Here is a 57,671-nt window from a genome sequence, read left to right on the forward strand (position 1 = left end):
AGGCCTCCGGGGCCCAGCTGTGGGTGCCGGTCATGTCGTGCAGCTTCACGCGCCGGTAGCCGGTGAAGGTCCGCAGGTCGGTCGAGTCCCAGACGTGGATGTAGGTGCTGTTGTAGTTCCAGTCGGTGCCCTTGAGGTCCGTCGCCAGGACGACGAACGTACCGTCCTGCTTGCGCATCAGGAACGGGTCGCGCAGCCCGCCTGCGCCCTGGGTGGGGGTGACCAGGGGGGCGTTCTGGTTCAGCGGGGTCCAGTTGAGTCCGTCCTGGCTGACGGCCAGGTGGAGGCCGTAGTCGGCCTCCAGCATCGTGTTCGACTCGGTGAAGTAGACCATCGCGTAGGCCGAGTCCGCGGCGTGGGCGGTGCCGGCGCCGAGGGTGAGCACACCGGTCGCGGCCAGCGGCACGGTCGCCGCAGTGCCGAGGAACATGCGGCGGGAGAGGCCGGGCCCGCTGGTCATGCCACTCATGCCTGGCTCCACTTCTGGTTGTTCTGGCCGTTGCAGGACCACAGGACGAGCTTCGTGCCGTTGGTGGTCGCCGCGTTGTAGGCGTCCAGGCAGAGGCCGGAGTTGACGTTGACGATCGTGCCGTCGGCGTTCACGTTCCACTGCTGGTTGGTGGCGCCGTGGCAGTCCCAGATGACGACACGGGTGCCGTTGGAGGTGCCGCGGTCCCAGGCGTCCAGGCACTTGTTGCCGTACACGACGAGTTCCTTGCGGGAGGTGTACTGCCAGACCTGGTTCCGGCCGCCGGAGCAGTCCCACAGCTGGGCGTCGGTGCCGTTGGTGATCGTGTTGTTGTCGATGTCCGCGCAGCGGCCGGAGCCCGTGCCGGTGATCAGGGTGCCGTTGGTGCCGGGCAGCGGCCGTACGACGATGCCTTCGAGGGTCGGGGCGCCGGAGAACGTGATCGTGTTGGCGCTGCCCTTGGTGAGCGACATGGCGACGGAGATGTTGCCGGGCGAGGAGCCGGTCGGCGGGAAGGAGACCTTCGTGGAGGTCTGGCCGTTGACGGTGAGGGTGCCGACGCGGGCCGAGGAGGTGTTGTTGGTGTAGGAGACGTCGACCGTCTTCAGCCCGGTGCTCCCGGCGACCACGCCGGTGAAGCTCGACGTGCCGGTGTACGCGCTCGACGCCTGCTCGGTGCCGCCCTTGACGGTGAGCATCACGGAGGTGCCCGCGGGGACGCTGGTGGTGTAACTCGTGCCGGGCGTACCGACGTCGGTACGGCTCCACAGGTCACGCACGGTCGCGGAGGCGTTCGTCAGGCCCAGGTCGGACCAGCGGACGGTCATGTTCTGGGTGGTGGAGGTGCGGTTGAGCAGGACGACCGCGCGGTTGCCGCTGCCGGAGAGGACCTTGCCGTACACCTGGAGGCCGGTGGTGTCCTCGGCGACCTTGACGCCCTGCTGGCCGCGGGGGTCCTGGTCGACGGCGATGACCTCGGGGTTCTTGAGGATGTTCGCCGTCTGGGTGGTCATCGTGGAGAGGTCGTTGCCGGCGAGCAGCGGGGCGCCGGAGACCGCCCACAGGTTCATGTGGGTGCGGTCCTGGGCGGCGGTGAGGCCCATGCCGATCATCAGCATGTCGGGGTCGTTGTAGTAGCCGGTGTGCTGGGCCGTGGGGTGCACGTTCCGGTCGTAGTTGGTCAGCATGCCCGCGTACGTCAGGCCCTGGCCGTGGTAGAAGATGTCCGTGTTCGTCCGCCACATCGGGCCCATGCCGGGCGCCCAGTTCCAGGGGTTGGAGTAGCCCCAGTTGCACAGGGAGAGGGCGAGGGGGCGGCCGGTGGTGGCGGTCGCGGTGGACACGGCGTCGCTGATGGCCTGGTAGGTCGTCTTCGGGTCGAGGCCCTCGGCGTCACCGCCGCACCAGTCGACCTTCACGAAGTCGAAGCCCCACTTCGAGAACTGCGTCATGTCCTGGACGTAGTGGCCCTCGCTGCCACTGCCGGGCGCGGCCGGGCGGCCGGTGGGGAAGTAGTAGCCGCAGCCGTCCTTGCCGGCGTCGGTGTAGATGCCCGCCTTCAGGCCCTTGCTGTGGATGTAGTCGGCGATGGCCTTCATGCCGCCGGGCCACTCGGCCTCGTCGATGCTGATGTTGCCCGCGCTGTCGCGGGTGCCCTGCCACCAGCCCTCGTCGATGTTGATGTACTCGTAGCCGGCCTCGGGCAGCCCGGCCGCGACGAACGCGTCGACCTGCTGCTTGATGACGTTGTAGTCGACCTTCGCGGCGAAGGCGTTCCAGGAGGCCCAGCCCATCGGGGCCTTCGGGACCGGTATTTGACGGTCCGTCACCGCCACGGGGGCGGCGTCGGTCAGCGTCTGGGGGCCGGGGGCCGCGGTCGGCGGCTGGGCGAAGAGCAGGGCGGCCGTGGCGGCGGTCGCCAGGGTGACGGCGCGGATCACCGTCGTCCTGCAAAGCCGGTGGAGACCACGGGAGTTGGCACGTGGAGGGGAGGTCATGCGGCTCCTTCGATGGATACCCGGAGATCGATATCTCGAACGGGGATCGGCACGCCGAACATGCTGGCTGGCCGAAAGTAGAGCCGGGAGTGAAGGAAGTCAACGGCTGTGGCAGAGGTGTTTTTTGAACCGGTCACAAAGTGCCGACGCAAGGCTGGGAAGGGCGACGACACCGGGCCGGGAAAGGGCTCGGCGTCGCGCTTCGGCAGTCGGGTCTCATGACGGGAACTCAGACATGCCGAGCGGGACGGTGGGCCGGCCGTTACCGACGGCTTTCGGCCTGGTCAGGCCGTGTGACCGGTCACCTTCAGCGTCGACACACGGAAGGTCACGCGGGGCGCGGGGCGCGGGGCGCGGCACAAAGGACGAGGGACGAGGGACGAAGGACGTGGGACGAAGGACGAGGGACGAGGGACGAAGGACGAGGGACGAAGGACGAAGAAGGCCGGCGCCGGAACCTGGCTATCGTGCCGGACGCTCGCGGCCCCACGCCGCCAGTGGTCCGAGGGCGTCGTTGAGGCGTGTCCCGTCCTCCGTCAGCGAGTACTCCACACGGGGCGGCACCTCGTCGTACGAGACGCGCCGCACGATGCCGTCCGTCTCCATCTCGCGCAGATGCGAGGCCAGCACCTTCTCGCTGACCCCCGGAAGCAGCCGCCGCAACTCACCGAAGCGGCGGCAGGGATGCTCGTGCAGCGCCCAGAGAATCAGCACCTTCCACTTGCCGCCGATCACCTCCATCGCGGTGTCGATCCCGCAGGCGTGCCCGTCCGGTGCGCCCGGCCGGTTCAGTGTCGTCATGCCCCCACCCCTCCGACGTGCTCGCTCACCCCAGGGTAACCACCCACTCCGAAGTGCGTACTTGATCACTTCCGCGCCTGTGACCAGCCTGTTCGGCATGACACAGAACGCTCCGGAGAAGACCTCTCTCACCCTGCTGGGACTCGGCGCGATGGGTACCGCGCTGGCCCGTGCCTGGCTCGCCGCCGGCCATCCGCTCACCGTCTGGAACCGCACCCCGACCCGCGCCGAGGCGCTCGCCGCCGAGGGGGCCAGGGTCGCCGGCACGGCCGCCGAGGCGGTCGCGGCGAACACCCTGGTCGTGGTCTGTCTGCTGGACGACGCCTCCGTCGGCGAGGCGCTGGCCGGTGCCGACCTGGCCGGCCGCGACCTGGTGAACCTGACCACCAGTACTCCCGCCGAGGCCCGTGCCCGCGCCGACCGGGCCCGGGAGCGAGGCGCCCGTTATCTGGACGGCGGAATCATGGCCGTGCCGCCGATGATCGGCGTCCCCGAGTCCGGCGGCTACGTCTTCTACAGCGGCTCGCGCGAGCTGTTCGAGCGGCACCGGACGACCCTGGGCGTGCCGGCCGGCACCACCTACGTCGGGGAGGACGCGGGCTTCGCGGCCCTGCACGACGTGGCCCTGCTCAGCGCCATGTACGGGATGTTCGCCGGGGCCGCGCACGCCTTCGCCCTGATCCGCAAGGAGGACATCGACCCGGCGTCCCTCGCCCCGCTGCTGGCCGACTGGCTCACCGCGATGGCCCCGTCCGTGCACGAGACCGCCGACCGGCTGCGGAGCGGCCGCTACACCGGGGGAGTGGTCTCCAACCTGGCCATGCAGGTGGCGGGCACCCCGACCTTCCTCACCACCGCCGAGGAACAGGGCGTCAGCACGGAACTGCTCGGCCCCTACTTCGCGTTGATGCGCCGCCGGTCGGCCGAGGGTGGCGGCGAGGAGGATCTGACGGGAGTGATCGACCTGCTGGTGCGCTGAGGCCGGGCCGCCCGCCGGGTCGGCGCCGAGGTCCCGTCCCGCCGCGGGACGGGACCTCGGCGCCGGTCGTGCCGGTCGTGCCGGTCGTGCCGGTCGTGCCGGTCGTGCCGGTCACCTGAGGGAGGGCGTCACTTGGTCGCCGTGGGCCTCCTCGACGCCGCTGTCGCCTCCGCCACGTCCGTCAGCGGTCGCAGCCGGTACGTGTACGCGTAGTCGCGGTTGGCGAAGAGCTTGTACTCGTCGTGCGTGTGGGCGCCCCAGCTGTTGTCACCGCCGACTCCCATCTGGCGGTGGTTGACGCGCAGGACGGGGGTGTCGCGGGGGGTGAGGTGGTAGTCGTGGCGCAGGCCCGTCGACAGGTCCTCCGGGGTGAAGTACGAGGCGTTGATCTCTATCAGCGCGTCGCCCGAGACCAGCAGGCCCACTCCGTCGCGGTCGGTGACGGCGGCCCAGCGGACGTCGGTCTTGTTGCCGTTCTCCTGGGGGCGGATGTAGCCCGACCACTGGTCGGCGATCTCGCCGGAGTAGAGGCCCACGTCGGTGCCGTTGTTGCGGTCCCAGTGGTTCTCCTCGGGACCGCGGCCGTAGTAGTGCAGGCGCTCCAGGCGGCGGTTGAGCAGGAACAGGGTGCCCACCTCCGGGATGTACGGGAGGGAGGAGGCACCCGGGTGCAGGGTGTTGTCGACCTTGATCTCGGCGTTGCCGAACACCGTGTAGGTGGTGGTGTACGTGGACTCGGTGGTCGTCGGGAGCGTGCCGCTGACCTTGATCTCCACGGCCCGGTCGCCGAGGGCGCGCACGGTCACGTCCGTGACCTTGCGGTCCGTGCCCGCGTCCCGCCAGGTCTGGTTGCGGGTGTGCTGTCCGTTGCCGTGGTCGTTGTCGGTGGGGGCCCGCCAGAAGTTGGGCACCGGGCCGGAGGAGATCAGCCGGGTGCCGCCCGCCTTGTACGAGGTGATCGTGCCGGTCGCCTTGTCGACGGTGACGGAGAAGCGGCCCGGGTGGCCCCTGCCGGTGACCGTGACGGCCTCGTCGCTCTCCTCGTACCTCAGCTCCGGGACGTCCGCCAGGGGGACGGGTGTCACCGCCGGGCTGCCCGCGTCGACGGGCAGTTGCTGCCGGGCCACCTCGAAGCCGGCCTCGGCCCACGGGGTGTCGTCCTTCGTGGTGAAGGAGAGTTCGAGGAAGTACTCGGTGCCCGGGGCGGGGGAGGCGGGGAGGTCGAAGGGGACGGTGACGTCCTTGGTGGACAGGGGGCCCACGTCCAGCTGGTCACGGGTGAGGCGGCCCTTCTGGACCTCCTTGCCGTCGGCCACCAGGGACCAACCGCCGTCCAGTTCACGGAGGTTGGTGAAGAGGTACTCGTTGGTGAGCGTGACCTTCTTCGAGGCCGGGGTGGTGCCGGTGGCCGGCTTGGCGTGCACGGCCTGGTAGATGCGCTTGACCTCGGCCGCCTTGCCGGTGTGGCTCCGGTCGGCCTTGATGATGCCGTCCGCGACGAAGGCCCCGTCGTTGGGGTTGTCGCCCCAGTCGCCGCCGTACGCGAGGAACGTGCGGTCCTTCGCGCGGCTCTCCGCCACGTCGACCGTCGCCGCGTCGAACCAGAACCGCACCCCGTCGTCACCGGCGCCACGCCCCGCGGAGGCCAGCTCGGAGCCGCTCAGGGCGCGCGCGTACACACGCGCCCGCCGGATCGTGCCGCTGAACTCGCGCGTCGGGTTGTCCGTGTCGGTGCCGAGGGCGAGCGGAGCGACGTTCACGCTGGGCCGCCGGGTCGTGGTGCGGGTCGCCTTCACCTCGCCGTCGACGTAGAGGGTGAGGGACCCGGAACCGGCGTCGAAGACTCCGGCGACGTGGTGCTCGCGGCCGGTCCAGCCCTCGGCCGGGAGCCCCCAGCTGACGCTGACCCACTGGCCGCCGCCGTAGATGAAGAACTCGATGCTCTTCTCGCTCTGCTTCAGGGCGTACTGGGTGTCACCCTTGGCGATGATCGGCTGGTGGCCGCCGGTGACCTTCGGGGTGAACCAGGCCTCCAGCGTCAGGGAGCCGGTGAGGTCCAGGGCCGGGTCGCGGGTGAAGCCGGTGGCACCGGAGAGGCCCTTGTCGCGGCTGAACGTTCCTGCTGCGGTGAGGAGTTGCCCCTTCAGACCGCTCGGACCGGCGTCGGTGAACACCTTCAGCCGGGGGATCGGCCAGGTCAGCGACTGGTCGACGAAGTCCCAGATCCAGCCGCCCTGGAGGACGGGGTAGCGCCGGACGAGGTCCCAGTACTTCTTGAGGTTGCCGGTCGAGTTGCCCATCGAGTGCGCGTACTCGATCATCACGTACGGCCGGGTGTCGGCGGTGTCCTTCGCCCGCTGCTCGACCCGCTGCGGGCTGTCGTACATCTCCGAGCGGATCTGGCTGATCGTCGGCCGGTCGTCGCCCTCGTACTGGATGACACGCGTCTTGTCGTACGACTCGATCCAGTCGCGCATGGCGACGAAGGTGGAGCCGCCGCCCGCCTCGTTGCCGAGGGACCAGATGACGACGGAGGCGTGGTTCTTGTCGCGGTGGACCATGTTCCGGGCGCGGGCCACGCAGGCCTTCGTCCAGTCGGGGTCGTTGCCGGGGAAGCGGTCCCGGATGCCGTGGGTCTCCAGGTTCGTCTCGTCGACGAGGTAGAGGCCGTACTCGTCCGCCAGCTCGTACCAGAGCGGGTTGTTGGGGTAGTGCGAGGTGCGCACGGAGTTGATGTTGAGACGCTTGATGATGCCCATGTCCTGGACCAGGTCGGCGCGGGTGAGCGCCATGCCCCGGTCGGGGTGCATCTCGTGGCGGTTGGTGCCCCGCAGGGAGACCGGCTTGCCGTTGATCCGCATCAGCCCGTCCTTGAGCGCGAACTCGCGCAGGCCGACGCGGTGGGAGAGGGTCTCGACGACCTTGCCGCCCGGGTCGCGCAGGTGCAGCACGGCCGTGTACAGGGTCGGGTGCTCGGCGGACCACAGCTCGGGGGACGGCACGGCCCTGGCGGCCTGCACGGTCACGTCCTCACCGACGGCGGAGGCGCCGACGGTGACGGACTGGACGAGGGGGCGTGACCAGACGGCGTGCCCGCCCGCGTCGTAGAGCTGCGTCTCCACGGAGTACGCGCCCTCGTGTCCGGCCTCGTACGCGCGCACGCTCGCGGTGACGGACAGCTCGGCGCTCGTGTAGCCGTCGGCGAGCGGGGTGTCCAGCTTGAAGTCGCGCAGGTGCACGGCCGGGGTGGAGTAGAGGTAGACCGAGCGGAAGATGCCGCTCAGCCTGATCATGTCCTGGTCCTCCAGCCAGTCGCCGTCCGAGTACCGGTAGACCTCGACGGCGATCTGGTTCGACCCGGGCTTGAGGTGCCGGGTGATGTCGTACTCGGCCGGGTCGTACGAGTCCTCGTGGTAGCCGACGAGTTCGCCGTTGATCCACACGTAGTGGGCCGACTTGACGCCCTCGAAGTGCAGGAAGGTACGGCGGTCGCCGGCCGTCCAGTCCTTGGGGAGCTGGAAGGAACGGCGGTACTGGCCCACGGGGTTGTAGCGGGTCGGCGCGTTGGGGGGCTGCGCCTCCTCACCGCCGCCGTTGGGGCCCCACCAGGGGTAGGTGATGTTGATGTAGATGGGGAAGTCGTAGCCGTGCAGCTGCCAGTTGGACGGCACCGGGATGGTGTCCCAGTCGCTGTCGTCGACATCGGTCCTGTAGAAGTCCTCGTCCCGGTCGCCCGGCCGGTCGACGTACGCGAACCGCCACTTGCCGTCGAGGCTCAGCCGGTACGGGGAACGGGTGCGGTCGCCGGCGAGTGCCTGTCTGACGTCCGCGTACGGCATGAGGGTGGTGTGGGGCGGTTCGGCGCCGACCTGGAAGAGGGCCATGTTGCCGGACCACTCGGGGGTGCCGTCGGCGGCCGTCCCGGTGAAGGGGGCCGCGTAGGCATCGCCGCCGGAGAGGGCCAGGGCGCCGAGGAAGGCGGCGCCGCCCTCCAGCAGACGGCGGCGGCTCATGACGGGGCGGGCGGCGGCGGGGGAGCCTGTGTGCGGGTGCTGCTGTGGCATGTACCGGGGCCTTCCTCGACGACATGGGGGAGTGCACGTGCGGAGGAGCGTCGGATGGTGTCCGAAGTTGTTGAAAAACCGGGCCCACCCTAGGACTTCGAACAGAAGGGGAGCAATGAATCTGTCGCACTTTGTGCGGTCGTGAGGTGCGGTCGTGCGCGTGCGGGGATGACGGCCACGTGGGTGCGTGTGCCGGTGTCGCCCCCGGCCCCGGCCCGTCGCGCCGCTTACGGTGCCCCCATGGTGGCGGGTGTGGTGTGGGCGTTGTGCGCGGCGGTGTGCATGGGTACGGCGACCGTGCTGCAGGCGCTGGGCGCGCGGCGGGCGGCGACGGGGGACGACGGGCGCGGCCGGGGGCGGACCGTGATGGAGGTGCTGCGCGGCTGGCCCTTCCTCGCCGGGGCGGGCCTCGACACGGCGGGCTTCGCGGCGCAGGTGGTGGCCCTGCGGCTGGTGCCGTTGTTCCTGGTGGAGGCGGCGGTGGCCGCGTCGCTGGCGGTCACCGCGGTGGCCGGCACGCTCGTGCTGGGACTGCGGCTGCGGCGGGCCGAATGGGGCGCGGTGGCCGTGGTGTGCCTGGGGCTGGCGACGCTCGCGGTGTCCGCCGGGCGCACGGGTGACGGACACGGTGACGCCGGGCTGCGGGTGGCGGTGCTGGTCGCGTCGGTGCTGGTGGTGGCGGGCGGGTGGGCCGTGGGCGGCCGGCTGCGGCGGGGCCGGGCCGTCGTCCCCGGCGCGGCGGCGGGCCTCAGCTTCGGCCTCACCGCCATCGCGGTACGCCTGCTCTCGGACGCGACCGTCCCCGCGATCCTGGCGCAGCCGTCCGCCTACGCCGTCGTCGTCTCCGGCCTCGGCGGCTACCTCCTCCTCGTCCAGGCCCTCCAGTCCGGCTCGGTGACGGCGGCCACGGCGGCGATGGTCATCTGCGAGACCGTCTGGCCGGGCGTGTTCGGGGTGGTGTGGCTCGGCGACTCGACGCGGGACGGGTACGGGTGGCTGGCGGTGATCGGGTTCGTGGGGTGCGTGGGGGGCGGGGTGGCGCTGGCGCGGTTCGGGGAGGCGGGGGAGCCCGGGGGATCCGGGGGATCCGGGGGCGAGGGTGGGGCTGCTGTGCGCTGATCCCTGGCCCAGGGCGACGTCCGGCCGGTACGGGTCCAAGGGACTCGGCGGCGCCCCGCACGCGTTGGCCGGCCGCGCGCCCCGCACGCTTCGGCCGGTGGGGCAGGGCGTTGCGCACGTACCTCTGATCACCCGGGGCGCCGGAAGGACGACCGGGACCCGTCCGGCCGCAGGCGGCAACCTTCCCGGGGCCGGTGGCGACCCCACCGTGAAATGACAGCACGTGAAATCCCGCCCCCACCAAGGGAGTTCACCATGCGCATCCCACGCCCCACACACCCCCCACGCCCCGCCCGCACCCCACGCACCCGCATCGCGAGCCTGCTGACCGTGCTCGTCGCCGTTCTGGCGGTGCTGCTCGCCCCCGGGCTGACGACGCCGTCCGTCGCGCAGGCGGCGAACGACCGGGCCGCCACCCGGGAACGCGCCGAGGCGGCGGCGGCCGTCTGGAACCCGCCCTCGAACCTGGTCCAGCCCCTGGGCGAGGTCTGGAACCACGTCGAGTCCACCTACGGCAACCTCTACGGCTTCCGCAACTACGGCTGGGACCAGGTCATGGCCAACCGCGGCAGCGTCAACTACTGCGTCCGCTGGGAGTCGGACCAGCCGGTCAGCACCGCCCTGCGCGACCAGATCCACGCCGCGCTGAAGAAGCAGTTCGGCACGTGGATGGCGGCCATGGTCGACAACGGGCAGGGCCACAACGCCTGGCCGTACACCAACGTCCCCGTCAACATCGTCGGCTGGGCGGTGAAGAACCGCTCCACCCTCCAGTGGACCGACAACTCCGTCGACATCTACACCAACATGCTGGACGGCGCCGGAGCCCCGCAGTGCGCTCCCGACTGCGGCCGCTTCTTCCACCAGGACGGCAACTACTCCCGCTGTCCCGGCGGCACCGCCCGCCACTACGACCAGTCCCTCTGGCTCACCGAGGGCTTCGGCGGCGGCGCCGGCGGTGACTGGGGGCAGCGCATGGGCCGCTCCTACTTCACCGGCGCGCTCGGCCAGGAGAACATCCACATCTATCTGCACGAGGTCGGCCACACCTTCGGCCTCGACGACTTCTACGACTGGTCCCCCACCGACCAGTGCTGCTTCCTGATGAAGGCCGGCAGCGCCACCCGGATCACCGAGTTCGACAAGTGGATGTTCCGCGACTTCTGGCGCCATCTGAAGTCCCGCTACGGCCTCTGACACCCATCCGTCACCGACGTGCGCGGGGCCGTGACAGATGTCATGGCCCCGCTGTGAAGGCGCTCGTCCACGGGAACGATGTGCCGCCCACCGGCTGTTCGTGACAATCGCCTTACAGGACGCGGGAGTTGACCGCCCGGGTCCGCACAGACGTCAGGCACGTCAGGAACATCGGAAACGAGGGACAAGCCGTGCGCATCACCCATCTCGTGGGGACCGCTCTGGGCACCACACTCCTGCTCGTCACGGCGGTTCCCACCGCCTCGGCCGCGCCCACGGCCGGGAACACGACCGGCAGCCCGGCCCCGGGGCGGGGCGGACTGGACCGGGCCGAACTGCGCGACACGCTCGCCGCGATCCCCGAGGCCGGGATGTACGGCACGTACTCCTCGGTGCGGGACGGCCGTGCGCGCTGGACCGGCGCGGCGGGTCTGGCCGACGTGGACACCGGGCGCAAGGTCACCCCGAACATGCGGCACCGCGTCGGCAGCATCACCAAGACGTTCACCGCGGTGGCGATCATGCAGCAGGTGGAGCGGGGCCGGATCAGCCTCGACGCCCCGGTCACGCGCTATGTCCCCGAGCTGTTCAAGGGGACCGGCACCGACGCGAACGCCCGGGAGCGCGGCGACGCCATCACCGTACGCATGCTCCTCAACCACACCAGCCACATCGGCGACTACGTCCTCGGCGCCTTCCCCTCCCTCCAGCAGAACTCCACCGCCAGCCTCGACGAGGGCCGCTTCCGCTCGATCGGCCCCCGGGAACTGGTCCGCCTGGGCCTCGCCGCCCCCGCCACCGGCAGCCCCGGCGCCCAGCCCGGCTCGTACTCCAACACCAACTACGTCATGGCCGGCCTGATCCTGGAGAAGGTCACCGGCCAGAAGGCGTCGACGTACCTCACCCGCCACGTCATCGAGCGAGCCGGGCTGGACGACACCTCGTTCCCGCGCACCCCGTACATCAAGGGCCCGCACTCCAGGATGTACGAGTCGTTCTACGGGCTCATCGACCCGCCCCGCGACTACAGCGTCTATGACATGTCCTGGGCCTACACCGCCGGGGCGATCGTCTCCACGACCGACGACCTCAACCGTTTCTACCGCCTGTTGCTCACCGGCCACCTCGTCGGCCGGGCGTCCCTGGCGGAGATGCAGCGCACGGTCCGGGTGGAGATCGGCCCGGGCTCCGCCATCGACTACGGCCTCGGCATCTACCCCCTCGACCTCCCCGGCTGCGGGCGTTTCTGGGGCCACGACGGCGGTGTCTTCGGTGCCGGCACCAGCAGCTTCACCGGCGCGGACGGCAAGCGCCAGCTCTCCATGGGCTACAACCTGATGAAGTACCAGCGTCTCAACGAGGACGGTACGGAACTGGAGCCGAGCCCGATCGACGAGGCGCTCATCGTGCACATGCTGAAGGGGCTGTGCCCGTCACTGGACACGGGTGAGGAGCCGGGCGAGGGCTCCGGGGCGGCGATGAAGTCGGGGATCGCGGCGGCGGACGTCCGGCGGATCCTTCCGAACGGCCTGCCGGGCGTGGACCTCGCCACCGGGAGCAGCCCGATGGCCCCGAGCCCGTTCAGGACCCCGAACAGCTGACCCCGAACAGCTGACCCCGAACCGCTGACCCCGTCCCGAGGTCCGCAGGTCCGCAGGTCCCGAGGTCCGCGACCCCCGGCCGCCGGTGGGTAGAACGCTTCCGTAACCGCCCTCGCACCTCAGGGAGAGTAGCGTTGTGCCCACCTTCGTCATCTTCGACCTGGAGTTCACGACCTGGCCGGGGGCCATGGAGCAGCACTGGTCGGCCCCCGGCCAGCTGCGCGAGATCGTGCAGATCGGCGCGCTGCGGCTGAACGAGGAGTACTCCGTCGTCGAGAGGTACGACGCACTGGTCCGGCCGGTGGTGAACCCGGTCCTCTCTCCGTTCCTCACCGCTCTCACCGGTATCGAACAGGGGGCGGTCGACCGGGACGGCCTCGCACCGGCCCGGGCCCTGAGCGACTTCCTCGCCTTCTGCCGGGGACAGTCCGTCCTCTCCTACGGCAACGACATGCTCGTCCTCGGCGAGAACATCGGCTGGGCCCGGGCCCGGGGCGAGGAGATCGAGCACAATGCCCTCACCCCCGGCTTCGTCAACATCCGTCCCTGGCTGAACGCCGCGGCCCCGGCCACGGCGGGCGTCAACTCGGGCCGCCTGTGGCAGGCCCTGGGCCTCCCCCGCCCCGCCACTCCGGGCGACGAACACTCGGCCCTCTTCGACTGCCACTCCATCGCCACGGCGCTACGGCATCTGGCGGGGACGGGGGCCGCCCTGCCGGACGCTCTCCTCCACGGAGGCTGATCAGCTTCCGAGGCGACCGGCGAGGCGGTCCAGCTCCTCGCCGATCGCCTCGCGCAGCTCGTCGTGGCGCGGTCCGAGCGCGTACCGCTCCTCGCTCCACCGCTCCTGCGGATACAGCCACACCGGCCTGCCGACCAGCTCCGGCGGCTCCCACGTGTAGCGCGGCCACACATGTGCGTGCAGAAACGGGTCCTTGTTCCCGAGGATCTCCAGGTTGACCCGCCGGAACGCCGGATCCAGCCGCGCGCAGGCCCGCTCGACGGCCTCGCCCAGCCGGTCCATGTCGGCCAGGAACGCCGTCCGCCTCGCCGCCGGCAGCTCCGACAGCCGCCCCACCGCCGGATCGTCCACGAGCAGCACGCAGTACCCGGGCAGGAACTGGGTGTCCCCGATCACCGCGAACCCGGCCGTGAGCCGCCGCAGTACCGTCGGGTTCCCCCCTCGAAGCGCGCTGCCGATCCGTTCGTTTCGCCACCCTTCAACCATGGCCGGTGACTTTACAATCACCGTCCCACCGCCTCACCGTCTCGCCACCCCACCGTCCAACACCCAGTGATCCAGGAGCTGTTGTGTCCGACGCACCCGCTGTCCGTGAACTCCGTCTGGTCGTCACCGCCGCCGACTACGACGCCGCGCTGCACTTCTACCGGGATGTGCTGGGACTGCCCGAGCGGGCCGCGTTCTCGTCCGACGGCGGGCGGGTGTCGATCCTCGAAGCGGGCCGGGCGACGCTGGAGATCACCGACCCGAACCACGCCGAGTTCATCGACGAGGTGGAGGTCGGCCGCCGCGTGGCCGGGCACATCCGGGTCGCGTTCGAGGTGGACGACTCGACCGCGATGACGGCGAGACTGGCCGCGGCCGGCGCCGAGGTGGTCGCGGAACCGACCCGCACCCCCTGGAACTCCCTGAACGCCCGCCTCGAAGCCCCCGGCGACCTGCAACTGACCCTGTTCACCGAACTCGGCGAGCCCGAACTCGGCGACGGGAGCGCGTAGTCGGGCAGGTGCTCACCGTCGAGGTGAGTAGGCGTACTCATGTGCGCGGTGTGCGGCCTCCGGCACGATACGTGCATGCGACCAAGATCCCTTTCAGGTAGGAAGTCCGTTCTGGTGGCGGCGCTCGGCTGCGCCGTCCTCTCGGTGGGCGGCGTCCAGAGCGCCGTCGCGAGCGACGACGATCCGGAGGCTCGATTCCGCGTTCTGGCGACCGCGATCACGGAGAGCTGTGGTCCGGTACGCGTGGACCGCGTCACGACATCCGCGTCGCCCTCGAAGGCGGCTTCGGCCGCGGCGGCAGCGGCGGCGTCCGCCTCGCGGTCGGCCTCGCGGTCCACCTCGGTCCCGGAGGTGCCGCTGGGAGTCGTCGAGGCGTGCGCCGCGCGCGTGCACGTCCAGCGTGTCGACGACGCGTTCGAGAACACCGGGACGAGCGGCTATCAGGCGATGCGCGACAAGCTGACGGAGCTGGGCTACCCCGCCTCGCGGATCCACCGCATGCCGGACGTCTTCTCGGACACGCCCCGGGCGAGACTCGACCTGCGGGTGGACGGCGGTCATCTGGCCCTGGACGTCACCGACTACGGCGCCAACGTGGTCGTCGAGGCGTTCGGTGCCCCGGCGTCCCCGGGCGTGAGTGTGACCGATGTGCGGCGGACCCCGATCGTGGACCGGCCCACGTCCTGACCGTCCGGCACGGGGGTGGGGGCGGCGGACGTGAGGGCCGTCACCGGGAGTGGCTTTGCATGATCATGCATTGGCATGCATAATATTTCTATGTCCAAGGTCCTCACCTCTCTTCCGGCCGGCGAGCGCGTCGGCATCGCCTTCTCGGGCGGGCTCGACACCTCGGTCGCCGTCGCGTGGATGCGCGACAAGGGTGCTGTCCCCTGCACCTACACGGCTGACATCGGCCAGTACGACGAGCCCGACATCGCCTCGGTGCCCGGCCGCGCGAAGACCTACGGTGCCGAGATCGCGCGCCTGGTCGACTGCCGGGCCGCGCTGGTCGAGGAGGGCCTGGCCGCGCTGACCTGCGGCGCGTTCCACATCCGTTCCGGCGGGCGGGTGTACTTCAACACGACCCCCATCGGCCGTGCCGTCACCGGCACGCTGCTGGTCCGGGCGATGCTGGAGGACGACGTCCAGATCTGGGGCGACGGCTCGACCTTCAAGGGCAACGACATCGAGCGGTTCTACCGCTACGGCCTGCTGGCCAACCCGCACCTGCGGATCTACAAGCCCTGGCTGGACGCGGACTTCGTCACCGAGCTGGGCGGCCGCAAGGAGATGTCCGAGTGGCTGGTCGCGCACCAGCTGCCGTACCGGGACTCCACGGAGAAGGCGTACTCCACCGACGCCAACATCTGGGGCGCCACCCACGAGGCCAAGACCCTGGAGCACCTGGACACCGGCGTCGAGACCGTCGAGCCGATCATGGGCGTCCGGTTCTGGGACCCCTCGGTCGAGATCGCCACCGAGGACGTGACGATCGGCTTCGACCAGGGCCGCCCGGTCACGATCAACGGCAAGGAGTTCGCCTCCGCCGTCGACCTGGTGATGGAGGCCAACGCCATCGGCGGCCGCCACGGCCTCGGCATGTCCGACCAGATCGAGAACCGCATCATCGAGGCCAAGAGCCGCGGCATCTACGAGGCGCCCGGCATGGCCCTCCTGCACGTCGCGTACGAGCGCCTCGTCAACGCCATCCACAACGAGGACACCCTCGCCCAGTACCACGCCGAGGGCCGTCGCCTCGGCCGGCTGATGTACGAGGGCCGCTGGCTGGACCCGCAGGCCCTGATGATCCGGGAGTCCCTGCAGCGCTGGGTCGGCGCGGCCGTCACCGGTGAGGTCACCCTGCGGCTGCGGCGCGGCGAGGACTACTCGATCCTCGACACCACGGGCCCGGCGTTCAGCTACCACCCGGACAAGCTGTCCATGGAGCGCACCGAGGACTCGGCCTTCGGCCCGGTGGACCGGATCGGTCAGCTCACCATGCGCAACCTCGACATCGCCGACTCGCGCGCCAAGCTGGAGCAGTACGCCGGTCTCGGCCTGATCGGCACCGGCAGCCCCACCGTCGGCGCCTCCCAGGCCGCCGCCACCGGCCTGATCGGCACCATGCCCGAGCTGCCGCAGGGCGGCGCCGAGGCCATCGCCTCGCGCGGCGAGGTCTCCGAGGAGGACGCGCTGCTGGACCGCGCGGCGATGGAGTCCGGCACGGACTGATCAGTCCGGCACGGACCGATCGCCGGGACGACGGCACCGCACCACGAGGGGCCTGCGCGACACGTCTGTGTCGCGCAGGCCCCTCGCGCATGCGACGGCCACGCGGTCGGTCAGGGGCTCCCGCTCCTGTCCAGCGCGACGAGAACCTGCCCCGCCGCGTACCGGACGCTGCGGGAGGCGGGTGGCCGGGAGAGCGCGGTGAGGGTGGCGAGCAGGTCGACGCCGGGGGGTGCGGCGGGCAGTTCCCCGCACCCGTCGACGTGACGGCCGATCCCGTACAGGGCCTCGCGGCGGACGTCTTCGGACGGGTCGTCGAGATGGGACAGGAAGAGGGCGACGTCTTCGTCGTCGTCCTCGTCCAGGAGGCTGAGGACGGTCGCCCTGACCTCCTCGGACGGGTGGCCGATCAGGCGGCGCACGGCGGGGCGGGTCTCGGGGTACTCGGTGAGCGCGTTGCGGGTGTGCCGGAGGTTCGGTTCGTCCGTCGTCAGGTGGCCGAGCAGGGCCTCGGCCGCCGTCTGCCGCCGCGGGGGCGGCAGTTCATGCCGGCCCAGATGCTCCAGGCCCGCGAGCGCCCCGGCCCGCACCCGCCGGTCCGGGTCGCGCAGGAGCGGCAGCAGTGTCTCGGTGGCCCCGGGTTCCGCGCGTTCGCCCAGGGCGGTGGCGGCGGTCGCCCGGACGTCGGGGTGGCCGAGACCGGGGCCCGGGTCGGGCCCGGGACCGGACACGGCCACCGCTCCGATCCACCGGACCGCCGTCGGCGTACCGATGGCGGCCAGCGCCCGTACGGCGGCGGGGCCCGATCCCGGGTGGTCGAGCCACCGCACGGCGGCGGGCACGGCACGGACGTCCCCCCGATCGCCGAGCGCGCGCAGCAGGCGGGCGGCGACCTCGGCGTCGGTCTCGGCCTCCAGCGCCGACAGGAACGCGTCGGCCGTACCCGAGGGGCGCAGGACCGCCAGGAGCGGCTCGGCCGTGCCGGTCCGCCGCAGGGCGTGATGGAGGGCGGCGGCCGGTCCGGACAGCCGCAGGGCCGACAGCAGCGCGTCGGCCGTGCCGTGCCGTGGGTCGTCGGCGAGGATTCCCACGACCACCCGCCGTACCTCGGGGCACTCGTCGCGCAGGCCGGCGAGGAGCGAGTCACGCAGCTCGAACCGGTGCCGCGCGGGCAGCGTCTCCAGTGCTCGTGCGCGGGAGAGTCCGTGGCCGTGGCGGGCGGCGCGCAGGAGCTGTTCCCGGACGGGTCCCTCGTCCCGCGAGGCGTGGAGCGCACGCCGCGCATGACCCCACACGAGGGGCTCGGTGTCGCCCAACAGCCGTACGAGCAACTCCGGTTCGGCGGTCTCGCCCCGGGCGTGCAGGCCCAGCAGCGCGTTGACCCGCAGATGCCGGTCGGTGTCCTCCGACAGCCGCCGCAACGCCGCCACGACGTCGGGCCCGGTGAGCCCCAGCCGCTCGGCGGCGAGCGAGGCGCGGCGCCGTACGGCCGGATCCGCGTCCCCCATCAGCGCGACGACCACCGCGCCCGCGCCGTCACCCCCGACCGGCCCCAGCCACCCGAGCGCATGCGCCGCCGCGGCCCGCACCACGGCCGCGGGGTCCTGAGCGGCCCCTACGACGGCCTCCCCCACCCCGGCGATCACCTCCCCGTACGCGGCGGCCCACCGTCCCACCCGCCCGAGCCCTTTGACGGCGGCGGCCCTCCGCCCGGCTTCCTCGGCCGTCGACTCCCTGAGAAAGAAGCCGATTTGATGGGCCGCACCCTCGGCCCCGCCACCCCTGACGACCCCCACGCGTCCCCTCCGAGTCCCCCGCGGCGCCCCGCTGTGAGCTAGTCGTCGCCGTCGCCGTTCCGGCCGGAGGAGGTCTTGTTCGCCTTCAGTACCAGCTCGCTCAGCACGTCGGTCGCCCCCGCCACACCGCGCGCCCAGAGCGGAGCGTCGCCCCGTGCCGTCCAGTAGACGCAGATGCAGCCGCCGACGGCGAGCAGGACCAGGAGGGACAGGATGAGTACGAGCACGGTGGTCATCGCTCTCTGTGGTGGGGCCGGGGTGTCGGCGATCCCGAACTCCTCGGTACTCCTCGGTCGGCTGTACGGCAGGGGAGACGTGTGTACGGGGGAGCAGGTTCCGCCGACGATCCGTCCCGCCGCTCAGGCGCGCTGCCGCTGCCCCCGGTCGCGCACGAGGCTGACGCCCGCGCCGAGTGAGACGACGCCCATCCCGACGGCCGTGGCCAGGCCCTGTGCGCCGGCGACGACGAAGGGGGCGACGGCGGCGACGGCGAGGTTGAACAGGAACAGGAACCACAGGACGGGCTTCGAGCCGAGCAGGGCCTTCATGGGGTTCTCCCTTCGGGAAGAGGGTCGGCGAGGTCCCTGTGACCTCGTGCTTCCACGATCCCGTCCGACGGGCTCCGCCACGAGGGAGTGCGCTCCCGGACCGGGGGTGTAGCCCGCTACACCCCCGGTGTCAGTGGCCCGCAGTACGTTCCGGGCATGGGGATGTACATGGTGAGCCTCGGCAGGCGGGAGTGGTTCGAGGCGGGGGAGGAGCCCGAGGACGGCTGGGGGCGGGTCGCCTCCGCGCTGAACGACGAGCTTCGGCGCCGGGGGCTGCCGGCCTTCGAGTCGATGCCTGAGGAGACCGGCTTCGTCCGGGGCTCGGGGCTCGCCTTCGAGGAGAAACTCGTCCCGCCGATGGACGGGTTCCTCAGGCTGGCCGAGGCGCACCTCAGCCGTGATGAGACGGAGAGCCTCTGCGGGTGGACGGTGCTGGTGCCGCTGTCGCTGGAGGAGGACATCCGGCTGGATGGGGTCGAGACCAGCTACACCGATGAGACCACGGTCGCCGGCGCTCCCCAGGTGCTCGCGCTCGCGGAACGGCTGGCGGCGGTCGTCCAACTGCCGCCCGAGACCCCGCAGATGTGCGACAACCTGGATCTGACCACGTGGTTCCTCGACGGGTCGGCCGCGGAGCTGACCGCGCGGCGACCCGGCCCGTGGGCGGACGACCTCGACACGGCCTTCTACGTGGCCCTGTACCTGCGCGCCGCCCAGCACGCGCTACGACGCGGCTGCCCGATCGTCTTCTCCTGACGCCGACACCGTGCGGGTGCCGTGCCGGGGAGCGAACGGGGCCGTGCACGTCCGAGGCGTCGCGCACGGCCCCGCAGCCGGTCACCGAGCGGCGGTCACCGGCCCGCCGGTCACCGTCCGCCCGTCACCCTCCCCAGGAACGCCGCGAGCGTGTGCGTGGCCGTGTTGTGGGCCGTGGCCGCGAAGAGCGGGTCGAGGTGGTTCATGCCCGCGTCGGTCTCGTAGGCGGCGTACGGGATGCGGGACTCGGCGACGACACGGCGGGCGCTCTCCACGGCGGTGCCCCGGTAGGCGCTGGTCTGGAAGGCGTAGAGGGGTATGTCCAGGCCGGGGGCGTGGCGCAGGCGCAGACCGAGGGAACGGGCGAGACCGGTGTCGGCATAGGCGTCGCTCACGTCCAGGTCGACGGAGAGCCGCGCGGGCCAGTACCACTCCCACACGCCGGGCACGGGCCCCGCGTACGCCTCGGCGACCCGCCCGATCGGTGTGATCCCGGCGTCGACCCACCCCCGCACGCCGGCGGCGTCGGCATCGGCCTCGGCGGCCAGGTGTCCCGAGTGGACGCTGATGTCGTTCGGCCAGCCGAAGCCGGCGTCGACGAAGGTGCCGAGCAGCGCGGCGTTCGTCACCGGGAACGGCACCCGCAGCGCCTCGGGCACCCGCTCCTGGAGGACGGACCGCCCCTCGGGGTCGTGCCGGGCGTACCACCCGGCGAGCTGGTACCAGATCTGGGTGCTCTCCGCCCGGTCGCCGAGGCCGACCGCGCTGAGCGCCCTGTCGAAGACCTGCCCGCCGGCGATCGCCGCGAGCCGCTCGCGCACCTCCTCCGGCGAGTCGTGCACGGGCGTCCCGCTCCCCTCGAACGCCCCGCGCACGCCCCCGTCGAGGACCGCGAGCCCGGCGAGATCCCGGTAGCCGGGCCGTCCGCCGAAGTCCCAGGCCGCGTACGCCATCGCGGTGGTCGCGCCCCAGGAGTGCCCGCCGAGCACGACCCGCCGCCGCCCGCCCGCGCGAGCGGCGCGCACGACGCACCGCAGGTCGTCGAGGGTCTGCCGCAGCCCCCACCGCCCGAAGTACCCGGCGTCGGCGGGCTCCAGCGTCCGGTACCGCCCGTCGAGGTAGTACCCGGCGGGGTCCCCGTGGCCGCCCTCGAAGCCGCTCCGGTCGGCGAGGTTCTCCTCGCGCCGGTCGACGGCCCACACCTGGACCCCGGGCACCGAGGCCACCAGATCCCGGGCCATCAGCCGGAAGTCGTTCGCCGCGCCGAACATCCCCGGCACCAGCACCAGCACGGTCCCCGCGTCCCGTGGCCCCACCTTCAGCACATGCACCCGGTCGCTCCCGACGGGTCCGCCCCCGGCCCCGGCCGCGACCGCCACATACGCCTCCCCGCCCCGGACGGCTGCGGCCGAGGCATGTCCGCCCCCGGCCCCGACGCCCGCGAGCACCAGCCCTCCGCCCAGCCCACCACGCAACACCGCTCTACGCGCCAGACGCTTCGTCATCTCCGGTCGTCTCCTTGGAAGTTGGGGGGTAACGACACCGGCCTCCAGCTTCCTCCGGAGGGCGCGCGGGCCGATCACCGGGGCACCGGATCGGACGGTTTCCGGCGGATCGGCGTATGTCGGCCCGTGGCGCACTAGAGTTTCGCCTGCGTCGAATGTGCGGCATGTCACATGGGGAGTGGGTGGCGGGCGCAGGGGGCCCGGCTTCCGGCTGTCCCTGTTCAAGGGCATGGGCAGCACCCGGGGCAACGCCGAGTCCGGTTTCATCCGCAGCGTCGACGACGCCGTGCACCGGTTCTACGCCTCGGTGCTGATCCACCTCGACCGCCCGGCCCCCCGCCGGACCCCCGCCGAGGAACGGACCGTCACCGCCGCCGCCGGCTGACCCGGGGGCTCGGGCCCCGCCCGGTGGGCTACGCCTCCTCGTCGAGGGTGATCGCCGCCGCCGGGCAGACGGCCGCCGCCTCGCGGACCGCCGGGTGGTGCGGTGGGGCGGGGGCCGGGGTGAGGAGGAGGACGACGCCGTCCTCGTCGCGTTGGTCGAAGACCTCGGGGGACGACCGCGCCGGTCGTCCACGTCAGCTCACGCACACCAACCCGAGCAGGCACAGCCCCGAGGGTGACGTCGTCGCCGTGTCGGAGCTCGAACCGTCGGACGCGCCGGTGCCGTTGCCCGCACCCGAGCCGTTGTCGCTGCCGCTTCCCGAGTCCGCACCGGTGCCCGTGTCCGAGCCGTTGCCCGTACCCGTACCGGTGTCCGACGAGGAGCCGGAGCCGCCGGAGTTGCCGGAATCACCGGTGGCCGGGGGTGTCGTCGCCCCGTCCGTCGGGCTGCCGGTGTCGGTGCCCGTGTCGGCGGCCGTCCCGCCCTTGCCCGAGGTGCCGGTCCGCGCGCGCTCGGCGGACGGCGTGGCCGACGCCGTGTGGGGCGCGTTGGGGTGCTCGGCGCGGGAGCCGGACCTGTTCGCGGCGGAACGGTCGCGCGGGGTGTCGCCGGACGGAGTCCACGGGGTGGGGGCGTCCGCGGTGCGCCGGGCGTCGTCGGTCTCCGTCGCCGGCGTACGGCCGCGCTGCGAGCCCTGTTCCTCGACGGAGCCCAGGTTCTCGGCGTCCGGTGCCGTGGCCGCCTGGGTGCGGTCGGTGGACTGCCGGTCCATCCCCAGCACGGTCAGGCCGCCGCCGACCAGCGCGACCGCGGTCGCGACCACGGCCCGGCGCTGGTTCTTCTTCCACCGCGCCAGCTGGCGCCGCCGAGCGGCCCGCCCGTGCGGCGTCACCGGGACGCCCTCCGTGTCCACGTCCACGTACATGTCCATGTCCACGGCCGTGTCCATGTCCGCGGCCACATCGGCGTCGGCGTCGGCGTCGAGGTGGGCGCTCCCGGTGCCGGAGACGGGTGCGTCCGCCGGGAATCCCTCCACCGGACCGTCGTACCCGCCGCCCTCCGCCACCTCGTAACCCCAGGCGGGGAGCATCACCGACCCGGTCGTCGCCCCGGCGGGCCGGGGCGGGGCGACACGGCTGTCGATCGTGGCCGGGGCTATGTCCGGCGCGTAGGCGCCGCACCCGGGGCACACGAGGGCACCGTTGAGATGTCGGCGACATGAGGAGCAGTAGTCCATCGAGGTCTTCCTGTGTTGACACGCCGTCGACCCGCCGGGTCGCGGCCCGGCCACGTCACGTTCGCACGTGGGATCGAGCGGGTCGAGCGGTCAGCAACGCTAACGAGGCATTCTCAGAGCTGTGTGCAGGCTGTGTGACGCTCCTGCGCGGATTCGCCGGGGACTTGGCGACCGTCCCGCAGGGATGTACCGGCATGTGTGTGCCGCGTGCTCACCGCTCCTTTCGTCGAATTCCGCCGCAACAGGCAACCCACACCCGTCATTTACCGGTCTCACAGGTTGCTCACAGGGCGGAGGGTTCGAGTCCCGTCGGACGAGGCGTGTTGGGGTGCGTCCGTGCGACCGGCCGTCGTCCGTGGGTTGTCCAGTCCGATGCCACCGACCATGGCACTCGCAGACGAGGAACCGATGACCAGCCAGATGACCAGTCCGACGAACAGCCCGAACGATCCGGGGAACGACGGGGCGCCGGAGGGAGCGGCCGTACAGACCGGCCAGGACCGCCGCAGCCGCCTGAAGCGCCCCGGCCTCGCCGCCCTGGCGTCCCTCACCGTGGTGGCCGCCGTGGCCGGTGCCGCCCCCGGCGCCGGCGCGGCCCCCGCCGCCACGCCCGGCAAGCCGCAGCTCAAACTGATCGCCGCGTCGAAGGCCGTGACCCTCACCCGCTACGAGTGGGACGAGGGCGTCCAGCTGCAGCTGGGCACGTACCTCACGATCGACAACGCCCCCCTGGAGTTCCGGGTGACGCGGAAGTCGTACAAGGACCCGATCGTCGCCCAGCAGATCCTTCGCAACGGCAAGACCGTGAAGACGAAGACCCTGCCCAAGGGGACCGTCAGCGACTTCTCCGGGCTGACCGGCTTCCTGGAGGTCTCGGTCAAGGACGCGTCCGGGAAGGAGGTTCTGAAGAAGAAGCAGAACTTCTGCCCGAACAACGCGTCGGGCCGTATCCGTCCGGACGCCCCGGCGACCAACCACTATCCGCAGAGCTGCTCCACCAACCCGTGGACGCTGGGCTCGGTGTGGGGCGTAGAGAAGGGCTGGGCCGCCAACACCACCACCTCGTACTACGGCGGGGACATGGTGCAGCTGCCGGAGGGCGAGTACACGGCCAAGGTGGGCGTGGCGAAGAAGTACCGCGACCTGTTCGGCATTCCCGACACCCGGCCGACCATCAAGGTGACGGTGCGGGAGGACAAGGGTGAGGAGGGCGGTGGCGGCGGCGAGGGCCTGGCCCCCTCGACGTCCTCGTCCTCCGCCCACCACGGCGGCCACGGCGGCCACGGCGCCGGCCACTCCGCGCAGTCGGCCCCGACCGGTCAGCCGGTCCAGGGCAACCACCACTACGGCCCGCGCGGCGCCGACGCCCCGACCCCGCCTGAGCTTCCCTTCGCCCTCGTCGACCGGGGCATCGCCAAACACCTGGGCGACGGCGCCGGCCACACCGACGGCTCCCGCATCGCGCCCGCGCTGAAGGCCAACGCCAAGCGGCCCACCGGCAAGGCGGGCGTCGCGAAGAGCGTCCCCAAGCCGGACCTGCGGTCGCTGCCCGCCTGGGACATCGCCATCACCGACGGCGAGGACGGCGACGTGGCCGGCAAGGACTACCTCGCCTTCAGCGCCAACGTCTGGAACGCCGGCCCCGCGCCCCTCGTCGTCGACGGCTTCCGCAAGCCCGGCGCCGACCTGATGGACGCGTACCAGTACTTCTACGACGCCAAGGGCAAGCAGATCGGCTACGCCCCCACCGGCACCATGGAGTGGGACCCGCGCGAGGGCCACGAGCACTGGCACTTCACGGACTTCGCCAGCTACCGCCTGCTCAGCGAGGACAAGACCAAGGAGGTGCGCTCGGGCAAGGAGGCGTTCTGCCTGGCCAACACCGACGCCATCGACTACACGGTGAAGAACGCCAACTGGGACCCGGACAACACCGACCTGTCCACCGCGTGCGGTTCGCAGGACGCCATCTCCGTGCGTGAGGTGCTCGACGTCGGCTCCGGCGACACGTACACCCAGTACCGTCCCGGCCAGTCCTTCGAGATCACCGACCTGCCGAACGGCACGTACTACATCCAGGTCATCGCCAACCCGGAGAACCGTCTCCAGGAGACCAACCACAAGAACAACGTCGCCCTGCGCAAGGTGATCCTGGGTGGTACCCCGGGCGCCCGCACGGTGAAGGTTCCGCCGCACGACCTGATCACCGCGCCGTGACGCTCGCGTACTGACGCACGTGTTCTGACGCACGTGTTCTGACGCGAGGGCCGTGACGCACCCGTCGTGGCGACGCGGGCTCCGCCTCAGGCGGCGACGACCCCCAGGCTTCCGGGCCCGGGGGTCGTCGTCATGAGAGGGGCCGCGTGGGGCGTCAGGCCCTGGCCGCTCCGGCGGTCTCCGTCCGCTCCTCGGCGGGGCCCTCGCCGGCCGGGGCGAGGCCGGCCGGGCGGCGCTTGGGGATGAAGGACGCGAGGACGAAGGAGAGGAGGGCGGCGCCGGCGCCGATGGCCATGACGACCTTGAAGCCGTTCTCCGAGGGCAGGGCGTAGCCGCCGAAGTCGGTGGTCATCTGGGCGAGGATGACGCCGGCGAGGGCGCTGGCGAACGAGGTGCCGAGGGAGCGCATCAGCGTGTTGAGGCTGTTGGCGGCGGCCGTCTCGGACTCCGGCACGGCACCCATGATCAGCGCGGGCATCGCGCCGTAGGTGAACCCGATACCGCCGCCGATGACGCAGGACACCAGGACGAGGTGCCAGACCTCGCTCATCAGGACGATGTTCAGCCCGTACCCGGCGGCGACGATCAGCGCGCCGGCCATCAGCGTCACCTTCGGCCCCTTGGCCTTGGTGAGCCCGGCGGACACGGCGGACATGGCCATCATCACCAGACCCTGCGGGGCCAGCACCAGGCCGACGGTCATCATGGACCTGCCGAGGCCGTAGCCGGTCTGCTCGGGCAGCTGGAGGAGCTGCGGCAGGACCAGCGACATGGCGAACATCGAGAAGCCGAGCGCGACCGAGGCCAGGTTGGTGAACAGCACCTGCGGCCGGGCGGTGGTCCGCAGATCGACCAGCGGCTGCCTGGCCTTCAGCTCGTAGAGGCCCCACGAGGCGAGGACGACGACCGCGGCGGCGAACAGTCCCAGCGTCGTGCCGCTCGTCCAGCCCCAGTCGCCGCCCTTGGAGACGGCCAGCAGCAGCGAGACCAGTCCGGCGGACAGCCCGAGCGACCCGACCAGGTCGAAACGGCCGCCGGTGCGCACCGTCGACTCCGGTACGACCAGCAGGACCAGCAGGAAGGACACGGCGCCCAGCGCGGCGGAGGTCCAGAAGAGCAGGTGCCAGTCCCAGTTGTCCGCGATGAACGCGGCGGCGGGCAGACCGAGCGCGCCGCCGACGCCCAGCGAGGCGCTCATCAAGGCGGTCGACCCGGCGAGTCGCTCGGCGGGCAGGACGTCCCGCATGACGCTGATGCCGAGCGGGATGACGGCGGCCGCCAGCCCCTGCAGACCCCGGCCGATGATCATCGGGACGAGCGAGTCGGCCAGCGCGCAGACCACGGAGCCCGACACCAGCAGCACGATGCTGAGCAGCAGCATCCGCCGCTTGCCGAACATGTCGCCGAGCCGTCCGACGACGGGCGTCGCCACGGCCGCCGCGAGCAGGGTCGCCGTCACCGCCCACGCGGTGTCCGACGCGGGAGCGTCCAGCAGCTTCGGCAGCTCCGGCACGATCGGGATGACCAGCGTCTGCATCAGCGCGACGACGATCCCGGCCAGCGCCAGCACCGCCACCACGGCGTTCGGCCGCGGCGGGAGGCCGGCCCCCGCGGCGGCGGGTCGGGCAGGGGTGTGGGACATGGTGGAGCCTCCGTCGGGAGCGAGGGGTGGGGGAGGGAGGAAGAGGCCGTCGGACACTCTCCTTGCTTGACTTACTCAACCATAGGTCGATTGATTGACTTACGCAAGTTAAATGTGCGTCGGCGGCCCCGGCGGGAACCTCGACCCGGCGGAGACCCCGGCCGGCGAGCGGCGGCGGCTCGGCCGGCCGGGGAAGAGGCGGCCGAGCCGCCGGGGAAGAGGCGGCCGAGCCGCCGGGGAAGAGGCGGCCGAGCCGCCGGGGAAGGGGACGAGTTGCCGGGGAAGGGGTCAGCCGATCGGGACCGCCCGGCCCGTGACCCGCGTGCGGGGGTCCTCGGGGGACACGTCGACGCGCAGGTCGCTCGGGCGGCCCATGTCCTCGCCCTGGCGGATGGTGACCGTGGCCGGGGCGGTGACCAGGCCGAGGGTGCGGAGGTAGCCGCCGAAGGCCGCCGCCGCCGCGCCCGTCGCCGGGTCCTCCACGACACCGCCCACGGGGAACGGGTCCCGGGCGTGGAAGTGGTCCGGTGACTCGCGCCATACCAGGTGCACGGTCGTCCAGTCGTGCCGCCGCATGACCTCCGCGAGGCCGTCGAAGTCGTAGTCCAGGTCCGCGAGGCGGGCGCGCGAGCCGGCGGCCAGGACCAGGTGCTCGACGCCGCCGAAGGCCACGTGCGGCGGGAGCGCCGGGTCGAGGTCGTCGGGGGACCAGCCGAGGGCGTCGAGGGCCGCGTCCCGTTCGGCGGCCGTGGCGGGGCGGGAACGGGCCGGCACGCTGGTCAGGGTGGCGCGGACCGTGCCGTCGACGTCGTCGAGCGTGGTGGCGACGGGGATCTCGCCCGCCGGGGTGTCCAGGAGGATCTCGCCGGGACCCAGCCGCTCGGCGAGCGCCACGGCCAGGGCGACGGTCGCGTGACCGCAGAAGGCCACCTCGGCGAGCGGGCTGAAGTACCGCACCCGGAACCGGCGCGCGCTCTCGTCGGCGGCGGTGACGAAGGCCGTCTCCGAGTAGCCCACCTCGGCGGCGATCGCGAGCATCGCCGCGTCGTCGAGCCGGGAGGCGTCGAGCACCACCCCGGCCCGGTTGCCGCCCGCCGGGTCACGGGTGAAGGCGGAGTAGCGCAGGACCTCGGGAGCCGGGTTCTGCGGGGTGGCGTTCTCGGAGCGGGACAGGGGGCTCGTCAGGTGCGCGTCGTGGGTCATGGCTCCACGCTGTCACCGTACGGCGATCGAGTCCAACGATCGATTCCGATCCAGCCGATCGCGAAACCCGATGAGCGGCCTAGGCTGGCGCCGTGGACACCCGACTTCTGCTCACCTTCACCACCCTCGCCCGGACCGGTGGCTTCACCGCCACCGCCGCCGAACTGCACCTCGCCCAGTCGACGGTCACCGTGCACATCCGCACCCTGGAGAGGGAGCTGGGCACCCGCCTCTTCGACCGGCTCCCCACGGGCACGGTGCTCACCGACGCGGGCCGGCGTCTGCTGGAGGGGGCGGAGGGGATCCTCGACGCCGTGGCGCGACTGCGGGCGGCCGGCCGGGAGGGCGACGGCGTCGTACGGGGGCGGGTGCGGGTCGGCACCCCGGAGTCCCTGTGCGCGACCAGGCTGCCCGGCGTGATCGCGGCCCTGCGCGCCCGTCACCCCGAGGTGGACGTCGACCTGCACGCGGCCGGTACGGCGGAGTGTGTCGAGGGGCTGCGGGCCGGGCGGCTGGATCTGGCGCTGCTGCTGGCGAGCGAGGCCGACTTTCCGGAGGTCACCGCCGAGCCGGTCGCGCACGAACCGCTCGCCCTCGTGTGCGCGCCCCACCACCCGCTCGCGGCGCGCACGCGCCCGGCCACCTGGGCGCGGCTGGCGAAGGAGAGCTTCTTCCTGCTGGAGCAGGGCTGTTCGTACAGCGACGCGCTGGAGCGGCGGCTGCTCGCCGTGCCCGGGTCCGGGGCCGGGTCCGGGCCCCGGCTCACCCGGTTCGGCAGCGCGGACGCGGCACGGTCCTGCGCCGCCGCCGGCCTGGGGCTGACGCTGCTGCCGCTGACGACCGTGGAGGACTATCTGGGGCAGGGGCGGCTGACGAGGGTGCGAGGGCCCGTCTTCGCCGATGTCCCCGTACGGCTGGCCCGGCACCGCAGACGCTGGACGGCACCGGCGACGGAGGCGTTCGCCCGGGAACTGGTACGGCAGTTGGGCGCCTGAGGGCAGCCTCCCGGCGCCGGGGGCGGGAGGCTGCCGGGCGGCCCTCACCGTGATCGCCGGGACGGGGGTGGGGGCAGGGCGCTCAGGGCCTCCGGCGAGATGGTGTGGTCGAGGAGGTGGAGGGGGGCCGCGCGGACGCCGGCGGCTTCGGCGGCGGCCCAGTGGGCGAGGGCGCGCGGGAGGTCGACCAGGCCGTGGACCAGGGGCAGTTCCGTACCGGAGGCCGGGCCGGCGAGGTGGGCGTGCAGAAGGGATTCCAGGCGGCAGGAGGCCAGGGTGCCGGGAAGGTGGAGCGCGAGGTGCTGCCGCGCGCGGGCGGTGGCGGCGGTGTGGCCGGTCAGGGCGGCCGCCGGGAGGTCCGGCGACAGGTGGGTCTCGGTGGAGTCCAGGGCCAGCAGACCGCCCCCGACGATCAGGACGTCCCGCCGGCTCCGCATCCGCTCCAGGGCCCGCCCGGTGTCGAAACAGTGCGGGAAGGAGTCGTCCACGACGATCGTGCCGGGGCGCAGCAGGTCGACGTCCACCAGGGTCGTCGGGCCGCCGCCGACCGCCGCGACGACGACGTCGGCCGACGCGTAGAACTCGGCGGGGAGCGTGCGGGAGTCGGCCGACTCGACGACCCGCACGGGCAGCGCGGGGTGGGCGGCCGACAGCTCGGCGGCGAGCCGCCGTAGGCGGGGGGCGCTGCCGGGTACGTCGCAGAGCAGGAGCCGGGCCGGTGGGTGGGGGCTCAGGCTGAGGAGCAGCCGCAGGGACGACGTGCCGATGGAGCCGCAGCCGACGACGGCGAGGGTGAGTCCTGCCAGGTCGCGGCCGGTCGCGGCGAGGGCGGTACGGACCGTCGTGACCACGGCGACGGTCGTGGTGGCGTGGCCGGTGGTGAGGGTGGTGCCGGCCGCCGGGGAGGCCTCGCGCAGGACGTCGTAGCCGTAGCCGGTGAGGGCCGGGATCATGCCGGCCAGGGAGACGCAGCGGGCGCCGAGGGACGCGGCGTGGTCCACGGCGCGCGCGGTGAGGGTGGCCAGGGTGACCGGGTCCCCGGTGGGGAGCGGGCCGGTCAGCTCGTCGGCGAAGAGCGGCAGCGAGACGAAGCCGGATCTGCCGAGAGGCGTGGTGACGCTCTCCAGGAGCCGCGCACGGCCGTCCGGGAAGAGCAGGGCGCGGATCGCCTCACGGCTGGGTGCGGTGTCCGGGGGCATCCCGGCGAAGGCGGCCAGGTCGTGCGGGGCGGGGAGGTAGCCGATGAGGGCCGCGTCGAGGGGTGGGGTGGTGGGGGGTGGGGTGGTGAGGGGTGCGGTGGTGGGCGGGGGAGCGGTGAGGGTGGTCCTGTGGTGCGGTGCCTCCTCAAACTGACGCATCAACTCCTGTGTGAATCGCGTTAGTTGCTCAGGTGTGAGCGCGGTCGCCGGGACGCGGGCCGTGATGCGCAGACCGTCGTCGCCGTTCGGTGCGGGGCGTACGGCGAGGAAGACGTCGGTGCCCACGGGGGGCGGGGCGAGTGCCGTGTCGGTGTCGTCGGGGCGGAGGGTGAGGGGCGCGTCGGGGGGTGCGCCGAGGGCGGTGAAGTCGAGGAAGGTGAAGAAGAACTGGGCGGTACGGGGGAGGCCCTGGGGCGTCCGGAGATCCAGCGGGCCGGCGGTGCGGGCCGCGAGCGACTCCGTGGCGACGCGGCGCAGGTCCTCCTCGAAGCCGGGAGCGGCGGAGCGGTCGTCGGACGGGAGCGCCGGGCGCAGGGCCACGGCCTCGGCGAACGGCCCGAAGACGCCGTGCGTGTCCCGCGCGGTCTCGTCCCTGCCGGTGACGGCCAGGCCGAGGACCAGGTCGCGGCGGCCGGTGAGGGTGGTGAGGGCGCGGTAGTACGCCGTGAGGACCGGGGCGTGGAGCGTCGTGCCGACGGCCCCGGCGAGGCGGCGCAGGGCGCGGGTGCGGTCGGCGTCGAGGACGAGGGTGCTGGTGTGGAAGGCGGCGGTGGTGCCGTCCTGGTCCTCGTGCGGTGCTCGGAGGACGGGCGGGGTGTAGGGGGCCAGGTGGCGGGCGCGGTACGCCTCCGCCTCCCGGGTCGCGGGCGGTCGCGGTGCCGCGCGGTGGAGCGCGTGCTCGCGGAAGGCGGAGGGCAGGGGCTCCAGGCCGTGGGGCAGGCCGCGTGCGAAACGGCCGTACACGGTGAGGAGTTCGCGGGTGAGGAGGGCCGCGCTGTAGCCGTCGCCGATGAGGTGGTGGGCGTGGACGAGAAGCACGTGCTCGTCCGGCGCGACGGTGAGGACCCGCAGACGGAGCAGGGGCCAGGCCCAGGGTTCGAACCGGCGGCGCGCCTCCTCGGCGGCCCGTTCCTCCAGGAGACCGGGGTGCGCCAGGATCTCCGTCTCGACGGGAAGCCGCAGCGAGGCCGGGAGTTCCTGCTGCACGGGCGGGCGGGCGCCGGCCGGGAAGACCGTGCGGAGCATGGGGTGACGGGCCATGAGCACGTCGACCGAGCGTTGGAGGAGGTCCGGGTCCAGGGGGCCGTGGATACGGAAGCGGGCCAGCCAGGCGGGGTTGGCGCCGGGTGTGCCGGACGCTCCGGGGGTGCCGGCCGCGAGGGCGTCGGCGAGGAGGAAGCCCTGTTGGGAAGGGGTGAGGGGGTAGGGGGCGAGGGCGTGTTCGGGCTGACGGATCTCGGGTGCGTCGGGTGCGTCGGGTGCGTCGGAGGCAGGGGATGCGGCGGCGGCGTCGATGGCCGCCGCCAGGGCGGTCAGGGTGCGGTGGGTGTAGACGACGGTCGGGCGGGGCAACGCGGGGCGTTCGTGGCGTAGACGGGAGAACAGCTCCAGCACCGTGATGGAGTCGCCGCCGAGCGCGAAGAAGTCGTCCTCTCCGCCGATCCCGGACTCCGGCGCGTCCAGCAGCTCGGACCAGACGCGCGCCAGCAGGTGCTCGGTCGGGGTCGAGATCGGGGCCGGGGCCGGGGCCTGGGCCTGGGTTGAGGTCGTGGTCGGGGCCGGGGCGAGGGCCGGGGTCGTGGTCGGGTTCGGGGGAGCCGTGCGCGGTGACGCGGCCGAGGTGTGCGGGACGCCCGTGGCCGCCGGACCGCGGGGAGCAAGGCGGTTGCGGTCGATCTTGCCCGTGCCGGTCAGAGGGAGGGCGGGGAGGAGGTGGACGCGGGCGGGGAGCATGTACGGGGGGAGGGTGCGGGACAGGAAGGCCCGCACCTCGCGGGGGTCGAGGGCGGGTGCGCCCGTCCTGGCCTCGACGTACGCCTCCAGCCGTCCGTCGCGCAGCAGTACCGCCGCACGGGCCACGCCCGGGTGGGTGAGCAGGGCGGCCTCGATCTCGCCGAGTTCGACGCGGTGGCCGCGCACCTTGACCTGGTCGTCGAGCCGGCCCAGGAACTCCAGCACCCCGTCGGCCCCACGGCGGACGCGGTCGCCGCTGCGGTACCAGCGGCGGCCGTCCCGTTCGGTGAAGGCGGCGGCCGTGAGCCCGGGGTCGCCCAGGTAGCCGGGGGTCAGGCCGGTACCGGCGATGAGCAGTTCGCCGGGCTCGCCCGGGGCGCGTTCGTGTCCGTCCTCGCCGATCACGGCCAGTTCGGTGCCGGCGATCGGGCGGCCGATGGGGAGATGGCGTACGTCGTCGCCGGGGCGGGTGTCGATGATGTGGCAGGTCGCGTTGACGGTGGCCTCGGTGGGGCCGTAGAGGTTGGCGATCCGGGGGGCGTGCGCGGGGCGCGGGTGGTCGCCGGCGGGGCCGCCGAGGAGGTCGAACCAGCGGCGGACATGGGCCGCGGGCAGGGCCTCGCCGCCCACGTGGACCCAGCGCAGGGCGGAGAGGTCGGGGGCCCTGCCGTGCTGCCGGGCGCGTTCCTCGGCGGCGGTCAGCAGGCGTTCCCACAGGGTCGGGACCGAACTCCACACCGTGATCCGGTCCGCCACGACGCGGTCGAGCAGGGCCTCGGGGTCGCGCAGCAGGTCGCGGGAGAGGGTGTGCACCGTGGCGCCGGCCAGCAGCGGGGCCAGCAACTGCCGTACGGAGGCGTCGAAACAGACCGACGCCGTCTGCGCCAGCCGGTCACCGGGGCCGTAGCCGAAGGTGGCCAGGGACCAGTCGAGGTAGTTCGTCATCGACCGGTGCGTGATGGGGACGGCCTTGGGGCGGCCCGTCGAGCCGGAGGTGAAGATGACGTACGCGATGGCCTCGGGGGACGGGCACGGGGCGTCGTCCGCCGGGGTGGTGGCGGACGGCGACGGCTCGGGCACCGGGACGGCCGTGACGCCGTCCAGGCCGCCGGCCGCCTCCCGGGTCGCCCGGTCGCGGACCAGGACGCGCACTCCCGTACGGGACAGCTGGTCCCGGTGCCGGGCGGTGGGGTGGGTCGCGTCCAGCGGCACCCAGCCGGCGCCCGCCCGCAGGATGCCGACGACCCCGGTGACCGTGTCCGTGCCGCCCGGTTCGGTGAGGAGCCCGACCAGGTCGCCGGGGCGTACGCCGTGGGCGCGCAGCCGGGCGGCGAGGGCGGCGGAGGCGCTGTCGAGGGCCGCGTAGGTGAGGGTGGTCCCGTCACCGGTGTCGACGGCGACGGCGTGGGGCGTGGCGCGGAACCGGGCCCGCAGACGGTCCACGATGCCGCCGTCGACCGCTGCGGCCGGGGCGAGGGTGGGGCTCGTGACGGCGGCGCGCAGTTCGGTGACGTACTCGTCGGCGAGGCGCCGCACGGTCTCGGGGCGGAAGAGGGCGGCCGGGTGGTTCCACGACAGGCGCAGGGCGGAGTCGGCCTCCCAGCACAGGAGACCGAGCCGGGTGGCGGCGGTGGCGGTGGCGGCGGCCGTCGGGGTGACGGTGACCGGCCAGTCGGGGCCATGGACCACCGGGAAGCGGGCGAAGCTGAAGCCCGCCTCGGCCGCCGTGCGTGGTGCCGGGCCCGTGGCGGGCCGCAGCCCGGACAGCAGCCGGGCGACGTCGGTGCTGCTCAGGGTGGCGTGCTCCTCGGCCTCGGCCCAGATCCGCCGCAGCCGGTCGGCGAGCGCGGTGACCGGTTCGTCGGGGTCGACGTCCACGAACACCGGCAGGGTGTCGGCGAGCGGCCCCACCAGACGGTCGATGCCGGCGACCGGCAGCTCCCGCCGGGCCCGCGCCACGTTCACCGCGACGGCCCGCAGCCCGCTCCACCGCGCCAGACAGCGCCCGTACACCGCCAGCAGCAGATGGAACAACGAGACCCCGTGCCGGGCGGCGGTCTCGCGCAGCGCGCTGGTCAGCGCCTCGTCGATGCCGGTGCGGTGGTGGGTGAGGGGCGGGGCGGGGGGCGCTGCGGGATCGCCGTCGTAGGGGAGGGCGGGGGCGGGGTCGGTGTGCTCGGCGAGGCGGTCGCGCCAGTACCGCTGGTCCTCCGTGTACGCCGGTGACCGGCGTTCGGCGGTCAGGGCCGCGGCGTAGTCGGCGAACTCCGCCTGTGGCACGGGGAGTTGTGCGAGGTCGTCCCCGCGTTCCAGGGCCGTGTAGAGCGACCAGAGTTCCTCCGCGAGCAGCTTCAGGCTGAAGCCGTCGGCGGCGGTGTGATGGACGACCAGGAGCAGGTGGGCGAGGTGCGCCTCGTCCCGGTCGTGGACGAGGACGGCCCGCACCGGGTCCTCCGTCGTCAGGTCGAACGGGCGGTTGCACAGGTCGAGTTCGAGTCGGCGCAGGTCGTGCGGCTCCCGTACCTCGTACCAGCGCGGGGCCGTGTCCACGGGCCCGGCGGGGGCGGCGTACCGGCGGGGGCGCGCGTCGTCATCCGTCAGCCGCAGGCGCAGCATGGGGTGGCGGGCGGCGAGGTGGGCGAGCGCCCGGCCGAGGAGGGCGGGGTCGAGAGGGCCGCTGACGCTCTGGCGGAGGTAGCCGTAGGCGGTGATGCCCTCGTGGAGGGATGCGGTGGTGTGGAAGGCGAGTTGGAGGGGGGTCAGGGGGTGGGAGGCGTCCGGGGTGACGTTCGGCGCCGGGTGGGGCGCCGGAGTGGGTGCCGGCCTCGGGGTGGGTGCCGGGGCGGTGGTGGCCAGGTGGGTGGCCAGTTCGCCGAGGGTGCGGTGTTCGAAGAGGAGGGTGGCCGGGAGGGGGCGGCCGAGTTCACGTTCCAGGCGGCGGGCGAGGTCGACGGCGGTGAGGGAGTCCAGGCCGAGCGTCAGGAACTGTTCGTCGTCGCCGATCTCCTGCGGGGGCCGGTGCAGGGCCTCCGCGAGCAGGCGGCGGATGAGGGGCGCTTCGCGGCTCGGGAGGGGGCGGCCTGGGGTGGCCCCGGGCCCTTCGTGGCTGGTCGCGGCGGTTGCCGCGCCGCCGGAGCGCTCGCGTTCCGCGCGGGGCGCGGGGTCGGCGAGGGGCGCGGGGTCGGCGAGGGGTGCGGGGTCCGAGGTCTCCGGGCCGGTCACCAGGACGTGTGCCGCGTCCAGGCCGGTTGCCGCGCGCAGGCCGGCGAGGGCGGCCCGGACGGTCAGGGGGGTGAGCGCGGGCGCCTGGCCGGGTGACCGGCGTCCGGTCCGGGGGCCGGAGCCGCTCGCCAGGCCGGTGTCGGTGACGGGGCCGAGGGCGATGCTCAGCCAGGGACGCCCGGCGGCACGTTCGGCGGCGGCGAAGGCGTCGAGGAAGGAGTTGGCGGCGGCGTAGTCGCCGAGGGCGCCGGCGAGTCCGGGCCGCACGGCGGAGACGGACGACAGGACCACGCACAGGGCGTCCCCCCGGCCGTGCCGCCGCAGTGCCTCGGCGAGGAGAATCGTGCCGCGCACCTTCGCGGCGCATACGGCCTCGATCTCGGCGTCGGGCTTGGCGCGCAGGCTGCCGGGGCGGGCCGTACCCGCTGCGTGGAACACCGCGTCCAGGGACGGCAGTCCGGCGATGAGGTCGTCCACGGCGGCCGCGTCGGTGACGTCGGCGGCCTGGTAGCGGGCGTGGGCGCCGAGGGCGCGCAGGTCGGTGAGCAGGTCGTGGGGCGGGGTGGTCGTGCGGCCGGTGAGGACGAGGGTGGGAGCGCCGTGTTCCGCCAGGTCACGGGCGAGCGCGCCGCCGAGGCCGCCCGCGCCGCCGGTGATCAGGTAGGTGCCGTTCGGGGGGAGTGGCGTGGGAGAGGCCGGAGGGGCGGGGGCGACGGCCGTACGGGTGAGCCGGCGCCCGGCCCGTACGGCGACGGTTCCGCCCGCGCCGGGGACGGCAGCGGTGGTGGCACTCAACTCCTGCTCCAGCGCGGCGAGTTGTGTGTCCAGCGGGTCCTGGGCGGACAGATCGATGCCCAGGGAGGAGAGCCCGGGATGCTCCTCGGGGAGAGCCAGGGCGAAGCCGTGCAGGAGGGCCTGCGCGGGGCGGGGGCGGGGGCGGCGTGTGGCGTTGCCGGTGCTGGCGGTGCTGGCGGTGCTGTCGGTGGTGGTGGCGGTCGTGTAGGCGTCCTCCGTGACCAGCAGCAGGCGGGCCGGGGTCGTGCCGAGCGAGGTCAGCACCTCGCGCAGGGCGGAGACGGCGGTGCCGGTCTCCGCCGCCGCCGGACCCGTGGTGGCGGCGAACCACAGCACGGCCTCCGGGGCGGCCGCCCCCTTGGTCCGCCCCGGCTCCAGCACGGTCACTCCGCGCCCGGTGAGCCGGTCGGTGAGGGCCCGGCGGAGGGCGGTGTCGGCGCCGGTCAGACGGACGACACGGGGCGTGGGGCCGGGAGCGGCGGTGAGCGGGGCGTCGTTCCAGAGCAGGGGCTGGGGGGTGGGTACGGCGGCGGGGGAGGGGAGCACGGGGGGCGTCGCACGACGGGGCGTCGTATCGGTCGCCGTACCGGGCTCGGGTGCCACGTCGAGCCGCTGCGGCCAGTGGTGGCCGCGCTGGAAGGGGTACGTGGGGACGGGCACCCGTCGCCGGGCCACGTGTCGCGTGGGAGACGCCGGAGCCGTCGGGTCCAGCGGAGCCCCACGGGTCCAGAGCCGGCCGACCGTGTCGAGCAACGCCGCTGCCCCTGCCCCTGCCCCTGCCCCCGCCTCCGCCGTGGCGGGCAGTTCGGGCAGTGCGGGCAGGACCGTCACGTCGGAGGGCGTGGCACCGGGACGGGTGGCGGCGGTCGCGCGGATCGGGGTGGCGAGGGAGGCGCCGGGGCCCAGTTCGACGAACGTGTCGTAGCCCTCGTCGAGGAGCCGGGCGACGGCGTCGCCGAAGCGCACGGGACGGATCGCGTGCTCGCGCCAGTAGCCGGTGCCGGTGCCGGTGCCGGTGCCAGTGCCAGTGCCGGAGCCGAGACCGAGGTCGGGGTCCCACCGGCCGGTGACCGTGCTCAGCATCGGAACGGTGGCCGGGTGGACGGTCAGGGCCTTCGCCGCGTGGTGGAGCGGGTCGAGCACGGGGTGCAGCAGCGGCGAGTGGAAGGCGTGCGAGACGCGCAGGCGGCGGGCGGCCAGGCCCCGGGCGGTGAGGGCCGCGATCGCCCGCTCGACGGCGTCCGTCGCGCCCGCCAGCACCACCTGCGTCGGCGAGTTGACGGCGGCGACACAGAGCGTGCCGACGGACCCGGCCCCAGACCCGGACAGGGACAGGGACGCGGCGAGCACGGCGGCGACGGTCTCCTCGTCGCCCCGCACCGCCGCCATGGCACCCGGCGCGGCGAGCCGGCCCATGAGGCGCCCGCGTTCGGCGGCGAAGCCGACCGCCTCGGCCGGTGACAGGGCCCCGGCGACGCACGCGGCGGTGATCTCGCCGACGCTGTGCCCCACGACCGCGTCCGGCGTCACACCCCACGCGGCCAACTGCCCGGCCAGCGCCACCCCGAACGCGACCAGCAGCGGCTGCGTCACATCCGTACGGGCCAGGTCGGCGGGGTCGGCGTCCTCGTCCAGACACCAGGCGGCCAGGCTTCGGCCGAGCACCGGCCCGGTGAGCGACGAGACCTCGTCCAGGACGTCCCGGAACACGGGCGCCGAGTGGTACAACTCCCTCCCCAGGCCCGCCCGTTGGGCACCCTGACCCGGCAGGACGAACACCGTGCGGGGCCGGCCCCGCACGGGCTCCGCCGCCCCGGCCGCCCCGGCCTCCCCGGCCGCTTCGAGACGCTCCGCGAGGTCACCGTCCTCCGCCACGAAGGCCAGCCGGTACGGCCCCTCGTCCCGGGCCGTGTTGACGCTCGCGCACACGTCGCCCTCGTCGAGTTCCGGGTGGGCCCGCAGGTGCGCGGCCAACTCGGCGGCGGCGACGCGCAGTCCGGCGGCGGAACGGGCGGAGAGGGTCAGCAGAGGCGGGTCGTCGGCGGCCCGGGAAGACACCGCGCCGGCGGCGTCCGCACGCGCCGGTTCCTTCGGCGCCTCCTCCAGCACCGCGTGCGCGTTGGTGCCGCCGAAGCCGAAGGAGTTCACGCCGGCGATGAGTGGGCGCCCCTCCGCGCTCCCGGGGCCCGTCCACTCCTCGTCCTCGGTCACCGGACGGAAGCCGGGGGCGGCGTCTTCGAGGAAGGGGGCCGGTGGGGTGGAGTGCGGCGAGGGCGGGAGGCGGCGATGGGAGAGGGCGAGGGCGACCTTGACGAGGGCGGGCATGCCGGCCGCGTTGAGAAGGTGCCCGAGGTTCGCCTTGACCGAGCCGAGCCCGCGCGGGAGACCGTCGGCGCGGGGCGGGAACGCCTGGCCGAGCGACCGCGCCTCGACGGGGTCGCCGATCGGCGTACCCGTGCCGTGCGCCTCGACGTACGACACGTCGGCCGGATCGACGCCGCACTCCTCGTACGCCGCCCGGATCACCTCGCGCTGGCCGCGCGGGGCGGGGGCGAGGAGGCCGAGCGAGCGGCCGTCGTTGTTGACCGCCGTCCCGCGTACGAGGGCGAGGACCGGGTCGCCCGCGGCGCGGGCGTCGGCGGGGCGGGCGAGGACGAGCGTGGCGCCGCCCTCGCCGGGGACGAAGCCGTCCGCGTCGGCGGCGAACGCGCGGCAGCGGCCGCTCGGGGACAGCGCGCCCGTCGCTTCGAGAAGGCGGTGGCCGGTCGGGGTCAGGCCCAGGTTGACGCCGCCGACGACGGCGAGGTCGCACTCGCCGGCCAGCAGGCTGCGCCGGGCCAGGTGCAGGGCGACGAGCGCGGAGGAGCAGGCCGTGTCGACGGCCAGGGCCGGGCCGTTCAGGTCCAGCAGCTGCGAGACGCGGGCGGCGATCAGGTTGGGCAGGTTGCCCGTGAGGGCGGCCGGGTGGCGGGCGAGGTCCCCGTCGGCGGCCTCGGCCAGGATCTCGCGGTACCCGCTGTCACCGGCCGCCGCGAACACCCCGATGCGGCGGCCTGCCCTGCGGGGCCCGGCGTATCCGGCGCGTTCCAGTGCCTCGTGGGCCAGCTCCAGGAAGATCCGCGCCTGCGGGTCGGTGGCCCGTGCCTCCCCGTCGTCCATACCGAAGAAGCCGGCGTCGAAGGCGGCGGGATCGGCGAGGAAGGAGCCCGCGCGGGGCCCGTCCCCCCGCCGCCCCTCGGGCAGGCGGTCGGCGACCGTGTCACCGCCGCTCGCCAGCAACTCCCAGAAGGCTTCCGGCGTTTCGGCCCCGGGGAACCGGCAGGCCACCGAGAGAACGGCGACAGCCCCGGCCGGACCGACGTCGGCACGCGCATCGGAGGCGCCCCCGGCCGGGACCCCGGCGGCCCGTGCCCCGGCGGTGGCCCCCGCGTTCCCCTCCTCCAGCAACCCGAGCACATGCCCGGCCAGCGCCGCCACCGTGTCGTGGTCCCGCAGCGCGCCCGGCTCCACCGTCACCGAGAGGACGTCCTCCAGCCCGGCGAGCACGGCCATCGCCCTGAGCGAGGACCCGCCGAGGTCGAAGAACCGCTCCCGCAACCCCACTTCGGACACGGGAACCTCCAGAACGCGCGCCCACACCCCTCGCACCGCCTCCTGGACCTCCCGCAGCGAACGGGGAACACCCACGTCCGTCCGGCCTTCGACCGCGCCCGCCCCGGCCGCCCGGCCCACGACCGTCGCCGCCGCGTCCGCCCGGCCCACCACCGTGTCGGCCGTGTCCGCCGCGTCCGCCCAGCGCGCCTCGGCCTCCGCGTACGCGCCGCCCTCGAAGCGTGCCCGCAGCACTCCCCGGCGCAGCTTCCCGCTGGTGGTCCGGGCGAACGCCCCCGGCGGCAGCGGCAGTACCCGTACGTCGTCATGGCCGAGGGCCTCGCGCAGCCGGCCGGCCGCGGCGCGGAGCACCGGGCGGGCGGTGGAGGGGGCGGGCCGGGCCCACTGCACGAAGGCGGCGACCCGCTCCCCGCCGCCGTCCGGATCGGTGGACCCCACGACGGCCACGGCCCCCGGCGGCAGGCCGGGCGTCGCGGCCACCGTCTCCTCCAGGTCGGACGCGTGGAACGTACGGCCGTTGACGAACACCACGTCCTTGTGGCGCCCGGTGACGGACAGCCGCCCGCCCCGCAGGAAGCCGAGGTCCCCGGTGCGCAGCCAGCCGTCGGCCCCGAACGCCTCCGCGCTCGCCCCGGGCGCCCGGTGGTAGCCGCGCCCCACCTGCGGCCCCCGCACTTCCACATGCCCGACCCGCAGTTCACCCAGCGGGCCCCCGGACCCACCCGTGATCCGTACCTCGCAACCCGGAACCGGCCGCCCCAGATCCATCAACTCCACTGCGTGCGGCCCGTGTTGGGTCTCCACCACACGGCCGCGACCGAGCGCGGCCCGGTCCAGCACCAGCGGCGTCGCGGTCTCGCCGAGCGGCGGTACGGTCACCGCGAGGGTCGCCTCGGCCAGGCCGTACACCGGCAGCGCGGCGCGCGGGTCCAACCCCGCCGGAGCCGTCCGGGCGGTGAACTCCCGCCAGACGCGCGGCGCGATGGGCTCGGCGCCGACGAGCAGCAGACGGACACAGCCGAGGTCGAGGCCGCCGAGCGCGGTGGCCGGCACACGGCGTACCGCGAGGGCGAGGGCGAAGTTCGCGGCCGACAGAAGCGTCGCGCGGTGGCGGTCGACGGCCTCGAACCACAGGGCGGGCCGCTTCGCGAAGGACAGCGGCTCGATCCGTATCTGCTTCAGGCGCGCGGCCAGGGGGACGAGGTGCGTGCCGATGAGACCCATGTCGTGGAAGTACGGCATCCAGGTCGCGAGCACGTCGTCCGGGGTGATCGCCATCGCGGTGCGGATCTGCCGGAGGTTGGCGAGGACGCCGGCGTGGGTCAGCTCCACGCCCTTCGGGGCGCCGGTGCTGCCGGAGGAGAACTGGAGGAAGGCGACATCGTGCGGGGCCGGCCGGGGGAGGTGGCGCGGCGGACGGCCGCGGCGGAGTTCGTCGAGCCGCAAAACGGTGACGGGAAGCGGGAGTCGGCCGCCGGGCTCACCGCTTGCGTCGCCCATCGCGGTCACGACGGCGGCCGTGGTCTCGTCCACCACCACGGGCGGCCTGCCGAGGAGTTCCCACACCGGACCGATCCGGCGCGGCTCGGGGGCGAGGGGCACGGGGACGGCCCCCGCCGCCAGCGCGCCCCAGAACATCGGCTGGAAGGCGTCGCCCCGGTCGGCGACCAGCGGCAGCGGGGTGCCGGGCGTCACGCCCGCCGCCCGCAGCCCGCCCGCCACGCGCAGGGCGTCGTCGTGGAGTTCGGCGAAGGTGACCGTGTGCTCGGCGCCGTCCCCCCGGACGTGGACGACGGTCTGGCCGGGGGTCTCCCGCGCGGCTCCGACCAGCACGTCCAGCAGCGTCGACGCGGCTCTGCCGTTCACATCTTCGTTCGATCTCTCCACCGTCCGGACCCTACAAGTCGACCCGTACGGAGCAACGTCGCAGCCGGGCGTCCGCGTGTCCGCGTCGCCGGATGAGCGGTGCTGACCGCCCCGGCCGGCCGGGTGCGGCGCCTAGCATGCTGGGCCATGGCGATGTTCGTACACCTGACCTCCGCTGCGCACGCGCCGCGCGTCCGCCGGGCCGGGGTCCGCGCGGTCTCCCACGGGCAGGGCGGGGCGCGCGGGGTGTACTGCTTCCCGGTGCTGCCGTCGTACACCCTCACCCACCAATGGCTGCGCGAGCTGGGCCGGTTCGGCAGCAGGGGCGGTCTGGTGGCCGTCCATGTGCGGCTCGACGACGCCGAGGAGGTACTGGTCGGGCGGTACACGGACCGGGCGCGGGGCGGGCAGGCCCGCGTCACCGCGGCCGAGGCGGTCCGGCGGATCTCGGGGCTGGCCGATCCGCGGGGGTGGGAGGTGTTCGTGCCCCGGGCGGTCCGGCCGCGTGAGGTGCACCGGGTGCGGACGGCGCCGCAGGTGGTGGGATGGCGGTACCTGCCCGACGCGCACGGCACCCGGCCCTGCACCTGCTTCGGCTGCCGGGTGCGCGGCGGCTACGGCTCCCGCCGCCTGCGTGAACGGCTGCCGCATCCCCTGGACGGCCCGCCGCCGCCCGCCCGGGTGCTGCTCGCCCGGATCGAGGCGGCCGGCGACCCCGGGGACCCGGTCGCCCTGCGGCAGGCCCTGCACTGGTTCGGCATGCGCCGCCGGGGCCCCCTGCCCCGGCTGGCGCGCCTGTGCGCCCACCCCGACCCCGGTGTGCGCGAGGACCTGGTGTGGGCCGTCTCCGGCTGGTCGACCCCCGGGGTCGGAGAACTCCTGGACCGCCTCGCCGACGATCCGCACCCGGAGGTGCGGGAGGCCGTGGAGGCGGTACGGGAGGAGTAGGCGGCGACGGCACCGGCGGCCTCCGCCCCCAGGAGGGTTCCTTTTACGTCCAGCTGTGGGCCACGTCCACGATCAGCCGGCCGGGGAGCTGGAGCACCCGGAACGGCAGCCGGGCGCGGACGCCGACGCCGATCTGGGTCTCGCCCTCGAAACTGCCGGCGAAGCGGGTGTCGCGGAAGGTGCGGTAGCCGGAGATGTTCACGCCGGGCAGGGGCTCGGCGACGTCTCCCGGGTAGGCGACCTGGCCGGTCTCGGGGTCGTAGCTGGGCGCGGCGACCCGGATCGCCAGGATGGCCCCGCCGCTGACCGGGATGACGTCGCCGGAGCCGGTCTGGTGGAGCTGGTCGACGTACTGGACCCAGTAGCCGAGGTGGTCGCCGCCGTCGGGGACGTCGAACACGATGCGGTCGTAGCAGTCGTGGCGGCCGGTCCGGATGTCCGACAGCGGCACCGCGCCGCTGTCGGGGCTGCCCTTGAGGCCGCTGCCCCAGCCCGTCGGGCAGGCCGCGGCGGCCCGTGCGGCGCCCCCCGGCGCGGCACTCGCGGTGGCCGCCGCCGTCCCGATCGCGGTCCCCGCGAGCGCGAGTGCCATGACCATGGCTCCGATTCGTCGCATGTTGTCCCCCTTGGTGACGCAACGCTGCGGTGGCGTTGTCATCAGGGAGGACGACCGGCTCCGGTGGATGGTTGTATTCCGGTGCTCCGGCTACGCGACGGGGGAGCCGTTGCGCTCCGGATGGCGGCGGCGGGCCGTCGGAGCGGGGGAGGGGACCTTGTGCAGGAGCGGCGCGGCGGTGGGGCGGCCGGTGCCGGGCGGGCGGCTCACGTACCGGCTGTGCAGGCTGTCGTCGATCCGCCAGAGGATGCCGGTGGTGCGGCCCGTGGCGGCCGTCGGGTCGAGCTTGGCGGTGAAGGAGGCCAGCCGGTCGTAGAGCGTCCTGGCGCGGGCCCCGGTGGCGGTGAGGTCCGAGGCCTGGGCGTCCCGGAGCGCGTCGAGGACCAGCACCAGGTTGTGGCCGGAGAGCAGGACGTCCTGCATGCCGCCGTCCGCCTTGCCGATGCGGCCCGGCGGCAGGTTGGGGTCGGTGGTGAAGTGGGCCGCCCTGGTCGCGGTCGGCCCGACCCGGTCGTACGGGTCGCGCGTGCTCTGGGTCCAGTTCGGCTCCCAGGCGCCGAACGCCGTACGGGCCAGGAAGGTCCAGGTGTCCTCGTGGCAGCGCAGGGTGAGGTACGAGACGCCGGCCGCCTGCTGGAGCGTGGCGTTGTGCTGTTCGAGGGCGACCCGGTTCGCGGCGAGGGCGGACCGCAGGACCGACCGGTCCTCCTCCCGCCAGCGCCGCTCCTGCTCACCGCGCTGCGCCCGCAGCTCCCGTTCGAGCTGCTGGTTCCTCGCGTACTGCTCGACGAACGTCTTGACCAACGTCTTCAATGCCTTGAACATGCCGCCTGCTGAGGTCGGGCCGGAGATCTGGGTGTCGCCACATCCTGTGTCGCAGCGGCCCAACGACCGGCGGCGGATCCTGGTCACGCCGGCGGCGGGCCCACTGGCCAACTCGCCCTGCCGCGCCTGCGGTTGAGGCGGGTGCGGGTTCTGGCGCGCAGGCCCGTCGCAGCCGTTGTGGAATTCCTGTGGCGGGCTGCCTTACGTGTGAGTAGAGCACTAGGGTCTGCCGTATGAACGCACGGCTGGCCCTGCTCAGCACGGTGGATCCCGGCGTCGCGGAGAGCGAGGTCTTCCGGCTGGCGCTCCAGCACGCGGTCGGGGAGCTCAACGCCCTCGGGGCGATGATCCATCTGCGGGGGCCCATGTCGGCCCTGCGTCTGGTGTCGGTGACCGGTCTGCCGCCCGCCCTCACCCGCCCCTGGGAGATCATCGACCAGGAGGGGCCGCTGCCCCCGGCCCGCGCCCTGCACCAGGGCAGCGGGGTGTGGTCGCCGCTGGGTTCCATGGCCCTCGCCTGGCCCGGCAGCGGGCTCGCCGCGTTACCCGTCTCCGGCTGTGACCGCACGATCGGCGCGCTCACCGTCCTCACCGGCGACCGGGGCGAACCCACCGGTCTGGAATGGGACTTCCTGCGGGAGGTCGTCGACTGGACCGAGGACCGCATGGCGCAGGCGCCCCCGCCGTCGGGCCCGGCCCAGCCCGAGCCGAGCGGCGAACGGCTGCGGCAGGCGCTGAAGGAGGTCAGCGTCGGCTCCTGGGACTGGGACATCCGCACCGGCGACCTGATCTGGGACGAGGCGGCCCTGGAGCTGTACGGCACCAGGCAGGCCGAGTTCACCGGCCAGATAGAGAACTGGATGCGGATCGTCCACCCCGACGACCTCGCCCCGACCCTGGCCGCGGCGGAACGCGCGATCCGCGAACACGGCGTGTACGAGGCGGAGTACCGCGTACGACGCCTCGACGGCACCTGGGGCTGGACGCGCGCCCGCGGCCGGGCGACCTACGACCGGGACGGCCTGCCCCAGCGGATGATCGGCGTCGGCTGGGAGAGCAACGAGTCGCGGACCGCGCGGGACGCGCTCGGCCGGGCCCTGCGGCACATGAGCGACGGCTTCCTCGCCGTCGACGACGACTGGCGCATCACCTTCGCCAACCTGGAGGCGGAACGCACCCTCGGCCTCTCCGAGGAGGAGCTGTTCGGACGGCTCCTGTGGGACCTGCCCTCCGTGCGCGAGACCCCCTGCCTGGAGAGCCGCTGCCGGGAGGCCGCCGCCGAGGAGAGGCCCGCCGGGTTCGACGTCCACGTGCCCGACAAGGACCTCGTCTACCACCTGCGGCTGGTCCCCGGTCCCGACGGCCGCACCATCTACTTCAGCGACGTCACCGACAAGCGGCGGCACGAGGAGGAGCGCCGCGAGGCCGAGCGTGCCGCCTCCGAACGGGCCCACCGCATCGCCGCGTTGACCGCCGCGCTCGCCAAGGCGACCACCTCGCAGGACGTCGTCGACGCGGTCGCGCTGCGGGTCCTGCCGCCCTTCGCCGCCGCCGGGCTGCTCGTCCAGACCGTGGAGAACGGCCGTCTGCACAACGTCGGCGCCGTCGGCTACGCCGCCGAGTTCATCCACCTCGTCAACCACCGCCCCAGAAGGCCCTACGGCCCGGCCTGGGACGCCATCAACACCGGCACGCCGATCTTCATCTCCTCACCGCGGGAGTACGCCGAGTACGTCCCCCAGCACGCCGACCTGCCCGCCCGCTCGGGCAAGCAGGCCTGGGCGTTCCTGCCGCTGACCGCGTCCGACCACACCTTCGGCGTGTGCGTCGTCTCCTTCGACCGGCCGCGCCGCCTCACCGACGAGGAACGCACCCTCCTCACCGCCATCAGCGCGCTCCTCGCCCAGGCCCTGGAACGCGCCCGGCTCTACGACCTCGAACACACCCGGTCCCGCGAACTCCAGCGCGCCCTGCTGCCCCAGGACCTGCCCGCCCTCGCCGCCTGCGAGTCCGCGGCCCGCTACCTCCCGGCCGGGCAGGGCATGGACGTCGGCGGCGACTGGTACGACGTCATCCCGCTCTCCAGCGGACAGGTGGCCCTCGTCGTCGGCGACGTCATGGGCCACGGCCTGTCCGAGGCCGCCACCATGGGCCGCCTGCGCACGGCCGTGCACACCCTCGCGGACCTGGAACTGCCCCCCGACGAGATCATGAGCCACCTCAACGACATCGTCGGCTCCATGGGGGAGGAGTCGTACGTCACCTGCCTGTACGCCCTCTACGACTCCACCACCCAGGTCTGTTCCCTGGTCCGCGCCGGACACCCGCCCCCGGCCCTGGTGTGCCCGGACGGGACCGTGCGCTTCCCGGAGTGGACCGCCGACCCGCCGCTCGGTGCCGCCGAGCCGCCGTTCGAGGCGGTGGAGCTGAGCGTGCCCGAGGGCAGCCTGCTCGTGCTCTACACCGACGGTCTGGTCGAGTCGGCGAAACGCGGCATTGACGAGGGCATGGCCGACCTGGCCCGTCTCCTGCGCACCGCCCACGAGGACGGCACCGCCGCCGACCTGGAACGCCTCTGCGACACCCTCACCCACGGCCTGCTTCCCGCCGAGCACGCGGCGGCGGACGACGCGGCCTTCCTCGTCGCCCGCCTGCACGCCCTGACCGGCGACCGGATGGCCTCCTGGTCCCTGCTGGACGACCCGCGGGCCGCCGGGCAGGCCCGCCGCCATGTCCGTGAGCAGCTCGCCGCCTGGGGCCTGGACGACCTGGCCCCGACCACCGAACTCCTCGCCAGCGAACTCGTCGGCAACGTCGTACGCCACGCCAAGGGCCCCGTCCGGCTGCGCCTGCTGCACGGCTCCGCGCTGGTCTGCGAGGTCTTCGACGGCAGCCTCACCATGCCCCGCATACGCCGGGCCACCGACACCGACGAGGGCGGCCGGGGTCTGCAGCTGATCACCGCGCTCTCCCAGCGCTGGGGCACCCGGTACACGCCGACCGGCAAGTGCATCTGGACCGAACAGTCCCTCACCGGCCCCGAGCACACCCCACCGCCGGACCCGCTGGAGCACCTGCTCCTGATCCCGGACGACTTCGACGGCGACCTGGACGCGCTGTCCTTCGAGGACCTGGACATCGGCCCGGGCCACGGCGGGTAGCCCCGGCGGCCGAGGACACCCGGACATGCGAAACCCCGGGGTGCCCGCCGTGGAGGGGCGGGCACCCCGGGGTTCGTGCCGGCCGGTCGGATCACCGACCGGGCCGCGTCACCGACCGGGCAGGCCGGTCAGCGGACGACGCCGAGGCTGTCGACGCGCTCGTTGACGCCGTTGCGGAGTTCGCCGAGCGTCGTGCCGGGCGGGGCCGTCTTCGGGGTGGAGGACGGCGGCTGGGTCTCGTCCGCGCAGGTGGTGCCGCGGGCCGGGACCGTCAGGTCGACGAGGTAGTCGATCACCGCGCTGGTCGCGCAGGCGCTGCGGCCGAAGGCGGTGTGGCCCTCGGCCTCGAACGTCACCAGCGCGGCGTTGTCGAGCTGGTGGGACAGCGCGACCGCGTGCTGGTAGGGGGTGTCCGGGTCACCGGTGGTGCCGAGGACCAGGATCGGTGCCGAGCCCTTGGCCCGGAAGGAGCCGTCGTAGCGGCTGGCCTTCTCGGCGGGCCACTGGGCGCACGCGGTGGCGTGCTGGTGGTCGTAGGTCGGCGGACCGAAGGCCATGGCCGGGCCCAGCAGCGGCGCCGCGGCCGCGTTGGACTCGACGTTCCACTCCAGCTTGCGCAGGCTCTTGGGGTAGTCCTTGTCGACGCACTCGACGACCACGTTCGGGCCGAGGAAGTCGAAGCTGGCCGGGGACGGCGGGCGCAGCAGGAACGAGGTGTTGTCCCGCAGCTGCGCCTTGCGCAGGGCCGCACCCAGCGAGGGCCAGATGACCTTGCCCTCGTTGATGTTGAACATCAGCCGGTAGACCAGGGTGTAGCCGTTGGCCTTGCCGCCGCTCGCGGTGGTCACCGGGTTGGCGTCGAGGTCCTTCTTCAGCTGCTCGAACGCGGCGCGCGGGTCGCCGTCGCCGAAGCCGCAGATCGGCTGGTCGGAGGCGCACCAGTCGAGGAAGCGGCTCATCGAGCCGTCCAGCGCCAGGTACTGGTCGCGGTCGTAGGCGTAGGGCCGGTAGGCGTACTTGTACGGGTCGTACGCGCCGTCGAGTGTCAGCGCCCGCACCCGCTCCGGGAACATGGCGGCGTAGACGGTGCCGATGTACGAGCCGAACGAGCGGCCGTAGTACGTCAGTTGCTCCTCGCCGAGTGCCTGGCGCAGCAGGTCGATGTCGCGGGCGACGTACTCGGTGCCGACGTACGGCAGCAGCGAGCCGGAGTTGGTCTGGCAGGCCGCGTCGAACTCGGCGGCCTCGGTCAGCGCGGGACCGAACGCGTCCGGGCCGGGAACGCCCTTGGCGTCGGTGACGGCCTTGGTGTAGCGGGTGTCGTCGAAGCAGGTGAGCGCCGAGCTGCGGCCGACACCGCGGACGTCGTAGCCGAAGACGTCGAACGACTCGCGCAGCTTGGCCGGGAGGCCCGCGTAGTTGTTGCGGACGTAGTCCACGCCGGAGTTGCCCGGACCGCCGGGCTGCATGAACAGCGTGCCCTTGCGCTTCGTCTGGTCGGCGGCCTTCTTGCGGACCACCGCGAGCGTGATCTTGGTGCCCTCCGGCGCCCGGTAGTCCAGCGGCACGTCCGCGTTGGCGCACTCGAAGCCGCCCTGGCAGTCGGACCAGGTCAGGGACGGGACGGGAGGCGGTGTGTAGGCCGACTGCGGCTTCTGTGCGGTGTCCTGCGCGGCCATCGCCTGGGTCGCCGTCCCCGTGCCGGCGAGGACGAGGGCGGTCAGCGCGGCGCCGACGATTCTGAGACGTGAGAAACGTCTGGTTGCGTGGTGAAACGTGGGCATGGGTGTGTTCCCCCTGAGCGGTAGAGACCCCAAGAACCCACTGGTCAAGGTGAGTTCGGGGAATGTCTAGCCGAAGAGACGGTAAAAAGGCCAGAGCGGTGCCGTCGTGGCCGAGTTTCCACGCCATCTTTCCACTACCCGACGGTAGTTACCGTCCGCGATCACCACTTCGTAACCTGGGAACCCTCACCCTCACCGACGGCACGACCCGTCCGATCGAGAGCCCGGACCTGCCGTAGCCGGGTCGTGGCCGGACACCGGCCGACGCGAAGGCAGAGTGACGGGGGTCACATGCGGGCATGTCACATCCGGCCCGCCCCGGCCCGTCCTCGTGTTGTCACCACGGACGACGACACAAGGAGCCCGCCATGGAAGCGCGTCTGAACCTGCTCGCCAACCCCGTCGCCGGCAAGCTCGTCAAGCACCTCGTCGCGGCCGGCCGGGCCGTCGACGACACGGGGCTGCCGGTCACCACCCAGGAACTGGTGAGGATCCGCGCCAGCCAGATCAACGGCTGCGGGTACTGCCTCGACATGCACACCAAGGAGGCCGAGCACGCCGGGGAGACCGCCCAGCGGCTGCACCTGGTCGCCACCTGGCGGGAGGCCAAGGTCTTCACCGAGGCCGAGCGTGCCGCGCTGGAGCTGGCCGAGCAGGGCACCCGCATCGCCGACGCGGCCGGCGGCGTCCCCGACGAGGTCTGGGAGAACGCGGCCAAGCACTTCGACGAGGGCCAGCTCATCGCCCTGGTGGCGCTCATCGCCCTCATCAACACCTTCAACCGGCTGAACGTCATGGTGCGGCAGCCGGCGGGCGACTACCAGGTCGGCATGTTCGGCTGACCCGGGCGGGGCGGTCGCGTCACGACCCGTCGCGTTGGGCGAACTGCAGGGAGAGGGCCCGCAGGACGTCGGCGGTCGTGGTGTCGGTCCGCCCCTCGTCGTGCACCTCGGCGAGGTGGACGAAGGCGTACGAGAAACAGTTGACGAGGCCCACGATCGCCGGTCCCAGGGCATCCGTGATGATGACGGTGGCCTCCTGGGCGCTCGCCTCGGCGGGCAACCTGATCACGGGAAGGGTCTCCGTGAGCAACGCGGAGATCGCTCCCGTCAACGCCACCTCGTCGCCGGGATGCTCGCGGACCTGCCGCCGCATCTCGATCGCCTCGGTGAGGATGCCCACGACTCGCCGCATGATCTCGGATTGCTCCACGGGGGGAGCCTAGGCCCAACTCGCCCCTGAGTACCCGACCTGGGGCGGACCCGCACAGGGTCCGCCCCCTCAACATGCCTGCGCACGGCCTTTTCAGGCGTTCGGTTCACTCTCTTCGGACGCTTCGCCGACCGGCTGCTCGGCCTGTACGAACGTGCCCTTGATGGGGACCGTGATGACTAGTCCTTGATCGCGGAGTTCGCGGACGGCTCGCCGAATCGTGTTGACGGCGACGCCGTACTGCTCGGCGAGATCGCGCTCAGCGGCAAGGCGTGCTCCCACGGGCAAGCGGCCCATGCGGATCTGCTCGGCGATGTGGTGCACCACCTGGAGATACACGTAGACGTGGCTCGTCGGGTCGGGGCTCCACTCGCGATCGTTAGCCATAGCTGCACGCTAAGGCGGCTGGTAGCAGCGCACCACATGAGGGAACGTCCGCATGCAACCCCATGCTTCCGGTTGCTACCTATCGCGTCCTAAGGCAAAGTGGTCACGAAGGACCCCGGCGAGGTGGCTAGACCTCCCGGGGCACGGCCCACGCTTACAAGGAGCGTCGACATGACCGACCTTAGAGGTCGTCTCATTTGGGCTGTTCGATAGTATGCCGTCGTGGGGATCGTTGAGCGTCTGGTGCCGGATGAGTTGTGGGAGCTGTTCGAGCGGGTCGTGCCGCCTGCTCCGTCGCGGCCGCAGGGCGGTGGCCGACGACGGTACGGGGACCGCGAGGTGCTGGCGGCGATCGTCTTTGTGGCCACGTCAGGCTGCACGTGGCGGCAGCTGCCCCCGTCGTTCGGGCCATCGGGTCCGACGGCCCACCGGCGGTTCACCGAATGGAGCAAGGCCCGGGTGTGGGCCAAGCTCCACCGCCTGGTCCTGGACGAACTCGGTTCCCGCGGTGAACTGGACTGGTCCCGGTGCGCGATCGACTCGGTGAACATGCGAGCCCTGAAAGGGGGGACCTGACAGGTCCGAATCCTGTCGACAGGGGCAAGAAGGGCTCGAAGATCCACTTGATCACCGAGCGAACCGGTCTGCCCCTCTCGGTCGGTATCTCCGGTGCGAACCTCCACGACAGCCAGGCACTCGAACCACTGGTCCGTGGTATCCCGCCGATCCGCTCCCGCCGCGGACCCCGCCGACGCCGCCCCGCCAAGTTGCACGCGGACAAGGGCTACGACTACGACCACCTGCGGCGATGGCTCCGCAAGCGAGGCATCCGCCACCGCATCGCCCGCAAGGGCATCGAGTCGTCCACACGCCTGGGCCGACACCGCTGGACCATCGAACGCACGATGGCCTGGCTCGCCGGCTGTCGCCGACTTCATCGCCGCTATGAGCGCAAAGCCGAACACTTCATGGCCTTCACCAGCATCGCTTGCACCCTCATCTGCTACCGCAGGCTCACCAAATGAGACAACGTCTTATCCCCCGCGCCCTCCAATGGCTGCGCCTCCTCTTCGCCCCCGGCCCCGGCAAACGGCGCCTCCCCCGCCACCGCCCCTACCTCTGCCTGCACGTCACCGCAGTACGCCACCCCTCCACCCCCGCACCGGCGCCCGCGTTCTCCGGCCTCCCCCGTCGCCGCTCCCCGTACGGCCTTCACGCCCCCATCGACGGCGCAGCCTCTCCTCTCGTCCGCCCCTACCTCGCCGCCCATGAGGAAGAGGCCGCCCTCCAGCAGCGCCGCCGTCTCGCGCTGGTCCTGGCCGCGGACTTCGGGGTCGACCTCGACCAGCACCTGGTCGGCGTAGGGAAGGTGGCTGTCTGATGGGACACCTCGACGGCACACCCGTACCCGGCCGCGCGTCCGCGCCCCGACTCCTGCCCTGGCCGTCCCCGGAGGGCAAACCCTCCTACCTGGTGACGGACCACCACGGCGGCTACCTCTCCCGCCTCGCCGACGACCTGGAGGCCACCCAGCTCGCCACCGGCACCGACGTACTCGGCCTCGCCCGGGTGGTGCTGGACGACCCGACCTCGCCGTACACCGAGGTCCGCTACGCGGGCATCCGTCTCGCCGAGTGCCTCACCGACGCCCTGCGCGTCGCCGAGTCCCGGGGGCTGCGCCTGCCCGTGCCGGACTCCGAGGACGACGAAGCCGTAGAGGAGGCCGAAGCGACCGACGAGGCAGGACGCGGCATGTCGGCGTAACCGGTGGACGCCCCGCCTTCCGTTCCGGCCGGCCGGCCGGGACCACGTCGACCGGCCGGAACGGAAGGCGAACAACTCACTGAGCATTTTCAGCGTGACCACCTATCAGGTGCCAGCTCAGTTGCCTCTGGCGTCAAGCACTTGCCGGGGAGGCAGTCAGTTGAAAGCGTCGGTCATGCAGTCCACCAGGCAGTCGGCTGCCTCATAGCGCTGGCGGAGGGCGGCAGCTGCTTCTTCGCGCTCCACAAGGAGGTACCCGTAGTGCTGGCGCGCCACCCTGGTCACGTCTGCGACCGTGACGATGGCCGGTTCGCCGTGTGCGGCCCGTCGACGCGCTGCGGCGATTGCCGTGTCCGCAGAGCGCAGCAGGTTTCTGGAACGCTCCCGGATCACGGCTGCCTGGGCGCGTTTCGCCGAGAGGGGACGCAGGACATGTCCTCTCCAGACGTAGCCGGCGGCGACAAGGATGAGACCGAGCGCTACGAACAGGAGTCCGCCAGGGGCGTGAGGTCGCATCTGTCCAGTCTTCACCACTCGCGTGGTGATCGTCATGCCCACGTCGGCGGCCGGTTGTCGGAGCGACTTGGTGTCAGTGAGCAGCAGACGGCGGCTGCCGCGGGTGGGGCATCGTTGCCGTCCTCAGCCTGCCTCAGCGTGTCGCCGAGGGTGCCGACGGGCCGGCGTCGGAGGTGGAGTCGGACGTGGGCGGCGGAGTTTTGCCCGGCGAGGCAGGGTGTTGCAGTGCTGGGTGAGGGTGGCCCCTTCGATCGGGGCACCTTCGGGGCGGGTGAACCATAGCCGCTGCTCTGCCGGCCTGCCCCTACCGCTCTGCGTTCCTGGCGCTGGCGGTCGCGGTGCTGTTCGAGGGAACGCAGGCACGTGGCCGGCGCGGCGATGCGCCGTCCGGAGTCACCGCCTCCCCTCGCCCCGGATAGAACTGCGCGTACCACCGCCGCAGCGCCCTGATCCCCTTCTCGTGCGGCAGCAGCACCGGCCGGGCCTGGTGGATCTTGTGGTCCCAGATCCGGACCTCCTCGCGCACCTCACCCAGCGCCTCGGCCCGGAAGACGAGCTTGAACAGGGGGGTGAGGAAGGGGAGCCAGGCCGGCTTGCGGAGGTAGTACAGCATCCGCAGCTCGCTCGTCCGGTCGTCGACGGGCGTGCTGAGCGCGACGGCCGTCACCGACAGCACCGGCCCGTGGGCCCGCACGACCATCACCCCCGGGCCGTACATGTACGCATCGAACGTGTTGTCGATGTTCCAGCCGAACACCCGCCTGCTGATCGTCCCCCGCGCCTCCGCGAACGGCCCGTCCTCCCGCCACTCCTGGACCGGCGGCTCGCTCTGCCCGTGGATGAAGTGGAAATGGGACTCGTCGACGATGTTCTCGCGCATCTCCTGGACATGGATCCGCGCCCGGCAGACGTCGTCGATCGGCGAGGCGAAGTCCCGTGACCCCGTCTCCCCGATCTCCGGCACCTCCCACGCCGGCTCGCCCGGCCCGGCGTACACGAACACGAGCCCGCTGTGCTCCCGTACCGGAAACCCGCCGATCGACACCTTGGGCGTCCGCGCCGCGAACGGCGCCTCCACGCACCGCCCGTCCGCCCCGAACCGCCACCCGTGGAACGGGCACTCCACCGCCCCGTCCACGACCTTCCCGCCGACGCCCAGGTGCGCGCCGTAGTGCGGACAGTGCGCGTCCCGCACGGCCGCCCGCCCGTCCGCCCCCCGGAACGCGATCAGCGCCCGCCCGAAGTAGTGCAGGCTGACGACCTTCCCCGTCCGCAGCTCACCGCTGCGCAGCACGGCGTACCACCCGTGCGGCACGCTCGGCATCGGATATTCGTCGGCGCGTGGATCACGGGGCAGCGTGGTCGGATCAAGGGCCCGGCTGTCATGGCTCCGCCAAAATCGCATGAGATCGATGCTAACGGCGACCGTGATCCTCGCCCCCTGACTCCGTTCATTCAAGGGGTAGTTGGCGTCAACGCGCACGAGCCGAGCCCCCTACGACGGCGGCCCGTACGCCGCGACCATCACATCGAGGGCCACCCTGCTCACGTCCCGGCCCTTGGCGTCCGTGGAGTTGACGCTGTAGACGAGCGTGCGGGAGCCGTCGCGGGTGGAGGCGATGGCCGCGTTGTAGCCCCAGCGGCCGCCCGTCTTGCCCCACACCTCACGCCCGCCGAGCACCTTCCTGGCCAGCCCGACGGCGTACTCGGCCGGCTTGCCGCCCGGGAAGGCGGTCACCTTCGGCACCGTGAACATCTCCTCCAGCAGGGGCCCGCGCGGCACGATCCGCCCCCCGAACAGCGCCTGGGTGAACCGCTCCAGATCCGCCGTGGTCGAGACGATGTCGCCGGCCGCCCAGGTGTCCGTCACCCCCCACACGGTCACGTCCCGCAGCCCGGTCGTCGTCCCGTCGTCCAGCGTCATCCGCTGGTACCCGTGGTTGTGCGGCCCGACGATCCGCGGGTCGGCGCCCGGGAGGTAGGTGTCGCGCAGCCCGAGCGGCCTCAGCACCCGCCGGGTGACCTGCCGCTCGTAGGAACCGCCGGTCACCCGCTCCACCAGCAGCCCGGCGACCGTGTAGCCGATGTTGAGGTAGTGCTGCCGCTCACCCGGCGCGAACTCCCGCTCCTTCGCCGTGGCCGACCGCACCATCGTCTCCGGGTCGTGGACGCGGAAACGGTTCGCGTACCACTCCTCGACCGTCGTCCCCGGGACGTCGGCAGCCGGGATGCCGTGCGTGTGATCGAGCAACTGCCGGACCGTGACACCGCCGTACGACGCCGGAATCAGCTCCGGCAGATACGCGCGGGCACTCCGGTCGAGGTCGACCTTCCCCTCGGCGGCCAGCTGCAGCACCACGGCCGCCGTGAACACCTTGGTCACGGATCCCACCCGGAAGCGGGCGTGCGGATCGGCAGCGCGGCCGGTCGTCAGGTCGTGCACCCCCGAACTGCCCCGCCACACCCCGTCGGTGCCCCCGACGCGTACGAGCGCGGCGGTGGCGTCGGCGGCGGGCAGTCCGGCGACGGCGGCCTCCAGGGCGGCGGCCGTCGCCGGGTCCGTCCGCGACGGCGCGGTCACGGCCCCGGGGCCGCCCGACGAGGAGGCGGTGGCCGGCAGGGCCGCCGGGCCCGTCACCACCCCGAGGACGAAGACGGCGGCGAGCAGCGAACGCGTGGCGCGCTTCATGGTCAACTCCGTTGATGTGAGCCGGTGTTCGCGACCCTGCGGCGGGTCGCTCTCGACGTCTCCATCCTGCTGACCGGCGGCCCCGGCGCAGATCGCCCGCGCCGGGGGTCTTCGGGTGCCGGGTCCGGTCACTTCCTCGCCGACGCGGGGGAGGAGCCGGGCCGCAGGACTCCCCCGGGCGGGGGACCCGCGACCGGGGCGCGCGCGTCCCCCGCCGCGATCAGGCCCGTCTCGTAGGCGCAGATCACCGCCTGGATGCGGTCCCGCAGCCCGAGCTTGGCGAGCACGTTGCCGACATGCGTCTTGACCGTGTGGTCGCTGACGACCAGCTCGGCGGCGATCTCGGCGTTCGACAGCCCCCGCGCCAGCAGCAACAGGGTCTCGCGCTCCCGCCCGGTCAGCACGTCGAGCCGGGGGTCGGGCCGCGCGGCCCGGGCGGCGGCCGGCCGTGTGTACTGCTCCACCAGCCGCCGCGCCACGGACGGCGCGAGCAGCGAGTCGCCCCGCGCCACGACCCGTACGGCGTGCACGAGGTCGTCGCGCCGGACGTCCTTCAGCAGGAACCCGCTCGCCCCCGCGTGCAGCGCCTCGTACACGTACTCGTCGGTGTCGAAGGTCGTCAGCATCACGACCCGGCAGCCACCGTCCCCGCCGCCCGCGCTCACGCTCTCCCTGATCGCCCGGCAGGCCTCGATCCCGTCCGTCCGGGGCATCCGGACGTCGAGCAGTGCCACGTCGGCGCGGTGCCGCCGTACCGCCTCGACCGCCGCCGCCCCGTCACCCACCTCGGCGACCACCTCGATGTCCGGCTGGACGTCGAGGATCAGCGCGAAGCCACTGCGCACCAGCTCCTGGTCGTCGGCCACGACCACCCGGATCGTCAACGCCCCGCCCCCGCCCCGGTCTTGGCGCCCAGGAGGGGCGCCACCGGTATCCGTACCCGCACCCCGAACCCCCGTCCGCCGGGCCCCGCCCCGGTCTCCGCCGTACCGCCGTGCGCGGCCGCCCGCTCCCGCACCCCGACGAGCCCGTGCCCGCCGCCGTGCCCGGCGCGCGGCCCGCGCCCGTCGTCCGTCACCTCCACGCGCACGTCGTCGTCGCCGTAGACGAGCCGCACGGAGACCGTACGGGCGTCCGCGTGCCGGACCGTGTTCGTCAGCGCCTCCTGCACGATCCGGAACACGGACGCCCCGGTGGCACCCGGCAGCGGCCGCTCCCGCCCCTCGACCTCGTGCACGACGTCGAGCCCACTGCCCCGCACCCGGTCCAGCAGTGCGGCCAGATCCCCGATCCCCGGCTGAGGCTCCCGGGGCGAGCGCCCCTCCTCCGACCCCTCCCCGGTCTCCTCCCGCAGCACGCCCAGCATCCGCCGCAGCTGGACCATGGCGTCCCGTCCGGCCTCGGAGATCGCGTCGAAGGCGGCCTCCGCCCGCTCCGGCGCCGTCCGCACGGCCACCGGCCCGGCCTCCGCCTGCACGATCATCAGGCTCACGGCGTGGGACAGGATGTCGTGCATCTCGCGGGCGATCCGGGCCCGTTCGCGCGCCGCGGCCCGCTCGGCCTCGACACGGTGCGCCCGCTGGCGGGCGTCGGTCAGCCGCCCGAAGACGTAGGCCGCCGCGAACACGAAGGCGGAGAAGGCCAGTTCACGCGCCGACCGGCTGTTGAGCCCCACCCCGACCGGCACCGCGACCAGCACGAGCACCCCGGTGACCAGCCGTTTCCACGGCGGCGAGAGCACGGCGACGGTGTAGACGATCACCAGCCCGTTGTACGGCAGCGGCTGCCCGGGCCCGTCCAGCGCCACCTGGTAGACCAGGCTGGTCACCATGATCGCCAGCAGCGCGGCGATCGGGGCCCGCCGCCGCCACACCAGCGGCACCACGGTCAGCGTCGTCAGCCCGTACGCCGCCCAGGTCGCCGGCGGCATCCCGGCCGCCCGCGGCACCACGAACGGCATCGTCACCGCCCCCTGCACCAGCAGCGCGACCCCGACATCGACCACCCACGGATACCCCTCCGCGAGCACCCGCCCCCGCTCCCACCACTCCCGCACGCCGCGCCCACCCCGTATGCCACTCACGACTCTCCACCCCACACCCTCCTCCGCACGGTGCGAAGAAGAACCGACCCCACCGCTTGTGAAGAAACCTGTGCGCGTCCTCACCGGCCCGTACGTGGTCCGCACCGAACGGCGACGGCATCATGACCAGCGGAGTCCGAGGGGCATCCCTGGGGTCCCAGGGCGAGCCCGAGGGAGGGTGGCATGAGGTCGCGCTCGGTGTGGATTGCGGGCCGGGGAGAACGTGCCGTGGTCGAACAGAACCAGCCGTATTCGGTGATCCTGCTCAAGTTCTTCGTCCTGGTCGGCCTGCTGTCCACGCCGGCGCTCGTCTTCCACTGGGGCGCGTGGCTCCCGTTCGCCGGCGCCGGCGTCTACCTGCTCTGGGAAGTACGCCGTCTCCACAGCGCGTTCGACGAACTCGCCCACCTCTGGAACGAACAGAACGAACGGAACGAACGGAACCAGCGGGAACAGCGGCACGGGCGGCAGCATCAGCACCCGCAGGAACAGGAACAGGAACAGGAACAGGAACAGGAACAGGAGCCGGCGACGCGCGAGAGCTGAGCGCGCTCAGCGC

The 57,671-nt window shown here is 73.1% G+C and carries 42 protein-coding genes and 2 pseudogenes (2 of these 44 running past the window's edge); 19 read left to right on the forward strand and 25 right to left on the reverse strand.

Going from position 1 to position 57,671, the window contains the following annotated elements; genetic code table 11:
- The 3 genes from H4687_RS24000 to H4687_RS24010 form a co-directional block, all read right to left on the reverse strand.
- Positions 1-469: the beginning of a glycoside hydrolase family 43 protein gene (locus H4687_RS24000; RefSeq protein WP_046916627.1), read on the reverse strand. The gene continues 929 nt to the left of window position 1, outside the view; 469 of the gene's 1,398 nt are visible here — the first part of the coding sequence; the start codon lies at positions 467-469; the stop codon falls past the left edge of the window.
- Positions 466-2,466: an RICIN domain-containing protein gene (locus H4687_RS24005; RefSeq protein ID WP_046916626.1), complete on the reverse strand. Its 2,001-nt coding sequence runs from the start codon at positions 2,464-2,466 to the stop codon at positions 466-468. The genes H4687_RS24000 and H4687_RS24005 overlap by 4 nt, the downstream gene beginning before the upstream one ends.
- A gap of 462 nt (positions 2,467-2,928) precedes the next feature.
- Positions 2,929-3,267, reverse strand: coding sequence for a winged helix-turn-helix transcriptional regulator (locus H4687_RS24010; protein WP_046916625.1), 339 nt, complete (start codon positions 3,265-3,267; stop codon positions 2,929-2,931).
- A 97-nt stretch (positions 3,268-3,364) separates the two neighbouring features.
- Between H4687_RS24010 and H4687_RS24015 the strand changes: the two genes are divergently transcribed.
- Positions 3,365-4,246 (forward strand): NAD(P)-dependent oxidoreductase, encoded by an 882-nt coding sequence (locus tag H4687_RS24015; protein ID WP_046916636.1) that lies wholly within the window; start codon positions 3,365-3,367, stop codon positions 4,244-4,246.
- A gap of 128 nt (positions 4,247-4,374) precedes the next feature.
- On the opposite strand, the gene H4687_RS24020 is transcribed toward H4687_RS24015, so the two are convergent.
- Positions 4,375-8,310, reverse strand: coding sequence for a glycoside hydrolase family 2 TIM barrel-domain containing protein (locus H4687_RS24020; RefSeq protein ID WP_192781711.1), 3,936 nt, complete (start codon positions 8,308-8,310; stop codon positions 4,375-4,377).
- 240 nt (positions 8,311-8,550) lie between these two features.
- On the opposite strand from H4687_RS24020, the gene H4687_RS24025 reads away from it, so the two are divergent.
- The 4 genes from H4687_RS24025 to H4687_RS24040 all read left to right on the forward strand — a co-directional run bounded on the left by H4687_RS24025 (position 8,551) and on the right by H4687_RS24040 (position 12,969).
- Positions 8,551-9,429: a DMT family protein gene (locus H4687_RS24025; RefSeq protein ID WP_050398426.1), complete on the forward strand. Its 879-nt coding sequence runs from the start codon at positions 8,551-8,553 to the stop codon at positions 9,427-9,429.
- Between the two features lie 255 nt (positions 9,430-9,684).
- Entirely contained in the window at positions 9,685-10,626 is a 942-nt protein-coding gene (locus tag H4687_RS24030; protein ID WP_225966799.1) for a hypothetical protein, read from the forward strand.
- A 191-nt stretch (positions 10,627-10,817) separates the two neighbouring features.
- Positions 10,818-12,227 (forward strand): serine hydrolase domain-containing protein, encoded by a 1,410-nt coding sequence (locus tag H4687_RS24035; protein ID WP_046919570.1) that lies wholly within the window; start codon positions 10,818-10,820, stop codon positions 12,225-12,227.
- Positions 12,228-12,363: 136 nt separating this feature from the next.
- On the forward strand, positions 12,364-12,969 hold the full coding sequence (locus tag H4687_RS24040; RefSeq protein ID WP_046919571.1) for a 3'-5' exonuclease: 606 nt from the start codon (positions 12,364-12,366) through the stop codon (positions 12,967-12,969).
- Here H4687_RS24040 and H4687_RS24045 read toward each other — a convergent pair whose 3' ends face one another.
- Entirely contained in the window at positions 12,970-13,455 is a 486-nt protein-coding gene (locus H4687_RS24045) for an HIT family protein (protein ID WP_046919572.1), read from the reverse strand. It lies immediately after the preceding gene.
- 83 nt (positions 13,456-13,538) lie between these two features.
- On the opposite strand from H4687_RS24045, the gene H4687_RS24050 reads away from it, so the two are divergent.
- The 3 genes from H4687_RS24050 to argG all read left to right on the forward strand — a co-directional run bounded on the left by H4687_RS24050 (position 13,539) and on the right by argG (position 16,199).
- Entirely contained in the window at positions 13,539-13,967 is a 429-nt protein-coding gene (locus H4687_RS24050) for a VOC family protein (RefSeq protein WP_046919573.1), read from the forward strand.
- Between the two features lie 75 nt (positions 13,968-14,042).
- Positions 14,043-14,654, forward strand: coding sequence for a hypothetical protein (locus H4687_RS24055; protein ID WP_225966800.1), 612 nt, complete (start codon positions 14,043-14,045; stop codon positions 14,652-14,654).
- A gap of 90 nt (positions 14,655-14,744) precedes the next feature.
- A complete protein-coding gene (gene argG / locus H4687_RS24060) occupies positions 14,745-16,199 on the forward strand; it encodes an argininosuccinate synthase (RefSeq protein ID WP_046919575.1) in 1,455 nt (484 codons plus the stop codon).
- A 110-nt stretch (positions 16,200-16,309) separates the two neighbouring features.
- Here the strand turns inward: argG and H4687_RS24065 are convergent, their stop codons facing one another.
- The 3 genes from H4687_RS24065 to H4687_RS24075 form a co-directional block, all read right to left on the reverse strand.
- Positions 16,310-17,872 (reverse strand): HEAT repeat domain-containing protein, encoded by a 1,563-nt coding sequence (locus H4687_RS24065; protein WP_050398427.1) that lies wholly within the window; start codon positions 17,870-17,872, stop codon positions 16,310-16,312.
- Between the two features lie 158 nt (positions 17,873-18,030).
- Entirely contained in the window at positions 18,031-18,228 is a 198-nt protein-coding gene (locus H4687_RS24070; RefSeq protein ID WP_046919667.1) for a hypothetical protein, read from the reverse strand.
- A gap of 123 nt (positions 18,229-18,351) precedes the next feature.
- Positions 18,352-18,540 carry a hypothetical protein gene (locus H4687_RS24075; RefSeq protein ID WP_046919668.1) on the reverse strand — a complete coding sequence of 63 codons (189 nt, stop codon included), beginning with the start codon at positions 18,538-18,540 and terminating at the stop codon, positions 18,352-18,354.
- A 156-nt stretch (positions 18,541-18,696) separates the two neighbouring features.
- On the opposite strand from H4687_RS24075, the gene H4687_RS24080 reads away from it, so the two are divergent.
- A complete protein-coding gene (locus tag H4687_RS24080; RefSeq protein ID WP_046919669.1) occupies positions 18,697-19,296 on the forward strand; it encodes a hypothetical protein in 600 nt (199 codons plus the stop codon).
- A gap of 110 nt (positions 19,297-19,406) precedes the next feature.
- Here the strand turns inward: H4687_RS24080 and H4687_RS24085 are convergent, their stop codons facing one another.
- A complete protein-coding gene (locus tag H4687_RS24085; protein WP_050398428.1) occupies positions 19,407-20,801 on the reverse strand; it encodes an alpha/beta fold hydrolase in 1,395 nt (464 codons plus the stop codon).
- A 187-nt stretch (positions 20,802-20,988) separates the two neighbouring features.
- Between H4687_RS24085 and H4687_RS24090 the strand changes: the two are divergent.
- Positions 20,989-21,186: pseudogene (locus tag H4687_RS24090) on the forward strand (hypothetical protein); the annotation flags it as partial.
- 28 nt (positions 21,187-21,214) lie between these two features.
- Here H4687_RS24090 and H4687_RS46600 read toward each other — a convergent pair.
- Positions 21,215-21,358 (reverse strand): annotated as a pseudogene (locus H4687_RS46600) (ferredoxin); the annotation flags it as partial.
- Positions 21,359-21,379: 21 nt separating this feature from the next.
- The gene (locus tag H4687_RS24095) at positions 21,380-22,423 is read right to left on the reverse strand and encodes an SCO2400 family protein (RefSeq protein WP_046919356.1); all 1,044 of its coding nucleotides are present in this window, start codon (positions 22,421-22,423) and stop codon (positions 21,380-21,382) included.
- 384 nt (positions 22,424-22,807) lie between these two features.
- Here H4687_RS24095 and H4687_RS24100 point away from each other — a divergent pair, with 384 nt between their 5' ends.
- Complete coding sequence (locus tag H4687_RS24100; protein ID WP_046919355.1) at positions 22,808-24,640, forward strand: lysyl oxidase family protein; 1,833 nt, start codon at positions 22,808-22,810, stop codon at positions 24,638-24,640.
- Between the two features lie 154 nt (positions 24,641-24,794).
- Here H4687_RS24100 and H4687_RS24105 read toward each other — a convergent pair whose 3' ends face one another.
- Both H4687_RS24105 and H4687_RS24110 read right to left on the reverse strand, forming a co-directional pair.
- Positions 24,795-26,282 carry an MFS transporter gene (locus tag H4687_RS24105; protein ID WP_192781712.1) on the reverse strand — a complete coding sequence of 496 codons (1,488 nt, stop codon included), beginning with the start codon at positions 26,280-26,282 and terminating at the stop codon, positions 24,795-24,797.
- 288 nt (positions 26,283-26,570) lie between these two features.
- Positions 26,571-27,485, reverse strand: a complete 915-nt coding sequence (locus tag H4687_RS24110; protein WP_046919353.1) for a PhzF family phenazine biosynthesis isomerase — start codon at positions 27,483-27,485, stop codon at positions 26,571-26,573.
- 92 nt (positions 27,486-27,577) lie between these two features.
- On the opposite strand from H4687_RS24110, the gene H4687_RS24115 reads away from it, so the two are divergent.
- Entirely contained in the window at positions 27,578-28,480 is a 903-nt protein-coding gene (locus H4687_RS24115) for a LysR family transcriptional regulator (RefSeq protein ID WP_046919352.1), read from the forward strand.
- A gap of 44 nt (positions 28,481-28,524) precedes the next feature.
- Here the strand turns inward: H4687_RS24115 and H4687_RS24120 are convergent, their stop codons facing one another.
- Complete coding sequence (locus tag H4687_RS24120; RefSeq protein WP_318787711.1) at positions 28,525-41,148, reverse strand: non-ribosomal peptide synthetase/type I polyketide synthase; 12,624 nt, start codon at positions 41,146-41,148, stop codon at positions 28,525-28,527.
- Positions 41,149-41,274: 126 nt separating this feature from the next.
- Here H4687_RS24120 and H4687_RS24125 point away from each other — a divergent pair, with 126 nt between their 5' ends.
- Positions 41,275-42,075: a HEAT repeat domain-containing protein gene (locus H4687_RS24125; protein WP_179860065.1), complete on the forward strand. Its 801-nt coding sequence runs from the start codon at positions 41,275-41,277 to the stop codon at positions 42,073-42,075.
- A 43-nt stretch (positions 42,076-42,118) separates the two neighbouring features.
- Here the strand turns inward: H4687_RS24125 and H4687_RS24130 are convergent, their stop codons facing one another.
- Both H4687_RS24130 and H4687_RS24135 read right to left on the reverse strand, forming a co-directional pair.
- Positions 42,119-42,691, reverse strand: a complete 573-nt coding sequence (locus tag H4687_RS24130) for an AMIN-like domain-containing (lipo)protein (RefSeq protein ID WP_046915145.1) — start codon at positions 42,689-42,691, stop codon at positions 42,119-42,121.
- Positions 42,692-42,781: 90 nt separating this feature from the next.
- The gene (locus tag H4687_RS24135; protein WP_046915146.1) at positions 42,782-43,516 is read right to left on the reverse strand and encodes a hypothetical protein; all 735 of its coding nucleotides are present in this window, start codon (positions 43,514-43,516) and stop codon (positions 42,782-42,784) included.
- A gap of 233 nt (positions 43,517-43,749) precedes the next feature.
- Between H4687_RS24135 and H4687_RS24140 the strand changes: the two genes are divergently transcribed.
- Entirely contained in the window at positions 43,750-46,677 is a 2,928-nt protein-coding gene (locus H4687_RS24140; protein ID WP_046915147.1) for a SpoIIE family protein phosphatase, read from the forward strand.
- A 128-nt stretch (positions 46,678-46,805) separates the two neighbouring features.
- Here H4687_RS24140 and H4687_RS24145 read toward each other — a convergent pair whose 3' ends face one another.
- A complete protein-coding gene (locus H4687_RS24145; RefSeq protein ID WP_046915148.1) occupies positions 46,806-48,461 on the reverse strand; it encodes an alpha/beta hydrolase in 1,656 nt (551 codons plus the stop codon).
- Positions 48,462-48,829: 368 nt separating this feature from the next.
- On the opposite strand from H4687_RS24145, the gene H4687_RS24150 reads away from it, so the two are divergent.
- The gene (locus tag H4687_RS24150) at positions 48,830-49,303 is read left to right on the forward strand and encodes a carboxymuconolactone decarboxylase family protein (protein ID WP_046915149.1); all 474 of its coding nucleotides are present in this window, start codon (positions 48,830-48,832) and stop codon (positions 49,301-49,303) included.
- A 19-nt stretch (positions 49,304-49,322) separates the two neighbouring features.
- Here the strand turns inward: H4687_RS24150 and H4687_RS24155 are convergent, their stop codons facing one another.
- Positions 49,323-49,673, reverse strand: coding sequence for a hypothetical protein (locus H4687_RS24155; protein WP_046915150.1), 351 nt, complete (start codon positions 49,671-49,673; stop codon positions 49,323-49,325).
- A gap of 93 nt (positions 49,674-49,766) precedes the next feature.
- Positions 49,767-50,060, reverse strand: coding sequence for a GntR family transcriptional regulator (locus H4687_RS24160; protein WP_046915151.1), 294 nt, complete (start codon positions 50,058-50,060; stop codon positions 49,767-49,769).
- A gap of 228 nt (positions 50,061-50,288) precedes the next feature.
- On the opposite strand from H4687_RS24160, the gene H4687_RS24165 reads away from it, so the two are divergent.
- The 3 genes from H4687_RS24165 (at position 50,289) to H4687_RS24175 (ending at position 51,824) form a co-directional block, all read left to right on the forward strand.
- A protein-coding gene (locus tag H4687_RS24165; protein WP_233443437.1) for an IS5 family transposase occupies positions 50,289-51,085 on the forward strand; the annotation gives its coding sequence in 2 pieces (ribosomal slippage) (positions 50,289-50,624 and positions 50,627-51,085; 795 coding nt in all).
- A complete protein-coding gene (locus H4687_RS24170) occupies positions 51,082-51,441 on the forward strand; it encodes a hypothetical protein (RefSeq protein ID WP_078907385.1) in 360 nt (119 codons plus the stop codon). Before H4687_RS24165 ends, H4687_RS24170 begins: the two co-directional genes overlap by 4 nt.
- Complete coding sequence (locus H4687_RS24175) at positions 51,441-51,824, forward strand: hypothetical protein (protein ID WP_050398849.1); 384 nt, start codon at positions 51,441-51,443, stop codon at positions 51,822-51,824. The genes H4687_RS24170 and H4687_RS24175 overlap by 1 nt, the downstream gene beginning before the upstream one ends.
- A gap of 156 nt (positions 51,825-51,980) precedes the next feature.
- Here H4687_RS24175 and H4687_RS24180 read toward each other — a convergent pair whose 3' ends face one another.
- The 5 genes from H4687_RS24180 to H4687_RS24200 all read right to left on the reverse strand — a co-directional run bounded on the left by H4687_RS24180 (position 51,981) and on the right by H4687_RS24200 (position 57,112).
- Positions 51,981-52,376 carry a hypothetical protein gene (locus tag H4687_RS24180; RefSeq protein ID WP_078907381.1) on the reverse strand — a complete coding sequence of 132 codons (396 nt, stop codon included), beginning with the start codon at positions 52,374-52,376 and terminating at the stop codon, positions 51,981-51,983.
- Between the two features lie 268 nt (positions 52,377-52,644).
- Positions 52,645-53,664: a Rieske 2Fe-2S domain-containing protein gene (locus tag H4687_RS24185; RefSeq protein ID WP_046919989.1), complete on the reverse strand. Its 1,020-nt coding sequence runs from the start codon at positions 53,662-53,664 to the stop codon at positions 52,645-52,647.
- Positions 53,665-53,835: 171 nt separating this feature from the next.
- Complete coding sequence (locus H4687_RS24190) at positions 53,836-55,029, reverse strand: serine hydrolase domain-containing protein (RefSeq protein WP_046919990.1); 1,194 nt, start codon at positions 55,027-55,029, stop codon at positions 53,836-53,838.
- Between the two features lie 128 nt (positions 55,030-55,157).
- A complete protein-coding gene (locus H4687_RS24195) occupies positions 55,158-55,913 on the reverse strand; it encodes a response regulator transcription factor (RefSeq protein ID WP_050398847.1) in 756 nt (251 codons plus the stop codon).
- A complete protein-coding gene (locus tag H4687_RS24200; protein WP_050398845.1) occupies positions 55,910-57,112 on the reverse strand; it encodes a sensor histidine kinase in 1,203 nt (400 codons plus the stop codon). Before H4687_RS24200 ends, H4687_RS24195 begins: the two co-directional genes overlap by 4 nt.
- Before the next feature lie 228 nt (positions 57,113-57,340).
- Between H4687_RS24200 and H4687_RS24205 the strand changes: the two genes are divergently transcribed.
- Positions 57,341-57,658 (forward strand): hypothetical protein, encoded by a 318-nt coding sequence (locus tag H4687_RS24205; protein ID WP_050398843.1) that lies wholly within the window; start codon positions 57,341-57,343, stop codon positions 57,656-57,658.
- Between the two features lie 6 nt (positions 57,659-57,664).
- Here H4687_RS24205 and H4687_RS24210 read toward each other — a convergent pair whose 3' ends face one another.
- On the reverse strand, positions 57,665-57,671 hold the 3' portion of the coding sequence (locus tag H4687_RS24210) for a LacI family DNA-binding transcriptional regulator (protein ID WP_050398841.1). It continues 1,025 nt past the right edge of the window; the window shows 7 of its 1,032 coding nt (coding positions 1,026-1,032); its start codon lies off the right edge, out of view; it ends in the stop codon at positions 57,665-57,667.

Origin of the sequence: Streptomyces stelliscabiei (assembly GCF_014873495.1) — a bacterium.
Classification (GTDB): domain Bacteria; phylum Actinomycetota; class Actinomycetes; order Streptomycetales; family Streptomycetaceae; genus Streptomyces; species Streptomyces bottropensis.

Bases quoted from the DNA above. Each gene is read 5' to 3' on its own strand.
- H4687_RS24080 (WP_046919669.1), top strand. From the start codon at position 18,697: ATGGGGATGTACATGGTGAGCCTCGGCAGGCGGGAGTGGTTCGAGGCG.
- H4687_RS24150 (WP_046915149.1), top strand. From the start codon at position 48,830: ATGGAAGCGCGTCTGAACCTGCTCGCCAACCCCGTCGCCGGCAAGCTC.
- H4687_RS24105 (WP_192781712.1), bottom strand. From the start codon at position 26,282: ATGTCCCACACCCCTGCCCGACCCGCCGCCGCGGGGGCCGGCCTCCCG.
- H4687_RS24030 (WP_225966799.1), top strand. From the start codon at position 9,685: ATGCGCATCCCACGCCCCACACACCCCCCACGCCCCGCCCGCACCCCA.
- H4687_RS24010 (WP_046916625.1), bottom strand. From the start codon at position 3,267: ATGACGACACTGAACCGGCCGGGCGCACCGGACGGGCACGCCTGCGGG.
- H4687_RS24130 (WP_046915145.1), bottom strand. From the start codon at position 42,691: ATGCGACGAATCGGAGCCATGGTCATGGCACTCGCGCTCGCGGGGACC.
- H4687_RS24110 (WP_046919353.1), bottom strand. From the start codon at position 27,485: ATGACCCACGACGCGCACCTGACGAGCCCCCTGTCCCGCTCCGAGAAC.
- H4687_RS24185 (WP_046919989.1), bottom strand. From the start codon at position 53,664: ATGCCGAGCGTGCCGCACGGGTGGTACGCCGTGCTGCGCAGCGGTGAG.
- H4687_RS24145 (WP_046915148.1), bottom strand. From the start codon at position 48,461: ATGCCCACGTTTCACCACGCAACCAGACGTTTCTCACGTCTCAGAATC.
- H4687_RS24075 (WP_046919668.1), bottom strand. From the start codon at position 18,540: ATGAAGGCCCTGCTCGGCTCGAAGCCCGTCCTGTGGTTCCTGTTCCTG.
- argG (WP_046919575.1), top strand. From the start codon at position 14,745: ATGTCCAAGGTCCTCACCTCTCTTCCGGCCGGCGAGCGCGTCGGCATC.
- H4687_RS24180 (WP_078907381.1), bottom strand. From the start codon at position 52,376: ATGACGATCACCACGCGAGTGGTGAAGACTGGACAGATGCGACCTCAC.
- H4687_RS24100 (WP_046919355.1), top strand. From the start codon at position 22,808: ATGGCACTCGCAGACGAGGAACCGATGACCAGCCAGATGACCAGTCCG.
- H4687_RS24070 (WP_046919667.1), bottom strand. From the start codon at position 18,228: ATGACCACCGTGCTCGTACTCATCCTGTCCCTCCTGGTCCTGCTCGCC.
- H4687_RS24015 (WP_046916636.1), top strand. From the start codon at position 3,365: ATGACACAGAACGCTCCGGAGAAGACCTCTCTCACCCTGCTGGGACTC.
- H4687_RS24045 (WP_046919572.1), bottom strand. From the start codon at position 13,455: ATGGTTGAAGGGTGGCGAAACGAACGGATCGGCAGCGCGCTTCGAGGG.
- H4687_RS24170 (WP_078907385.1), top strand. From the start codon at position 51,082: ATGAGACAACGTCTTATCCCCCGCGCCCTCCAATGGCTGCGCCTCCTC.
- H4687_RS24005 (WP_046916626.1), bottom strand. From the start codon at position 2,466: ATGACCTCCCCTCCACGTGCCAACTCCCGTGGTCTCCACCGGCTTTGC.
- H4687_RS24160 (WP_046915151.1), bottom strand. From the start codon at position 50,060: ATGGCTAACGATCGCGAGTGGAGCCCCGACCCGACGAGCCACGTCTAC.
- H4687_RS24135 (WP_046915146.1), bottom strand. From the start codon at position 43,516: ATGTTCAAGGCATTGAAGACGTTGGTCAAGACGTTCGTCGAGCAGTAC.
- H4687_RS24020 (WP_192781711.1), bottom strand. From the start codon at position 8,310: ATGCCACAGCAGCACCCGCACACAGGCTCCCCCGCCGCCGCCCGCCCC.
- H4687_RS24085 (WP_050398428.1), bottom strand. From the start codon at position 20,801: ATGACGAAGCGTCTGGCGCGTAGAGCGGTGTTGCGTGGTGGGCTGGGC.
- H4687_RS24055 (WP_225966800.1), top strand. From the start codon at position 14,043: ATGCGACCAAGATCCCTTTCAGGTAGGAAGTCCGTTCTGGTGGCGGCG.
- H4687_RS24095 (WP_046919356.1), bottom strand. From the start codon at position 22,423: ATGGACTACTGCTCCTCATGTCGCCGACATCTCAACGGTGCCCTCGTG.
- H4687_RS24190 (WP_046919990.1), bottom strand. From the start codon at position 55,029: ATGAAGCGCGCCACGCGTTCGCTGCTCGCCGCCGTCTTCGTCCTCGGG.
- H4687_RS24175 (WP_050398849.1), top strand. From the start codon at position 51,441: ATGGGACACCTCGACGGCACACCCGTACCCGGCCGCGCGTCCGCGCCC.
- H4687_RS24140 (WP_046915147.1), top strand. From the start codon at position 43,750: ATGAACGCACGGCTGGCCCTGCTCAGCACGGTGGATCCCGGCGTCGCG.
- H4687_RS24125 (WP_179860065.1), top strand. From the start codon at position 41,275: ATGGCGATGTTCGTACACCTGACCTCCGCTGCGCACGCGCCGCGCGTC.
- H4687_RS24025 (WP_050398426.1), top strand. From the start codon at position 8,551: ATGGTGGCGGGTGTGGTGTGGGCGTTGTGCGCGGCGGTGTGCATGGGT.